The organism is Bradyrhizobium sp. CCBAU 11386, from assembly GCF_028128955.1.
In the GTDB taxonomy this organism is placed as follows: domain Bacteria; phylum Pseudomonadota; class Alphaproteobacteria; order Rhizobiales; family Xanthobacteraceae; genus Bradyrhizobium.
In genome coordinates this window covers 1-57,671 of record NZ_LBKA01000248.1, presented here as the reverse complement: position 1 = coordinate 57,671, position 57,671 = coordinate 1, and the positions used below count along the sequence as shown (strand labels likewise).

Here is a 57,671-nt window from a genome sequence, read left to right as displayed (position 1 = left end):
TTGAGCTCGACACCACGGTCTTGCCGATCGCGGCGTCCTTGCCCCAGTTCGGGCGGTGCGCGAACAGATAGGAGATCGCGGTCGCGAGATAATGGTTCGGATTCATCAGGCCGCCGGTGCGCGTCACGATGCCATGGCGGTCGGCATCGGTGTCGTTGGCAAAGGCGACGTCGAAGCGGTCGCGCATCCCGATCAGGCTCGCCATCGCGTAAGGCGAGGAGCAGTCCATGCGGATCTTGCCGTCCCAGTCGACCGTCATGAAGTGGAAGGTCGGATCGATCGCCTCGTTCACCACCGTGGCCTTGAGGCCGTAGCGCTCGATGATCGGATGCCAGTAGTGCACGGCGGCGCCGCCGAGCGGATCGATGCCGATATTGATGCCGGCGGATTTGACGAGATCGAGGTCGACGACGTTGCCGAGATCGGCGACGTAGGGCGTGATGAAGTCGTAAGCATGCACGTTCGCAGCTTTGCGCGCCCTGGCATAGTCCATGCGCGCGACGCCCTTGAGCCCGTCGGCGAGATAGGCGTTGGCACGCTTCTCGACGACGCCGGTGGCATCGGTGTCGGCCGGGCCGCCATGCGGCGGATTGTATTTGTAGCCGCCGTCTTCCGGCGGATTGTGCGAGGGCGTGACGACGACGCCATCCGCCAGACCCGACGTGCGGCCCTTGTTGTAGGTGAGGATCGCGTGCGAGATCACAGGCGTCGGCGTGTAGCCGCCGTCCTTGTCGATCATGACGTCGACGCCGTTCGCCGCGAACACCTCGACGGCGCTGACGAGAGCAGGTTCGGCCAGCGCGTGGGTGTCGATGCCGATGAAGAGCGGGCCGGTCAGCCCCTTTTCCTTTCTGTAGTCACAAATTGCCTGCGTGGTCGCGAGGATATGGCCCTCGTTGAAGGTGGTCTTGAACGAGGTGCCGCGATGGCCGGAGGTGCCGAACGCCACCCGCTGCGCGGGGTCAGCCACGTCCGGCTTGCCGGCGAAATAGGCCGTCACCAGCCGTGGAATGTTGGTGAGCGCGCTCGGCGCAACCGGCTTACCCGCCGCGGGATCGACATCTGCCACTGCAACTCCTCTATGATCTTCAAATGACGGCCTGGACCACCATACCATCGGCCGGCCCGTCGCCAAGCCGAATGCCGGACCGGCCCGATGCCACGCTCCGGTCAACGATCAACCGACAACGCCCATCCCGCACAAGATGATCCATGGCGATGACGCATGGGCGCCCTCGTACTTTGGTCCCGGATTTCGGTTGATGCAGAACAAAGACGCCGCCGCGCCACGTGGGGCACGCTGCTTTCCGTTTGATGAACGATGGCCGGATTTGCAGGATTGGCCGGCTGATCCCGTGGGGGACTTACGATGACTGGACGTCTGATCTTCGTGCTCATGCTGGCCTTGGCCACGTCGTCTTTGGCCACGTCGTCTGCCTCCGCCGCGGAGGGCGATTCGGCCGCGGGCAAGGCCGTCTTCCAGCGAACCTGCGAGAACTGCCACGCGGCGGTGATCGGGGTGAACAAGGTCGGCCCAAGTCTCTGGAATATCATCGACCGCAAGCCCGCAATCGTCCCGGACTTCGCCTATTCGGATGCCATGAAGGCCAACAAAGCAGCCTGGACGCCAACAACGCTGGACGCCTATCTCGCCGACCCCCGCGGTGACGTCCACGGCGTCAAAATGTTCTTCAAGGGGCTGCCGAACCCCACAGATCGGGCCAATGTCATCGCCTATCTTCAGACGCTGAAATGAACGATCGGGGCGGACGCTAGAGCGATCCGCCCGTTCGCCGGGTCATGCGGTTCTGTTATGATCCGCGCGGCCACGGAGAATCATCCACCCATGGACCTCGCGCGCTGGCATCTGCCCGTGCTCATCCTGCTCGCCATCGCAGGGGCTGCGGCTCGCGCAAACGCCGCCGAGTTCTACACCGAGGATCTGCGCATCCCGATGGCGGAGGCCGGGCCGCAGGGGCTGGAGGCGTTCCTGGTGCGCCCGGCGGGGACCAAGCGCTATCCGCTCGCGCTGCTCAGCCACGGCTCGCCGCGCAGTTTCGACGACCGCGCGACGATGTCGGCCCACAAATATTACGGCATCGCGCTCGAATATGCCCGGCGCGGCTTTGCCGCGCTGATCGTGATGCGGCGCGGCTACGGCACCTCGCCGGGCGGACGCATCGACAGCGTCGGCGGCTGCACCAATGCCGCGTACCTGCCGGCGGCGGCGGTTGCGGTCGCGGACTTGCGCGCGGCCATCGATGCGATGGCGCGTCGGGCTGACGTCACCACATCGGGCATGATCGCGGCCGGCCATTCTGCCGGCGGGCTCGCCACCGTCGCGCTGACGGCGCAGGCGCCGCCCGGTCTCATCGCCGCGATCAGCTTTGCCGGCGGCCGCGGCTCGCGCGACGACGACGACGTCTGCAACGAGGGTGGGCTGGTGCAGGCCTTCGCCACCTTCGGCAAGACGTCCCGCGTGCCGATGCTGTGGGTTTACGCGACCAACGATCTGTTCTTCGGGCCCGATCTCGCCCGCCGGCTCTATGACGGGTTTCGCGGCAATGGCGGCAACGTGAAATTCGTCGCGGCGGCACCTTACGGCGACGATGGCCATTATCTCTATTCAGTGGTCGGCCGTCCGCAATGGACGCCGTATGTGGACGCCTTCCTGCGCGAGCGCGGGCTCGGCCACGACGTCCTGAGCCTGCCCGATCCGCTGCCGCCGCCGAGCCAGCTCAACGAGGCTGCGCGCGCCGAGTTCGCGCGCTATCTCGCCAGCACCGTGCCGCACAAGGCTTTTGCGGTGTCGCCCAAGGGCGGTTACGGCTGGCGTTCGGGGCGCGCGACGGCCGACGACGCCCAGCGCGATTCGCTCGCGGCCTGCATGAAATGGTCGCCCACCTGCACGCTCTATGCGGTCGATGACCGGCTGGCCGGAGCTGCGCAAAGGACAATAACGGACCAGAGCGCCCGCGCACGATAGGCGCGAGGGCGATCAGATCATTCGACGGATGAGGCTAGAGCCGTTCGCTGAGCGCGAGCTTGTAGCCGACGCCGGTGACGGTCGCGATCACGGGCGTGCCGCTGCCGACGAGCTTGCGGCGCAGCCGCGCCACCAGCGCATCGACCGTGCGGATGTCGACCTCGGCCTGGCGGTTGCTGACGACCTCGATCAGATAGTCGCGGCTGAGCGGCCTGCCGTCGGCGCCGACGAGCGCCGCCAGCAGGTCGAACTCGGCGCGCGTCAGCGACACCGGCTTGCCGTCGCTGCCGAGCAGCTCGCGCCGCGTCAGGTCGATGATCCAGTCGCCGAAGGCTATCGAATTGTGGTTGCGCGCCGCCTTGCGGTCGATCGAGCGCCGTCGCAGCACGCTGCGGGCGCGCGCGAGCAGGTCGCGCAGATTGATCGGCTTGGTGACGTAGTGGTCGCCGGCGATCTCGAGGCCGAGGATGCGATCGACGTCGGTATCGCGGCGGGTCACGAAGATGATGCCCGCGTTGCTGGTCGCCTGGATTTCCTTGGCGAGCTCGAAGCCGTCACCGTCGGGCAACTGCACGTCGAGGAAGACCAGGTCGGCGCGCCCGCGCAGCGCCTGGCGGCACTCCGCGCAGGAGCCGGCGCCGACCACGTCGAAATTGTTGTCGCTGAAGTAGCCGACCAGCATCGTCCGCGTCACCGGATCGTCTTCGACGACGATCAGCCGCTCGCGGCCTGCGGGACGCGCTTCCTGACGTGCGGAATCAGCCACGATGGTGGATATCCTGTGTGCTTGCGGCCCGGCCTGAAAATTCAAGTCGTTGCGCAACGCGCTGTCATGTGAACGAACATTCACAACTGGTTCGAGCCCCCGAATTGCCTGCTGGAATACTAGGCGTGTTGTGCTGCCTGAACAATATTGGTCACAGTCTCGACGCATTAAGTATGAATTGGCCCACAATTCTCATCCCGCGCATCATCCTTCCGGCGTGGTCCGGACGATGGCCGCGGCGCCGGCTCGACATCGCCGTCCCGCGCACCCGGGACAGGATTCAGCCGCCGGTTAACGTAAAGAATGCCTTCGGCTTCGGGAAAGCCGGCCGCGCCTCTATGGTCCCGTCTGCAGATGGACAACCGAAGGAGCAGGCGTGATGCAGGGGCAGCCCCGGTCAGTTGCCGGTCGAACCGAGAAAACCGCAACGCCCTTCGGTCGTTCGCATAGCCTCGACTTCCTGCGTGGTCTTGCCATCGTCGGCGTGATAGCGATCCACGTTTCACAATCCTTTCCGTCGAACATTCGTGCCGTCGACTTCGCCTTCATGTGCGGCTGGACCGGCGTCAACGTGTTCTACTTCGTCAGCGCCATGACGATGTGCCTGATGTGGACGCAACGCACCGAAACCAATCCGACGCGGAAATTCTACATCCGCCGCTTCTTGCGCATCGCGCCGCTGTTCTGGCTCGCGATCCCGCTCTATCTGCTAGTCAACGGCACCGGCCCGAGCACCAACGCGCCCAACGGTATCGGGCCGCTCCAGGTGATCCTGACGGCAACGTTCCTGCACGGCTTCTGGCCGGACAGCGTCAACAGCGTCGTACCGGGCGACTGGTCGATCGCCGCGGAGATGACATTCTATCTCCTCTTCCCGCTCCTGATCACCGCGTTCGGCGCGCGCCGCCCTCTCTATCTCGCGCTGGCGATTGCCCTGCATCTCGTCAATGTCTGCCTGTTCAAGCCGTTCGCCTTTGCGCTCTTCTCCGCCTATTACGGGCCGGGCAATGAAGCGTTCGTCTGGAACGCGCTGCATATCAGCTTCCTGAACCAGCTTCCGGTCTTCCTCGTCGGCTGCGCGCTGTTCTTCGCGCTGCGCGACGGCTTCGCCAAATCGGATGCCGGGATCCTCGCCGCCTTCGTCGCGCTATCCTTCATCGCCGATCGCGCCACCGGCTCGCACGAGTTCAACTATCTGATGATCAACCTCGTGCTGGGCGCGCTGGTTGCCGGCTGCATTCGCCTGGCGATCCGCTGGTCGCCGATCGAGGCGCTCGGCCGCAATTCCTATTCGATGTACCTGTCGCACTTCGCGGTGATCTACGGCCTGCGCCAGGTCTGGCCGCTCGCGAACGGGTTGGTCTCGCTGCTCATCGCCTATGCCGTCACCGCCGCGCTCAGTTATCTCGTCGCACGCGCGACCTGGCATCTGGTCGAGCGGCGCGCGCAGGATCTCACGCACCGTCTGACCTCGCCGACGTCAGGCCGATCGGCCATCGGGCCGAACATCGCCGCCGCTGCGACCGGCGTGAGCTGAGCGCTCCTGCTTCCATCCTCGGCGACCTGGTGCGGCTTGCCTCGCGGCCCGCTTCGAACCTACTGTGAAGGATCTTCACGCTGGAGTAGACGCGATGGAAGTCATACTGCTCGGCACCGGCGGCCCGCGCCCGGACCCGCGCCGCATGGCGACGACCACGCTGATCAGGCTCGGCGAAGAGAACATCCTGTTCGACGCAGGCCGCGGCGTCGTGCTGCAGCTCAGCAAGGCCGGCGTGCCGCTTGGCGCGATCAACACGGTCTTTCTCACCCATCACCACTTCGACCACATCGGCGACCTCTACGACGTGATGCTGAATTCATGGATGCACGGGCGCAAGGACGATCTGCGCATCTACGGGCCGCCGGACACCGAGCGGCTGGTCAACACGCTGGTCACGCAGGTCTACGACAAGGACATCACCTGGCGCGACCGGGGCGAGCCGAGCTTCGGCGGCTGGAAACCGGTCGTCGCAACGGACATCGTGCCGGGTCCCGTTCTCGACACCGGGCGCTGGAAGATCAGCGCCGAGCTCGTCTCGCACGGCGATGGCCTCGACATGCCGCCGGCCTTCCTCGCGCGCTGGATGTGTCTCGGCTACCGCTTCGGGGCGGAGGGCAAGGTCGTTGCGATTTCCGGCGACACGGTCCCCTGCCCCGGTCTGGAGCGACTGGCTGAGGGAGCCGACCTGCTGGTGCAGTGCTGCTTTCTCGCGACGCCGGAGATCAACAACGAGCACCTCCGCCGCCTTGCGAAATTCACGATCGCGTGCGGCGACACGGTCGGCAAGGTCGCGGCCAAGGCCGGCGTGAAGAAGCTCGCGCTGACCCATCACCGGCCGCGCACCGACGATTCCATGTTGAACGCGCTGCTCGCGGATGTCCGACAGGACTATTCGGGTCCCGTCGTGCTCGGCGAGGACCTCACGCGGATCGAGGTCTGAAGGCCACCGATCTCAGGACGATGCGACCTCGATCCGGAACGACAAGCGCTCCTCTGCGCCGGCCGCGATATGCATCAGGCCGGGCTTGTCGCTGAAGTCGCCGTCGAAGCCGGCCGGGCTGGCATAGCCGCGCCATGGCTCGATTCAGAGGAATGGCGCGCCTGATGGTTTCGACCAGACGCCAAGCTCGCGAAAGCCGCGCCAGGATTGATCGAGCCAATTTCCCTGGTAACAGCGAATTTTGCAGCGAAGACCGCACAGCAGGACGCGATCATGGCAAACCCGGCGACGCGAATAAATGCGATCGCTACAACGAGATCGCCAGCTCGACGACGATCACCTTCCGCGGCCGCTCGCTCGTGGGTCTTATCAAGCATTTCGTCCCTGCCTCGGAGCAGGGACATAGCCGGTCACGGTAGCGGCAGACAACCGGTTGGTGAAATTAACCTCACCGCTCAACCTTAAAGGCTAACTCCCTTAGAGCTTCCTACGGCTAGTGAACGCCAAGCCTTCTCGCGCAGCGCAAGCTCGTGCTCGACGGCGGTCAAAGGGTCTCTTTCCTCCGGTTCGGTCGCGAGGGCGCAGTACCCCGAAAGATCATCGAACTCACCGAACAGGCCAATTGTGGAGCTGCAGAATTCGTGGAGCATTGCCTGTCATGAGGCAACGGTCCAACCATCTTCGGATTGTCAAAGAGAGTAATCGGGAGCCATCCTCTCTATCGGAGCCATCCCTATTTCGCGGCTGCTTGATCGGAGCGCCGATCGGCCTCATGCTGTGGGCTCTCATTTTGTGGCCTTGGTTGCGCTAAGCGACCACTCGGCAAAAAGCTAGCCATTCTCTCCTCAGGAGCTGCAAGCGGACTCTAACGTCCCGGCGCGAGCCGCTGATAGCGCTCTAAGCCAACCCGAAAAATTCCGCATTTTCACGCCGCCAGGGAGCTATCCGGTCGCTTTGGCCGAGGCAAAGGCGAAGCGCGTCCGCGGATTCGAGCAGTTTGAGCAATGATACCATGATCACGGCGCTGATCCGACGGCGGCCATCGAGTGGCTGCTCGCGATCGACATCGTCGAGCTGTCGTGGGAGATCCAACGCGATCGCCTGTTGCGTCACAAGCTTCTTGAGAGCTGTCGCCAAAAGGCGACTGAGGCGCCGCTACAGCGAATCGACTTGGGTGGAATTGGACCCGAATGTCAAGACGATGCCGAGTACTATACGCGGCAAAACGCCCTGAGCTGGCGGATTGATCCATTGCGACAACCGAAATCGAGACGCGCATTACTGCTTATGACTTCGATCAGCACGCCATCCGCACCGAAGTCTACGTGCTGGCGCGCGAGATGTTCGTGCTGTTCGAAGGTCTGCTCAACACCGCACAAACAAAGCGCGTGCTACTGCTCCGCGAAATTCGGGACTCGCGCCTCACGGCTGGACCAATAAATTTGCGGCGCTGAGCGATCAAACTGGCACTCCTGGCCCAACCACAACTCGGAACGAGAGCGTTTCCGTTGCACCTGGAGCGATGTGCATTAAACCGGGCTTGTCGCTGAAGTCGCCGTCGAAGCCGGATGGGCTGGCATAGCCGCGCCAGGGCTCGATGCAGAGGAACGGCGCGCCCGACGGTTTGGACCAGACGCCGAGCTCGCGAAAACCGCGCCAAGATATTTTCAGCCAAGGTCCGATAGAAGCGCCCTGCCCGGCCGCGTAGCGGACCGAATTGCTGTTGATGCGATCGAAGATGATGGCGTCGTCTGTGAACAGGGATTCTGACAGGGGAAGCTCGGTGCCTTTGACCGGGCTCGGCTCCGTTGCCGCACGCAATAGCCCGCCGTCGAGACGGCGAACCGGAAATAATTCCTCGTTGGCAAAGGTCAGCGCATAGCTCTCCCTCGACACTCCGGCCTGAAGCGGCCAGTTGAAGGCGGGATGGCCACCGAGCGACGCCGGCAATGTCTCCTCACCTGTGTTGACGATCTTCAGCGCCACATCGAGACCCGCTTCATCGACTGTGTAGGTCGCAGCCAGCCGGAACGCGAACGGGTAGAGCGCGCGCGTCGCCTCGCTGTCTTCGAGCACGAGCGCGCAGCGGCTTTCGCCGCGCTCCGCCCAGGCAAAGCAGTTGTCGCGCGCAAAGCCGTGCTGGGTCATCCGGTACGTCTTGCCCCGGTGCCGCAACTCGTCATTGGCGAGACGGCCGACGATCGGAAACAAGAGCGGTGCATGCCGCGGCCAGGCCGGCCCGGCCTGCCAGATGAATTCGACGCCGCTGCCGTCCTTCAGCGAGCACAGCTCGGCGCCTTGCGCCTTGATGGTGGCGGTGAGCCCGCCGCCGTGGATCGTGTGTGTGTCGTCGGTCATGATTACAAATCTCCAGACTTTTCGACCCCTTCAGACCTGCACCTAACCAACAGCTGGATTAAGCAACTCACCCAAAACCCGAGCGCCTCTCAGGCTCGATCAAATTGGGTTCGTTTTGCCAAATTTCCATCATCCTATCGGTTCCGTGCCGCGAAGCCGGTCTGCCGCTCGACGGCGTTGCCTATGGGCTCGACATTCATAACGTTCTAAGGCAGCCAGGCGCCGCACCTGTTCAAGAGACAGAGATTGCAGGTCCAGCGTTGCGATCAAGGCTTTCCGTACAGCTGCAACTCGCAGCAATTGCGCTTGGGCCTGTGCCATTTCCAGCGCTGCTAGCCTCTGTAGCTGGCTGGCGCCTTCCGGCGTCAACAGTTCCGCTAGTCCGTAAGCCTGCGTCCCGGCTAGAGGACCATTGGCTGCGGGAATTGAAAGACCATGGCGCAGGGCATTGCGACTCGACTTTATCCGCCCGGCCAGAGTTTTCGGCCCTGCACTCCGCTTGGCATTCTCGCGGTTAGCTCTGATCTGCTTTTCAGTGGCCATGATGATGCACGTCTACTTCACCGACCATTTTTGCTTTCGCCTCTTGGCAAGACCTAGGCTGGCCCGGATGATGCTGGCCTCCATCCTGCTTCGCTTCCGCTTTCACCCCTTGGCAAGGCCCGCGCCGACCCAGACGGTCCGCATTTACATCCCCAAACGCTTCTGACTTCACCTCTTGGGAAGGCCGGCGCCTTCCGATTTCGTTTTGAAGCTTTCGGCGGCTGCGTTCGCGCGATGAAACTATCCCCTCAAACATCAAGATGGCGTCGCTATTGTTTTGTGCCGATCGCGCAAGCAGTTCTGCTTCCGAAATTCCATACTTCGCCAGCTGCGACCGAATTTCTTCATACTCCTTCTTGTTCTCGCTAAAATACTTGCTTGCCCGGTGATCGGCCGTGTCGTCGGCCTTCTTCAATCGCTCAACACGATGCTCACCTGGGAGAATCTCGCTCATGAACTGCTGCACTGCAAGCCGCTGGCCTCCGCGGATGATGGCATTGGTAGCGCGCCGAAAAACGCGTTCTTCCCATAGTTTCGTGACCAGGTCGTTGAGCGCGATCCAATCCAACAAAGTTTCCGGCCGGTGCTCGTCGATCATCGCGGAGACCATATTCCAAAAAAGGCCCGGGTCTTCGCCCCCGAGCAGGACAGGCTCAACGAAAAGTCCAATGATGTAATCTGGGATCTTGTTGGCCAAAACGTGCACAGCTTTAGTCTGCGCTTCGACTCGTACTCGCATTCTTACTCCGATTGCCGGCCCGGCGAATCAAACCATACAATTTATCCGCCGATATTCCAGAAGTGATATTTTCTCCCTTAATTTCAATTAACGAGTGCGCAAGTCGGTGCTGTCCAGCGCGCAGCGCATCCTTTCACATCCCTTCTCATTCTTCTGCTTCAACAGCTCCATCCTCTCAGGAGTTGGAGCCTCCGGCAAACCCGGGGCGGTTCAAACTGTCTCTTGCGCTAAGGGTCAAAACCATGGAGGGGTCAACGCATTGTCGAAACGCGCGAAGCGCGGCTAGCTACGGCATCAAGTCCTGCATCAAGCGGGTCGAAATCTATTGGAGTCCTTCTTGGTTTTGACCCTTTTGCACGACTCCGGATTTTCTCCGGATCGGAAACGCCTGCTTGCCACTTTCGATCGGCCTTCTGAAGCTCACGGTATCTGAGATCAGCTCTTGAAGTCGGAATTGCAGAGGATCGGGGTCGCCCTTGCGGACTAACGTCGGACAATCGCCAAGCCCGCGACGGTTTCCTACATCATGTCGCGGGCGCACCGGATGCCCATTCATCGGTCGGTCCGAGCAGGGTCCACCCGATGGGACAGACGATAACATCCCTAAACGGAAGATGCAGGCCACCTCGGCTCGTGCTTGATCGCACGTTTTCAAATCAACTGCGGTCCCTCTTTTGACGGATGAGCAACTGATCAGGGGTGGTCTTTAATGCACGACCCAAGCGAGCCAACACCACGATGGTGCAATTGCGAGTGCCCATTTTTGTTGATGTATAATGATTATCGTCTACATTAGCCGCCTTGACGAAATCTCGATCGAAACTGATAAGGCGCACCCCGATCGTCGTACATTCATTGGAGGATCCGACGCTAGGATCATCATGGGCGATGATCAGGACAAGCTCGTCAGGCTCTGGCGCGAGAAGCGTGGCGAGATTGCGCCTCAAGACCTCAGCCAAGAGCTGATTGTTCAGCTCGGCACCATCACCGAGGACCTCAATCGAAGCTGGTACGAGCGCAACAGCGGCCACACCGTCGAGGATGTGCAGCGGAAGGTCCGGCACCCCGTCCACAAATGGATGGGCGCGACGCTCGATGGGCGCGTCGAGCAGACCGAGGCCGTGTTCGAGGCCAAATTCATGCTGCCCTGGAATTTCTCCGAGGAAGCAGCCGCCGACAAACATATGGCCCAGCTCCAACACAATATGTGGGTGATCGCAGCGCGCTCGGCGGTACTCTCCATCATTACCGGGGGTGGCAAGTGGGTCGAGATAACCGTTCATGCCGATCCGCTTTATCAACACCTTCTTCTGACGGCCGAGAAGAAATTCTGGCGCTGCGTCCAGACTGGCGAGCCACCAGCGTTGTTCAATATCGAAACGCCCCGCCCGCGGCTTGAAGCGATCAAGATTGTCGATATGGCCGCATCCAATTCCTGGGCCGAGCTTGCGGCAACCTATCTCCAGACTCGCGAAGCTCACGGATATCACGAACTAGCCAAGACCGAATTGAAGAAGCTGGTCCCTGAGGACGCTAAGGAAGCCGTTGGCCATGGCATCAAGGCCAAGCGTTCCAAGTCAAATGCTATCAGCTTTGAAGCTCTACCGATAGAGGTCGCCCACGCGTCGTCTGGTGAGCACATTGGTGCGATCTCGGCGCCTTAGTGCCCGCTCCTGTAAACGAGCCCACCCATCAAGCATTTTTCATCCACCATATCCGCAAAACCCACCATCGCAAGCGCACCAATGAACGACGAGACCAAACCGCAGAAGAATCGGCGCACGCGCTCACAAGAAGCGCCCAACCCACCGCAGGCGCGCCTGCGACCGACAATAGGATCATCGAACGCAAATGAGAGCCGCTTGAAAAGCGCTCCGCCTCCAAACTCAATTCGAGACTATCGCCGGCGTGCCGGCCTCTCGCTGGCACGCCTTGGAAGGCTCTTGGGTGTTACCGGCGAAACCATCCGCCGTCTTGAGGAGCGCGACACCTGGCTCGATGCAGAGCGGGCGGCAGAGATCGGCAAAGCGCTCGGTGTGCCGAAGGAAGTTCTGGGTTTCAGCGATACGCCCGACGCCTATGCTTGGGCTGCCAAAGCAATTCCTGTGATCGGATCGGTGATCGCAGATGATCAGGTTCGATACTGCACAACCGGGCGCCGCGTGGCGGGCGGCTCCCACTTGCCATCCGATGCGGTGGCTCTCGATATCATACACGGAAAGCTGCGGGGCTGGATGCTCTTCTATAGAGAAGGCTTTCGCGAGCCGATGAGTAAGGAGGTTCTGAAGCGCCAGGGCCTAGCTGAAAAGTTCATCGTGAATCTCCGTAACGGCACGACATGGTGGCGGAACATCAAGCCAGCCTCAGAGCGGCATATATTCCACCTCAACTCGCCTTATCTGCAATCAGTCAATGACGTCGAAATCTCATGGGTCTCCGAGATTCTAGCGTTGCAAGTTCCGCTTTTCAATCTTCCGATAGGCGTTAGTGGGAAGAAATAGATGTCGTGCTCAATCAGATTTCTACGAAGCCAGTCCGAGTTATTAAAATTGCTGCCGGAGGGAGCCAGGGAGGCAAACAGTCACGGGCCTAGGGCTAAGGGCCCGGGATCGCGTGCCATGATCTCCGAGACGCTGATGTTGGAGGCGGCCAATGCATCAATCCAGTGAGCGTATCGGAACCATCGCAGCGGCCCTTGCTCGAGCCCAAGCCGAACTGACCAACCCGGAGAAGACCCTGACCGCGATCATCCGGTCGCCATTCCCCCGAGAGGAAGACCGAACCTTTCGTTATGCTTCCCTAGCAAGTGGCCTCGACATCGTCCGCAAGACGTTAAGCCAGCAGGAGATCGCAACGATCCAGACCACTCGCATCGAGCAGCCTACCGGCCAAATCCATCTCACCACCCTGCTAGCCCATGCTTCTGGAGAATGGATCTCTTCAGACCTGCCCGTCTGCGCCGCCAAGGAGGTCGAAGCTCCGCATCGGATGGGAGCAGCACTAACCTATGCCCGCCGCTATGCCCTGTTTGCCTTGGTCGGGATCGCCGGCGAGGACGATCTAGATGCCCCCGATGTGGTTGCTGGATCACCAGCCGTGACCGAACCACAAGCCGCCCCGGGGCCGAAAGGCAAGCCGCCCAAAGGCCTTGTCAACCGTTCTCCGGTTTTGCCGCCCGAACGTTCTGCCAAGCTCTTGGAACGACTACCTGGCGAGCTCGCCTCCCAGGAAGGCGGCGACACTTTGCTCGATTGGGTCAAAGCCAGCCTGCCGCTCAAGAACACCCTTCTGGAGGCAGACGCCCGGCATTCTTGAGGCGGCTTACCGGGCGAAGTTCGAGGCAACACCTCCTCCCGAATTCGCGGCAACTGAGCAACAATCAGCAGCATCGACCGCCCCAGCTTCCGCGCAGCTGCATCTGCCGGAACGCCAGGTGACTACCGGTCCTGCCGTTGAACAGCAAGAAGGCGGCCTCGCCTTTCCGAAGGAGCCCCCGCGGAAGCGCAGCAAGGTGCACCTTGCCTTCGTCCGCAGCCAAGCTTGCCTCGTCTGTAAGAAATGCCCCGCTGATGCTCACCATCTGAAGTTTGCGCAACCACGAACACTAGGACGCAAGGTCAGCGACGAATTCACCGTTCCGCTTTGCCGACCGCATCACCAAGAATTACACCGATATGGCAATGAGAAAGCGTGGTGGGCCAACATGCAGATTTCGCCTCAACCGATCGCAAAGGAGTTGTGGGACGCAAGCGCGCTTCATGCGATCGGCGAAACGGGCGCAATCAATCACAAGTCTCCATCAACACCCGGATTGAAAGAGCAGCATCCATGAACGGGCTTTTCGACAGCCGTCAATCGCAAACCATTGCCGCCTTACCCGTCGAGTTCGTGGCTCTATGCCCCGAGCCCCAACTGCTGCCTGGAGAGAATCTTGGCGCCTATCACGCACTTCAGGACATCGCTCCGCGGTCAGCGATCGAATGGCTCTTCGCTCCATCGATGTCGCTGAACTCTCGTGGGAGGTACAACGCTATCGCGTGCTGCGACACAAGCTCCTGAACGTCTACCGTCAAAACGCGATCGAGGGCTCACTCCGCCGTATCGATGTTGCGGGAATAGCGCCCGAATTCCAGGGCGCAGCAGAGTTCTATACGGTCCAAAACGCTCTGGATTGGCAATTCGATCCGACCGCTGCTCATGACATCGAAGCCCGTCTTGCTTCTACGGCTTTGACCAACATGTCATCAACACGGAAATCTATGTTCAGGCGCGCGAAGTCTTGTTACTCTTCGAAGCTCTGCTGAACGGCGCACAGTTTCGACGGGTGTTGTCGCTAAGGAGCTCTGTAGCTTCCGACGAACGAATACTCATAGTCCGCAGAAGGACTCGAGACGATCACCGGCGGATCTCGCGCCGCGCGCGCCGTCGAAAAAGGGCGCACCTAATGGATAGCCAGATTGCGGGATACGTCATCGAGGCTCCGCGGCCCCACATTTGAACGATGATTATCTGTATTCGTTAGCTCGTGCCTAAAAACTCTGCCACATCCAACAAACTCCGGGCGAAATGTCGATAAATATCTCGAGCTTTCGAAACCTCACGCCTTTCTAGGATGCTTGTGGACAGCCTTCACCTTCAAGGCTTCGAGCTGCTGCCCGGCTTTGCCAGTGTCTCCCACGGCCGCTTGCCGTCGCCATCTCGATCCCACGATCGCGCGGAAGGATCGCTTTTTGTCTCTTCGGCTTCCCTGGCGCGAGCAGCCTTAATCTGATCGCGGGATGAGAGTTCAGGCATCGCTGGGGCCGGAGTTGCAGGCTGCGCAGCTGAGGCGGGCGCTAAGAGAACGACCGCGATGATCGCAAGATATGTTTTCATTCTCGTCAGTAGCACATCCCAGGCTGGACGTCCGATTTTGTTCGTCCGCTCCTGTCGGAGGCGGTGAGCGCTTCGTCGTCCGCATCCACCAACCGGCGCATTAGCTCAGGACCGGTCCCGCTAAGGCCATGGGTCAACCACCAGCTTGCGGTGGTTTTCACCTCACTCCGCCTATGCAAAACGGCTGTCGCGCGCAAAGCCATGCTGGGTCATCCGGTACGTCTTGCCTCGGTGCCGCAATTCGTCGTTGGCGAGACGGCCGACGATCGGAAACAACGGCGACGCATGGCACGGCCAGGCCGGCCCGGCCTGCCAGACGAATTCGACGCCGGCCGATAATTGCGGCAGATTGGTTGCGGCTACCGTCACGCCTTCTTCAATGCGCGCCATCAGATTGGCCCACGCGGCCGATCAGCCACGGACAGCCTGCAACGAGCGCGTCGCTCGATCGCACGAACACTTGCCGCGGCAAATCGGCCGGGCTTTCGCACGCCGCCAAAGGATTACCCCATCTCGCTTGGCGAGTACTCCATGATCGCCGTGGCGTCCGACGCTGTTTGGAGGATCAATCGAATGGGCTTTCAGAACGTTGCCTCGAGCTTTCTCCGCGACCGAAATGTGGGAGAAGAAGTATGCGCAGGATGCCGATTTTGGCTGCCATTGCAGCCGCGGCGATCGTGATCGCCTCTCCGGCGGCCCACGCAGGATTGCTGGGTGCGCCGATCGGCCTGCTGTCGGCGATCCAGCGCATCAAGTTTGAGGCGCCGGCGCTTGCGCCGATGGCACACACCATATTTTGCCTGCGTTACGAGGACGAGTGCCGCGCGCGTCTGCTGTTTCGCGGCGGCCCGATCCTCCTCACCGAGGCGCGATGGGCCGATCTGAAAGACGTCAACCTGGCCGTGAACCGCGCCATCATTCCAGAACGGAATGAGCTCGGTCTGGCGGGGGAAACCTGGCTCATCGATCCGGAGCGCGGCGACTGCAACGACTACGCGGTCACCAAGCGCCACAGGCTTCTGAAGCGCGGCTGGCCCGCGCGGACGCTGCTGCTCGGCGAAGTCGTGATCCCTTCGGGCGAGCATCATCTGGTTCTACTGGTACGGACCAAGAGCGGGGATTTGGTGCTGGATAATTTGACCCCACAGATCAGGCCCTGGTCGCGCGCACCCTATCGCTGGGTCCGAATTCAGTCGCCGGGCAATCCGCGATATTGGACCACCGTCGCACAGCGCGGGGTGTAGAGCTTCGCCAGGTTCTTACCGTCGCCCGTCGGGCCGGCGGATCATGACGCGGAGGCTACTGTTCCAGCACCATCTGGCGGGCGCGCGCGGCCTTAATGGTGCCGTTTCGTCGAGCACGGCATCGATCGGAAGGGGCGTATCGAAGCTGCGGGGCAAGTATCTATCCGTTCGTCGTGCTCGGGCTTGTCCCGGGCATTCACGTTCTTTCACCTGGGAGTGAACAAGACGTGGATGGCCGGGACAAGCCCGGCCATGACGGAATCGTTGAGGCAGTGGATCGTTAGCCCTGCACCGATGGCCGCCCGACACTCTCATAGACGAAGCCGGCGGCGGCCATCTCTTCGGGGCGGTAGATGTTGCGGAGGTCGACGATGATCGGCTGCGCCATGGTCGCCTTCAGCCGGTCGAGATCGAGCGCGCGGAACTGGACCCATTCGGTGACGATGACGAGCGCATCGGCGCCTTGCGCGCAGGAATAGGCATCCTCGCAATAGGTGATGCTGGGCAGCTCACTCTTGGCCTGCTCCATCCCGACGGGATCGAACGCCTTGACCTTGGCGCCCATGTCGATCAGGCCGGTCACCAGCGGGATCGACGGCGCATCGCGCATGTCGTCGGTGTCGGGCTTGAAGGTAAGGCCGAGCACGGCGATGGTCTTGCCGCGCAGCGAACCGCCGAGCGCCTGGCTCACTTTCCGCGCCATCGCGCGCTTGCGGTTCTCGTTGACCGCCAGCACCGATTCGACGATTCGCAGGCTCACGTCATAATCCTGCGCGATCTTGATCAGCGCCTTGGTGTCCTTCGGGAAGCAGGAGCCGCCGAAGCCGGGCCCCGCATGCAGGAACTTGGTGCCGATGCGGTTGTCGAGGCCAATGCCGCGCGCCACCTCCTGCACATTGGCGCCGACTTTTTCCGAGAGATCGGCGATCTCGTTGATGAAGGTGATCTTGGTCGCGAGGAAGGCGTTGGCGGCGTATTTGATCATCTCGGCGGTGCGGCGTGCCGTGAACATCAGCGGCGCCTGGTTCAGCGACAGCGGGCGATAGATATCGCCCATCACCTTGCGGCCGCGCTCATCGGAGGTGCCGACCACGACACGGTCGGGAAACTTGAAATCGCGGATTGCCGCGCCCTCGCGCAGGAATTCGGGGTTGGAGGCGACGACGACGTCGGCGGATGGATTGGTCTCGCGGATGATGCGCTCGACCTCGTCGCCGGTGCCGACCGGCACGGTCGACTTGGTCACGACGACGGTGAAGCCCGACAGCGACTGCGCGATCTCTTTTGCGGCGGCGTAGACGTAGGACAGATCGGCGTGCCCGTCACCGCGGCGCGACGGCGTGCCGACCGCGATGAAGACGGCATCGGCGTCCGCCACCGGCTTCGACAGGTCGGTGGTGAAGTCGAGCCGCTTGGCCTTGACGTTGGTCGCGACCAGCTCGTCGAGGCCGGGCTCGTAGATCGGGATCTCGCCGCGATGGAGCGCCGCGATCTTCTTCTCGTCCTTGTCGACGCAGGTGACGTCGTGACCGAAATCCGCAAAGCAGGCTCCGGACACCAGTCCCACATACCCCGTGCCGATCATCGCAATTCGCATGAATAACTCTTTCCGTTGACGACGGATGTTCCACTGAACACCCTAGACCATTTCTCTACCCGACCGCACGCCCAACATTAGGGCAAGTTGCTTCGCGCACCGAATAAACCTTAGCCGCTTCGCATGACAGGAATTGCGGACACTTTCCGGAACACGCGACACGCAATTGTTGCATTCTACATATGCGACAGATACGCCGCATATGCGCGCCTCAACCCATCGTGAAGCGACGTCGTCGCGCGCCAGCCGAGTTTTGCGAGACGACTGACGTCGAGCAGCTTGCGCGGCGTGCCGTCGGGGCGCGATGTGTCGAAAGCGATCTCGCCGCGATAGCCGACGACCTCGGCCACGACACGCGCGAATTCGGCGATGGTGATGTCCTCGCCGGTGCCGATGTTGATCAGCTCCGCGCCGGAATAGGTCTTCATCAGGTGCACGCAGGCATCGGCCATGTCGTCGACATAGAGGAACTCTCGCCGCGGCGTGCCGGTGCCCCAGACGACGACGCTCTTGGCACCCGAGACCTTGGCCTCGTGGAAGCGGCGGATCAGGGCGGCGACCACGTGGCTCAATTCTGGATGATAATTGTCACCGGGTCCGTAGAGATTGGTCGGCATCACGCTGATGAAGTCGCTGCCATACTGGCTGCGATAGGCCTCGGCCATCTTGATGCCGGCGATTTTTGCAATCGCATAGGGCTCGTTGGTTGGTTCGAGCGGGCCGGTCAGCACGGAGTCTTCGCGCAAGGGCTGCGGCGCCAATTTGGAATAGATGCAGGAGGAGCCGAGGAACATCAGCTTCTCGGCGCCGTTCTGATGCGCGGCGTGGATCACGTTGGCCGCGATCGCGATGTTGTCGTAGATGAACTCCGCACGCAGCGTGTTGTTGGCGACGATGCCGCCGACTTTTGCCGCGGCGAGGAACACGACTTGCGGCCGCACCTTTGCGAACCAGTCGAACACGGCGGCCACGCCGCGCGTGATCTTGCGCGTGACAAAAGTCTCGCTGCGGATCGGGCTCTCGTGGTTGAACAGGATGCCGTTGGACGCGAACATGCCGTAGGCCTCGCGGTAGTTCACCGTGATCCAGTAGCCGTAGAGCTTGGCGACGCCGTAAGGAGAGCGCGGATAGAACGGCGTCGTCTCCTTCTGCGGGATCTCCTGCACGAGACCGTGGAGCTCGGAGGTCGAGGCCTGGTAGAACCGCGTCTCCTTCTCCATGCCGAGGATGCGGATCGCTTCCAGCAGCCGCAACACGCCGATCGCGTCGGCATTGGCGGTGTATTCCGGGCTCTCGAAGCTCACGGCGACGTGGCTCTGGCGGCGAGATTGTAGATCTCGGTCGGCCGGATCTGCTGCACCAGGCGGATCAGATTGGTCGAGTCGGTCATGTCGCCGTAATGCATCAGGAACGGCACGTTGCCGACATGCGGATCCTGATAGAGGTGATCGACCCGCGCCGTGTTGAACGAAGACGAGCGCCGCTTGATGCCGTGCACGACATAGCCGAGCGACAGCAGATATTCGGCGAGGTAGGCGCCGTCCTGCCCGGTCACGCCGGTGATAAGAGCGATCCGCTCACGCATGGCCTGAAGCCTCACATTCCAACCAAGAGGTCCGGCCAACACACGGCCCGGATCGACCGTCGCGGCAGGGCAAGATCCGGATACAGGCGGCCTTTCTTGGACATAACGGCCGTCCAGGTCAACCCCGGACAGGGTACGGTGGGAGCAGACCAGGCCCCGGTCGGATCAAGCTTCAAACGGGCCCTGATCCAAATTGGCTGCTAGCAGGGATTTTTGTAGGGAAACGCCGAACACCAGTGCCGTGGTCGCCAGAACGCCTTGAAATCCTGAGCATCTCAACGGCGAAGCAAACCGGAACACGGAAATTCCCGGTGGAGAACAGGGAATGTGCCCTCCCGAAACAGGGAGAGGCCGCGGCGTCTCGGACACCCATGACAGTATCGGCCCGGGTATGTTTTGCAGGGACGCCGGCTGAGGTGCAAACCCACGCTTCGAGGGACGACCGAGGCGAAGCGCAAGAACGGCGGAATACCTTTGCTTGAGGCGGCGCGCATAATCGCCGGCCGCTCGCAGCTTGGGCGCCGCAACAGTGCGGATTCGACCGTCCGCGAACTGAAAGGCGAGCGGGTGGCGCTGTTGGGCGGCTTGAGCCATGCGCAGTCTGTCAGAACGACCCCAATCGCAAAGCCCTGAGCGACACCGGGGCAGAACGACAGGAGAAAGTAAGAGGCAGGCCCGCATCCTTCGAAGAACAGTCCAAAAACAGATGACTTCGACTCGGGCTGCCGGATGATGTCGTCGCTCGACGCATGTTGGCCGCGCTCTGCCACAAACGCGCATTGGCCGCGCTTCCGGCTCTCGCCATTGCCGTGGCCGACCTTGCCCGAGTGCGCCGCAAAGCCGCCTTGCGTCACCAAGCGTTGGCAAAGAAGCTGGACAAGGTGCAGTCGTTCGTTGCCAAATACGAGGGCGGCGAGATCGAGTTCATTGCCATCGCCCGCGCGCTAGATGGCGATCCACATCAAGTTGCTCAAGAAATTTTGGCGGGCTGGCCAACCGCTTCGATGCCCGGCGATGGGCTGAGGCAATTGGCTCCGATTTGTCGTTGCGGCACCCGCCCGTTGTCGCTGGCATAATGGCCCGCCAGACGCTCGACATATCAAAGCCTTGCCTCCGAAAAGAGCAACAATCTTGCTGCAGAAAGGACTGGCATTCCGCTGCAAATGGAGCGCCACTGAATAGACCGGGCGCAACCGATGGCACCTTGATCGCGGGGCCTTTGCAAGTGCAGCGGCAAGCCGCGCCAAGATATCGGCGCTCCAGGCCATTCCTAAACTTAAAATTGCGTATCATTATCTTCCCTTTAGTCGGTAAACGCCTACGTCGCTCAAACCATCGCGCACGCTCGCGCCGTGCCACGGCGCGAGCCTCGTAGCGATCAAGCTTAGGGAGCTTGAGCAACGCGCCGTATAGCGTCGGCTGTGCGTGCTGTGTCGCGGAGCAGCCCCCTACCTTGCCCCTCTGATTAGAAATTAGTCAGGAGAGTGGTGCCGATCGGGCATCCCGACGGATTGCACCGCGTGCCCCTTGTGCCGCCAAGATCAGATACGCATAATTCACCTGGCCGCTTCAATCGACGCTTTCCCATAGCGAGGAGCCGATGATCGACTTGACAGGCTACAAGCTTACATTCGATGACGAGTTCAACGCGCGAAGCATCTTGCTGACGGGCGCTGGTACTACCTGGGGTGATACGCGAGCGCAGTGGCGCGGCGACGCATTTTCAGACGTCGGGTTCGGCACCAGTTCGTTTGTCGATCCCGGCTCGGGCTATGACCCCTTCTCTGTCTCGCATGGCGTGCTTTCAATCACCGCGGTTCCCGATCGAACACCTTATGGAGTTCCCGGAGCCTGGGAGTCCGGCCTGATCACCACGCAGGGACATTTCTCTCAGACCTACGGCTACTTCGAGATCCGGGCGGATTTCTCCAACCTGCCCGGCGCATGGGAAGCATTTTGGCTCTTGCCAGACCACCCGATCCCCGATCCAGCTGGAGCCGGACACTGGCAGGAGCTCGATGTCGTCGAGAACTACGGCGTCAACGACGCGGCCATCTATAGCGGTATCCACACCACGGACCCGGCGCCGAACCAGAACTGGCAGGCGCTGCTCCAGGTGGCGAGCCTGATGCAGAACCCGGCCGGCTACCACACCTACGGCATGAACTGGGGGCCCAACCAGATCAGCTTCTACATCGATGGCCAGTTGATCGGGACGCGGGCGACTCCAAGCGACATGCATGGCCCGATGTATCTGATCGCGGACCTCGCTACGCAGTCGCCCGCTTCTGTCGGGGGCGTGCCGATCACTGCTGATATCGACTACATCCGCGTCTATTCTTCAGATCCAAACGCGCTCGCTGTTGTGCACGATACCGTCTCCTCGCCCGATGGACATGATCCCGGCCTCTATGGCGCCCAGGCGGCGTCGCAGACGCTTCCGCCGCCGACGGGCTCCTCGACCGTGATCGGCAGCGGACCGGACCAGTTGGTTTTGAAGATCAGCGAGGACGCTTATCTCGGTGACGCGCTGTATACTGTCTCGGTGGATGGGGTGCAGATCGGCGGCACGCTCACCGCACACGCCTCCCACGCGGCGGGACAGGACGAACTCATCACGGTGCAAGGCAATTGGGCTCCGGGCGACCACACCGTGCTGGTCCACTTCCTCAACGACCGCTGGGACGGTACGCCACAAACGGATCGCAACCTCTATGTCGATGGCGCAACTTACAACGGCGTCAGCGATGCAGCCGGAGCGATCGGAAACGCTATCGGGCAGAGCTTCATTTTTGCGGACACGTCAGGCCCCCCCCCCCCCCCCCCCCCCCCCCCCCCCCCCCCCCCCCCCCCCCCCCCCCCCCCCCCCCCCCCCCCCCCCCCCCCCCCCCCCCCCCCCCCCCCCCCCCCCCCCCCCCCCCCCCCCCCCCCCCCCCCCCCCCCCCCCCCCCCCCCCCCCCCCCCCCCCCCCCCCCCCCCCCCCCCCCCCCCCCCCCCCCCCCCCCCCCCCCCGGATCGACAACGCCGCCGCCGACCACGCCCCCTCCGCCGCCCCCGGGCTCCTCGACCGTGATCGGCAACGGACCGGACCAGCTGGCGTTGAAGATCAGCGAGGACGCTTATCTCGGTGACGCGCTGTATACTGTCTCGGTCGATGGCGTGCAGATCGGCGGCACGCTCACCGCGCACGCCTCCCACGCGACCCCCCCCCCCCCCCCCCCCCCCCCCCCCCCCCCCCCCCCCCCCCCCCCCCCCCCCCCCCCCCCCCCCCCCCCCCCCCCCCCCCCCCCCCCCCCCCCCCCCCCCCCCCCCCCCCCCCCCCCCCCCCCCCCCCCCCCCCCCCCCCCCCCCCCCCCCCCCCCATCACGGTGCAAGGCAATTGGGCTCCGGGCGACCACACCGTGCTGGTCCACTTCCTCAACGACCGCTGGGACGGTACGCCACAGAGCGACCGCAACCTCTATGTCGACGGCGCGACTTACAACGGCGTCAACGATGCAGCCGGAGCGATCGGAAACGCCATCGGGCAGAGCTTCACTTTTGCGGACACGTCAGGCGGAACGACAACGCCGCCGCCGACCACGCCCCCTCCACCGCCCCCGGGCTCCTCGACCGTGATCGGCAACGGACCGGACCAGCTCGCGTTGAAGATCAGCGAGGACGCTTATCTCGGTGACGCGCTGTATACTGTCTCGGTTGATGGGGTGCAGATCGGCGGCACGCTCACCGCGCACGCTTCCCACGCGGCGGGACAGGACGAACTCATCACGGTGCAAGGCAATTGGGCTCCGGGCGACCACACTGTGCTGGTCCACTTCCTCAACGACCGCTGGGACGGCACGCCGCAAACGGATCGCAACCTCTATGTCGATGGGGCGACCTACAACGAAGCGGTCGTTCGGGGAGGAGCGATCGGAAACGCGGTTGGACAGACCTTCACCTTCCACGACTTGCTGTGATGTCGTGGCAACGGCGCGGAACGGAGCCGGCCAGCCTGGCCGTGCTCCGACACTCGGGCCTCAACGTCGCCAGAGCCACCCGACTCTGTCTGCGCGGCAGAACGCGCCGAATGGAATGATGCCTTCTCTTCGAACTCCTCCGTCATATGCGATAGCCCTGCCGTTGAGAGGAGGCCGCGCAGCTATTCTCGCGTTAGCTTCGGAAAGCAACCGGAGATCGCGCGAACATAGGTTTTGGCCGATCGATGTCCGCCTTGAGACCGAATGGCAAGCAATGCTTTAGCTGCCCTGGTCGGCAAAAAAGCCCCGAACACAAAGAACGCGGCCATCGCAAGCTTTCGAGCGGGCGAATAGGGTTCCGCAAGAAGCCCCACGAGTAGCTTCGGAACGCTGGTGGATCTCCGAGCTTTCCCCGTCACGATCTCAAGGCAATATTCGCGCTCACGGTAGTAGAAGGCTTGTTGAGGTTGGATCAGCTCCCGCCCGGGAGCAAGCCGCCTTACAATGTCACGGAGGTGCTCTGTGCGAGCCGCGAATCGCTTCATATCACGCTCTAGCAGGGGTGCCGTCGGAAGCTGCCCGAGCTGGGAATCATTTCGGCCATGCACGCGATAGCGCCCCAGTTCTTCGGAAAGGCTAACGACATCGCCAAACAGAGGAGCAGCAAACAGAATCACCCCATCTACTGCTTTGTCGTAGTTCACTTCCCGCAGCAGCTCGCACAGGTCTCGGCGAAACACATTTCCGGAGGTTGGCGGCGTCTTATACACACCGCGCCCGAGCACCTCGTCCAACACGCGGTCTCGGTCGCGAAACGAATCCAGTGAGCAAAATGGCCCCAAAGCATTGCCGTCAGCATCGATCAAGGTAAGCCCGAATTGAACCTTCGCAACGCGCTCGTCCAACTCGTCGAGGAGCTTCGTCAGTGAACCCGGTTTCAATTCGTCATCGGCATCGAGGAATAGTATAAAGGGTGCTTGCGTACTTTCTAGACCGTATAGGCAAGCCCCCAGCTGACCTCGATTTTCGATCTTGAAAGCTTTGACACCGCAGCGCGAGATCGCCTCCCACGAACAGTCAGTTGAGCCATCGTCTATGACCACAAGTTCGCAGGCATCGCACTTCTGATCCAAAACGCTTCTGATCGCGCGTTCGACGAACGCTTCATAATTGAAGCAGGTAATGATAACGGCCAGCTTGGCAGCAGGACTTGCCCCCGTTCGCGCGGAGGCAGTCCTCTTGAACGGATCGCCCAATGTATTTGTTTCAAGCGCGCCCATGAACGTGCCGGGAAGCCTCTTCATAAATCTGAAGCGTTTCACGGGCCACCCGATCTATTGTAAGAAAATCCAGGTTGATTTGACTGTTTTTCTTCCACTGCAGCACAGCTTGTTTGTCCTCGAGCAAGGAGCGCAGGACTTCGGCAAGCCTTGCCGGATCGCCCGTCGGAACGAGAATACCTGCTCTGCCGCCGTCGAGCATTTCGGGAATTCCGTCCACGTTACTCGCGACAATGGCGCAACCAGCTTCGCGCGCCTCCGATAGCACCAGAGGGGCGGGATCAGCATGCGACGGAAGCACGAAAACATCTGCCCCGAGCAGAAATGGAAAAGGATTGTCTTGAGCACCCATGAAGATGACTGCCTCCGCACACGCCATCGAGCTCACTTGCGCCACATACTCGGCGCGGTGTGGACCATCGCCGACGATGTACAGATGCGCGGTTTGGATAACCCTGTGCACCTCCTCGAACGCGGAAAAAAGATCCGGGAGACCCTTTCGAGGATGAAGTCCACCGACAAAAACCACCGCGGGCGATTGAAGCGAGGCGGGACAACGATTCTGCTTTTCGAGCCGAGCCGCACCGATTGTTCCATTAAGGACAACGCGGATCCGCGATTGGGGGACACCGCGTTTTCGCATTGAATTCCCAACGGCTGCGCTTACGGCGATCACGCGCGTGCCCAACCCCATGAGAATTGCGCTTTTCTCAAATTCGTTGTGCACCGTTGTGACCAGCGGAATCTTGAGCAGTTTGCAAATTGGCCAGGCGAGGACGGCGCTCGTCATCATGTGGGCATGCACGATGTCTGCTCGCCAATCACGCACGAGCCGATACAGCAGTGATACGCCGTCTACGAGCTTCTTTGGTTGGCGCTCAATGCTCACCTGCATTGTTTCGACGTTATTCGATGCGAGCAGACGGTCAAAATCACCTCCGCTGCTCGCGACAGCAACCTGATGGCCCAATTTGGCCTGGGCACACGCTAAGTCTACGGCGGCATGAACATGGCCATTCAGGCGGCGCGTATGGTTGAGCAATTGCAAAATGCGCATCGAAACCTGCTTGAACACACGCACCGATAGAGACGAGCCTAGTGTTCGGCTTCGCAATGGCAAAGCACTGTTTATAGGCTGAGAGTGCTACGTCCATTTGCATGGCCACCCGACGAGCAAATGTGCAATAGCCGCAAGGGGCGGGGAATGGCTCAGCAGTGCCGAACGGTTCAACCGCCGAGCACACGGTATCATAATACCCTCATCGAGCCAAGCTACGCTTACAATGCCGACGCACCACATCCACATGAATCTGTATTTCGCTCTAAGTTTGGGCTGTTTTGTGTGCGGTAGGTGTGATCTTGTCGTACGGGTCAGGTTTCGTTAGACGGTCGAGTACCGCCGGGGCAAATGGCTAGCGGTCGCCGGCGTACAACCCACCTCAGACCTTCTGAAGAGGCTTCGCCCGCCGCGAAGAGACAGCAATGGATTACGCCGCTATCGGGCTGGCAATTTGTGGAGCGCTCTTGGGCCTTCGCTTCCGATTCCGGGTATTGCTGCCCTTCCTTTTGCTTTTGTTGTTTGTCTCGCTCTTTGTAGCGTTCGAACAGCGGCTGAGTAGAGTTGAAAGCGTGCTGCTGATCGCAGCCGGCCAGGCCATTTTGCAAGCCAGCTACTTCATTGGCCTCGCAGCTCGCCCTATTTTTCGCGCGGCGCACCACAAGCTGCCTGCAACAGACAAGCTTCCCGTGACGGAAAAGTAATCAAGTCCGGATCAAGGGCGGCCAGTTGAGCCGTTCCATGGCGCGATAGCCATAACTGCGATGGATGCGGCGGCGCCTCCTCACTTCGCAACGACCAGCAGCGAGTAGCCGCCAAGCAACCGGACCGCAAGATCCGGTTCAGCTGCAAAGAGCAACCGACGCGGCAAGCGCATCAGACGACTGGTCAAGGCTTGATTCGGCAATTCGAGGCGGCTGGCCGTATAGCAATGGTCGACAATCGTGTACCCGCAATCCTCAAGGGTCGCCAGCGCTGACTGTTTGAAGAAATAATGAAGGTGTCCGACATTTCTTCTGAGTTCGGCAATCGGCCATGCTCGCACAATGGATTGCGCGGATAGATCCAAAGGGATGTGAAAGACCTTGAACGTGCCGAAACGTCGCAATCGCTTAATGAACGAAATGTAGTCCTCCACATGCTCTATGACATCAATGACAAGCACAACATCGAATTGTAAGTCGGGTTCGTCCAGCAGGTCCTTCAAGTAAAATTGCGTGTATTGCGTCGCTTTCGGTGCGGCCCGCCGAAACGCGTCAGGTGAGACTTCGTAGCCCGACAAGCGCGCTGTAGGGAACGTTCTTTCTAGGTTCAGCAGAATCTCACCGGTCCCGCACCCGATTTCGCATATATGTTCGTGCGGCAGGTTATTTCTTTTCATTATGCGCTCGATATGACCGGCCTTCCAAGGCGCATCTTCCTCGTGCCACGTAGGGTTGTTTTTGCCATAGCTGTCGCCTTCGTATAGCTCTTTCATTGTGAAGTTCCTTCTTGCTGTCACGCACGAAATTGGGCCGCATCTACAGAAGACAAAAGCTCAATCAACGCGAAACCGGTATCGATCGACCGAGCTGCGCAAACTGTCGGCCAGCTGAGCGTACAGCACCTCGGCGTCATAGTGCGTTCGTACGGTTTCGGTAGCGGCCCGACCGAGGGATTGACGGCTATTCCAGGCGTCAAGTATTGCCGCTGCCAATGCTTTCACGTCGCCGACAGGAAACAGAAGGCCATCGACACCATGCGTCACAAGCTGCTCAAATGCTCTGATCCGGCTGAGGACCACCGCCGCGCCACAAGCCATCGCCTCTAATACTGCCAGAGCTACCGCCTCGTTAGCTGAGGGCATCGCATAAACTCCGCAATTGCGAAGAAACTTGCGCACGTCAGATCGACCGACGAACCCGCGAAATCGAACTCTGTCGGACAATCCGAGACTTACAACAAGCCTATCCAAAACGTGCCTATCCGGCCCTGTGCCGACGATATCCAAGGTCCACTCGTCTGGCAGTTCGGCTAGAGCCCGAATGAGATCGCTGGTTCGCTTTTGCTTATTCGTCAACCGCGCGATCGTCAGGATGGTCTTGCCCCGCGTTGCGGCAGTGTCGGGAAAGAATTGGGCGACATCACACCCATTCGGCTGCAGTCGGGATCGACCACCATATTGCCTAACTGCGTCGCATTCTCGTTCGGTCTGGCTGTAGCAAAGAGCCGCTCTCGAAAACGCCCCACGCTTGAACAGCTTTACAACACGGTCCGGCAATCCACCATGATCTGCACCGGCCACCGGTACATCGACTCGACCTACCAGATGATCGAACCTTCCGCTCCAGTACTCTTGAACGTACAGCAGATCGATCTCGTCTTCTCTCAAGGCTTGGCTAAGAGATTGCATAAAGGCGATCGTGTTCAGCCGTTCCTCGGCATAAAGAGACCAGCGCGTCCGGCGGATAAGCCGCTTCACCCATATGCGCTCGATCAGATTGTACCAATCGTCAAGCGGCAAGAACCGGACGGCTACGCCGAAATCCGTGTCATATCTCCCGGCCTCGCGGAGTGACGGGATGTAGAGCAATGGTGTGATGCCGTTTTGCTTCAAACCGCGCGCGTAGTACCACGCCCAGTCGTTTCGATAGCTTGCGAGATAGCTCGATCGTGTTTGATGCAGGACCCAACCGAAGAACCCTTCGAACGAGCTGCAACTAAGTAGCATAGCAACCTTGACGGGTTCTCCTTCGGCCATGGGTTCAAACGCCAGCATCGCAAATGCACTCCACATGCGTCGCCAGCGCTTGATTCATCCCAACACGATCCTACTCATCGGCTGCTACGAATTGACAGACAGGGCGAGCACGCGATCAAGCGTTGTCGGTCGAAACCGCTCGCGATCCATTTCGGTCGCCCCCAGCCCCCGAGCGTACGTACCAGCCATCCCATTGAGAAAACTCTTTGAAAACCCGTGTGTACCCGTGTCTTGTCAAAATCGCATCAATTGCCGCCTCGGTCTTCCTGTTCTGCTCGACCGAGATAAGATATATCGCATACCGCGAGAAGTCGAAGGCACGTAGAATGTCGTATTCGCTGCCTTCGGTGTCGATAGACATGTAATCGATCTTCGCCGGCGCGTCGTGATCGATAAGAAGCTGATTGAGGGTCACAGTCTCGACTTGGATTTCGCGGCCAGCCGATCGCACCTCCGCAAAATGATCGCCGCCAGCAAACTCCGCGACGCCGCTCAGCTCCGGATCAACAGAGTCCGTTATCAAGAACCGTACCTTCGTACCCGAACTCGAGCTGACGCAGCGTCGATCAATGCTCGAACTGCGATTTTGCATGAGCGCCGAATGCCAGAGTGGATTGGGCTCGGCTACAATTCCTTTCCAGCCGTATTTTTTCTCCAATAGCCAGGTGTTGCTATTCAACATTCCATTGGTTGCCCCAAACTCAACAAAAAACCCTTCGCGTCTCTCGCCAAGCTCGTACCCCACCCAAAGGTCTTGGAGTATCTGCGATCGCGATTGGTGGCGGTTTACAAAGCAATACGCCAAAAATCGGATCTGCTCCATTTGGCTAAAGCGCTCGACCTCAAGACGCTGTAGACGGATCGCGTTAAACATCATCCTACGGAGCGAGGGACTTTCCGCCGCCCGACTAGCAAGTAACGCAAGCGCCGAAAGGCCGCGCTTCGCAAAAACTGTCATCGTCTTGCTCTAACACTTTTCTCAGACAAACTCGCCCTCGAGATCGACCAAGGACATTAGCGTCATAATTCTCATTAGCGCCACTCAAGGTGGCCAGCCGCCAATTGGCACGCAAAATGCTACAAGGGATCTGATCACATCGGCAACAACTAATTTCGCAACCTTGCAGTACAGATCATATCTGCAGGCGTTCGGTACTTTTAAGCGAGGTATTCGTCACCAATTTGGAGTTTTTGATTATGAGACCACATGGACTTGCTGAGTCCGTCAGCTCTTCCGGTGCGATCGATCTGATTTCGACCGATGTTTTCGATACGCTTCTCTTGCGAACGACGAGATCTGCTCGCTCACGCAATAGGCAGGGTGAGCGTTTATTCAGCAGGCGTCTTTCCGGGCGTGGGTGGCAAATAGAGCCGACGTTGCTGATGGCCGCGCGATCCGAAGCAGAGCGGCTTGCATTCAAGGCACTCGAGGTCGGCAGATCGGGCGAGGTCCGATTGACGGACGTGATCGGACGGCAGCTCAAACTGGCGGGCCTTCCAACCTCAGAGGTTGAGACGAGATTGGCGATTGAGCTGGACGTCGAGAAAACGTCGCTTTTCCCTAACCGTTATTTGGCCAATGTCCTGCTCGCGCACCGTCAGGCAGGTCGCCGTATCGTTGCCGTCAGCGACACCATGCTGTCGTCTGAAAATGTGCGTGAACTAATTCGTCACTTTTACGGCCCGGATCTCATCGACCGGATCTATACCAGCGCCGATTGTGCACGTACGAAGCGGCACGGCGATCTGTTTCCTCATGTTGCGGAAACAGAAGGTGTCTCGTTGGATCGCATCCTGCACATCGGCGACGACGTCCGCGCCGACATTAAGAGCGCGTCAGCACACGGCATCACCGCCATTCATACACCTCGCCCGATTTGGCTCGGCCATCTTCGCAAGGCAAACGGAGCCTTGGCCATGATGAAGGTCGCTCTCTCGTCTAAGACGCGATTTGCAAGACGACCGCCGGCGACGCTGGAAAGTGCCTACGCATTTGGACGTTTCGTCCTTGGGCCGATCGTTACGCAGTTTTGCTTGCGGATTTGGCTTTACGCCGCTGAAGTGGAGGCCCACGATAGATCTGCGTTGTTGTTCTGCGCCAGAGGAGGCGTCGGAATAAGGGAAGCTTTCGAGCGGGTGCTCGCAAGACTTTCCCTTCCCCTGGGAATGCGGCGAGACAACATCATGGTTTCGCGACTGGTCGCCGCACGAGCCGCGATTCTAACGCGTAGCCCTTCAGCGGTTGAGGAAATTGCCCGTGAGTTCCGTAGTCGCTCGTTTACAGACGTAGCGAGCGCACTCGGCGGACGGCAGTACAGCCTTCCAGACCTGTGGAATAGGCCGTTTGCCGCGAGTGAATTTTTCGAAATGCTTTTTGACAATTCCGCTAAAGAGGTGTTGTCCGACATACGGCAGCAGAACGCACTGTTCGAGCGCCACTTTTCGACGCTGCGGAACGATTCCTCGCGGATATTACTTTGCGACACGGGCCTCTACGGCAGCACTCAGCGCCTGTTGGCGAGCGCCTTCCCCGCACTTAATATCGAGACAATTCAGTTCGCGCGGGCGAACTACAAAGGACATGGGGAGGAGCATTTCCAAAAGGTCGCTGGCCTAATGGTAGAGCGGAATTGCTATAGCCCTTTCGACGTTCACTCATGCGTGCTGCGGTACTGGCACCTCATCGAGAGCCTGTTTGAGCCAGCGGTTCCTTCAGTTCGCTTGTTCGTAGAGAGCGGAGAGGACCACGTTACGGCCAACTGCGGGGACGTCCGGTACGGATTCGTTGATCCAAGCCACAGAAACGATCTTTTATCGGGAGCACTAAGTTACGTCGATGAGCTTTCGATTGAAGGCGCAGCCAAAGCATCGACGGATGCCGAGTTAGCTTGGGTTCGCCTGAAGAAGGCCATCACGCGACCCACTGCAGGCGTGTTGAGTTGCCTCGATCTTCCTGGCCGATCGGTGGACTTTGGCCGGCAGGATGTCCTGAACGTGTTTGGCCCGCGCCAAGCTCGTCCGTCGTTTCGCAAATTGGCATCGCTCCGAACTGAACTGTGGCGCGAAGGTGCGATAGCACGGGAATTCCCTGTACTAAAGCATGCTCTCCTCCCCATGCTTGACTCCGTGCACTCAGTGCGAGCCGTGATGACGCGCCAATGAGGAAGGCTGCCACAAATTGATGAACGATTGAGCGAGTCTGTGGCATCGATTTGGCCAGAGCACGATTTGGTGACCAAAGACGTCATGGGAAGCAGCCAGGACCATCGAGGTTAGTGCGCAATGAGTGTGGAGCCGATTGGAGTGTTGACCGTCCTGCTCGGTTTGCTTTGCCTACCTCTCGGCCAGCGAGCCACATTCAGCGCGCTGATCTGCACAACTCTATTCGGAGCCGCCGCCGCCATTCTCGTGGGTGGTGCGAACATACAACCAGCCCACCTGTTTCTGGCTTTTGTGCTCGCAACGGTGCTTGCCCGGCGGCATGAGGCCGCGGCGGCAATCAGGGCCGTGAGCTTCGGCCAGCCCGGCTTTTGGCTGTTATGCTTGGTTGTTTACGGAATTGGCTCGGCCGTCCTGCTTCCGCGGCTGCTGGCTGGGGGAACGCAGATCGTTCCATTGGGAGCATCGGAATATGCCAACACCGGGTCGACCGTTCCTCTTGGCCCGGTGTCAAGTAACTTTACGCAATCCATTTACATGCTAGCCAATCTCATCTGTTTTGGGATGACAGTTGCGATCGGTTCGAGGCGCGGCGGCTTTCGGACCATTGTCGTCGCCCTCCTGAGCTACTCTGCGGGCAACGTCCTGCTAGCGATGCTGGACATCGGCACATACGCTACTGGGACGCAGGCTCTTCTCAACTTCATGCGTAATGCGCAGTACACAATGCACTTCGACGATGAGGTGAATGGCGCAAAGCGCATCGTCGGCTCTTACCCGGAAGCATCCGCCTTTGCACGCGCTACGCTGGGCGCCTTCGCGTTCACAGGTACGCTCTGGCTCTTCGGCAGGAATGCCGCCTTGACCGGCCTTCTGGCTGTCGCCTCGTTCGCTCTCGTAATCCTTTCTACGTCCTCTACCGGGCTCGCGGGCGCTCCGTTGGTGCTTTTGATCCTATACATCTCGATGCTGTGGCGCACTGGCTTTGACCCTACTCTCCCGTTCAGTTCGGCAGCTGCACTCTGCGCACCTGTACTCCTTATCGCTTTAATCCTTGCTGTGCTTCTCGATGACAGAGCCTCGGAAATCGTCCAGCGCTACGCGGATACGCTCATCTTCAACAAGTCGTCTTCGACTTCAGCTATCGAGCGGAGCTCCTGGAATAGCTATGCGATGCAGAACTTCTTTGATTCTCTCGGACTGGGTGTCGGATTGGGGACCGTGCGCACATCGAGTTTTCCGGTCGCCCTCCTCTCAAACGTCGGAATCCCCGGGACGGTCTTCTACTTGCTTTTCGTGACGACAGCCCTGTTCGGGCAACGAAACGCGCCCAATACGATTGAGGCGGATGCCTGCATCGCAGCCCGGACCGCCTGCATCGCTCTCATCATAGGAGACGCGCTGGCTGCTCCGACGGTGGAGCAAGGCCTGCTGTTCTACGCGCTTGCCGGGCTTGCATGCTCCTCCCCCCGTGATCAGCTTGCATCCGTCCTGCTCGCCCCGGCCGCATCAGGAGCGAACGCATGAGCTCGGCAGGCTTCGGCATAAATGGCCGGTTCTTGACCCAACCGCTAACGGGTGTTCAGCGATACGCCCATAACGTCAGTGCTGCCATGAACAAAGCACTCGCCACGCGGGGCAAGGAAGCCGCGATCATTGCTCCAGCTGATGCCGCCGATCCGCGATTCCAGTCGATGCCCCTCATAACAGCCGGGCCGCTTGCTGGGCACCTTTGGGAGCAAGTGGTCCTCCCGGCGCGATGGCCGGACCGGCTCCTCAACCTTTGCAACACCGCGCCAGCGATCAAGTCCGATCAGGTGGTGTGTATCCACGACGCGAACGTCTTTGTTGCGCCGCAGAGCTATCGCTCACTGTTTCGCGCGACGTACCGTACCCTGCAGCCGTTGCTCGCCAAACGCGCCGCCAGGATTGCGACTGTCTCGGCTGCGTCGGCCCGCCAAATTGCTTGTCACCTTCCGGTGCGCGCCGCCGACATTGCGGTCCTTCCAAACGGCCACGAGCATGCATTGACCTGGGAGCCAAGGCTCGCCCAGATAGCCCCCTTGTCCGTGCCCGATGGACCTTTTGTATTGGCGCTCGGATCGCGCGCTTCCCACAAGAATCTACAGCTCGTTCTCAAAATTGCGCCGGAACTTGCGGCGATGAATCTCAGCGTGATTGTTGCCGGGGGAGGCGCGGATATTTACACCCCCGAGAGCCTGACCAGCGCGCAAGGGGTAAAGCTGCTGGGCTACGTAACAGATGACGATCTCGCGTACCTGATGGAGCGAGCCGTGTGTTTGCTTTTTCCGTCGTGGACTGAGGGGTTTGGACTTCCCATCATTGAAGCAATGGCCCGCGGATGTCCGGTTGTTTCATCCAATCGCGCCAGCATGGCTGAAGTGTGTGGCGATGCAGCGCTCCTTGCCGCGCCGGACGATCCTGCCGAATGGGTTCGGCAGGTTCGTCAGCTCGCAAGTTCGGCAGATCAAAGAACTGAACTTGTCGGAAGGGGACGTGAGCGGCTCCAAATGTTCTCATGGGAGAGAACCGCGGCCGGCTATCTCGAGCTCATGCACGAGCCCAGGCGTTCCTTGAGAGCACGTGGAACGAAAGCGCAGCCCCTACCGAGCATTGCCGTCGCCATCGCAACACGAGGCCGCCCTGAAATCGTCACGGCCACCCTCACTCACCTTCTCCGGAATCAAGCTCTGCAGCCCAAGTCTATTGTCGTCTCCTGCGTCGCGCCGGAGGACGCCGGCGAAGCGGCGAACCTGCCCGGGGTTCGCGTTGTCCTTGGTCCTCCTGGACTGCCGGCTCAGCGAAATACTGCCCTCGCTGCCCTGGGTCATGCGGCCGAGATCGTGGCCTTCTTTGATGACGATTTTGTCGCCGACCCGGGCTGGTTGGCGGCTGCCGCCGTGATTTTTCGCGACGAGCCGGATGTCATCGGGCTTACGGGCTATCTCCTTGCTGATGGCATTCATGGGCCGGGACTAAGTTTTGACGAAGCGCTGAGCATCCTTGCAGCGAAAAACGGCCCGGAAGACTCGATATGGATCGAACCGTTCAGTCCATATGGCTGCAACATGGCTTTTCGTGCCTCGGCGATCGCCGAAACGCGGTTCGACGAGCGCCTTGTACTCTACGGTTGGCAGGAAGACAGGGACTTTGGCGCGGCGCTCGCAAAGCGGGGGGGACGCCTGATCAAATCAGCGCGTGCACGCGGTGTTCACATGGGTGTCAAGGGCGGGCGGGTTGCGGGAGATAGGCTTGGCTATTCCCAGGTGGTCAATCCAATTTACTTGTTGTGTAAAGGCACAATGACCACTCGTCAGGCTGCGAGCCATATCTTTGGGAATGTTGCCAGCAATCTGGCACGTTCAGCGAATCCCGAACCGTTTATCGACCGGCGGGGTCGGTTGCGAGGAAATATTCGCGGCCTCTGTGACGTACTGCGAGGACGCATTGAGCCGGAACGTGCGGCAACGATCACGGGCACTGGTGACAAGATGAAGTCAGTCACGCAAGTGCCTCTCTCAGCGAAAGGCGAGCGCGATGGGACGGCAGATTTGTAATGCGGCACCGTCCGCAGCCTTCCGGCGTAGGGCGGCTTCGTTTGCGACAAGCGCACAACGTCCGCAATACGCCACCGTCATGAAAGGCTAGGCGGCGCTCGTGCTGGCTCGTAAGACTATCTTGGGCGCTGCGTGGACGGTTTCGTCCAGGTTGTCAGGTCGACTCGTCGACTTCTTTACTCTTCTCGTGCTCGCTCGGCTTCTGACACCTGACGACTTCGGGCTTACGGCTCTCGCCGCTACGTTGATTGTGATCGCGGATATGGTGCTCGAGGTCCCAACGCTCCAAGCCCTGACACGTCTGCCTCATGTGACGAAGTCCCACCTGGATACAGCATTTACCTTGAGCGTGATCAGAGGCGTTGTCCTGGGCTCGGTGCTGGTGCTCGCCGCCTGGCCGTTTGCACACCTTTATAAGGATCCTCGTCTCGTCGCGCTGATTCTGGCGAGCGGGATCGGACCTTTAGCACGCAGCCTCTACAGTCCGGGCATGGTTGAATACGTCCGCAGCATGAGCTTCAGGCAAGTGTTCCTTGCTGAGACCGCCGGCAAGCTTACCGCTGCTGCAACCGCAATCGCCGCCGTGTCACTTGGAGCTGGTTATTGGGCAATTGTGGCCAGTGGCACGGCTGCGGCCATCGGGGCCACATCGATGTCATACCTGTTGGCACCTTACAGGCCGCGCCTATCGCTGTCCGAGTTTCGGGAATTCTCGGCCTTTCTCGGCTGGCTTAGCGGAGCGCAGATCATTATTGCCTTGAGCTGGCAATTTGATCGCATCCTACTCGGCTTCTCATTAAGCAAAGCCGCACTCGGTCAATACTCGATCGCTAGCGATCTCTCGGTCATGCCCACTCAAAGCCTGATTGGCCCAGCCATGCAACCACTCATGGCGGCATTGGCGCAGATCAATCAAAGCCGGGACCGACTCCGCAATGCATATTCGAAGGCATCCCGCTTTACCATGCTCCTCGCAGCGCCAACCTGCATCGGAATGTCTCTGACATCGGATCTAGTCGCCGAGGTTCTGTTAGGCCCGCAGTGGCACGATGCCGGCCTCTATTTGCAGTGGCTTGCTCTCTCGACCGTCCTCAGCGCCTTCTATCAGCCCGTGCATTCTCTAGCTCTTGCGACCAACCAGACCAGTTTCGTGTTCCGTCTGACCTTCATTGAACTGTGTTCGAAGGTCATTCTGATGTCTCTCGGTCTCTATTTTTACTCGTTGATCGGAGTCATCGCCGCGCGAATCCTGGTCTCCTTCATCTTGTTTGGCCTTTCACTTCTCGCCGCCCGACAGCTTGTCGGCACCAGTGCGGCTTCGGAACTGGCCAAGCTCTGGCAAGTGGCCGCTGCATGCGCGGTTATGACCATTTTGGTCATCGTCTTGAGACACAAGCTTATTGGAACAGGCATCCCTTCCCTGTTGGAGCTGGGTGCAGTCTCGCTATTCGGCGGCGCCGTCTATGTCGCATCGCTGTACGGCTTTGGAATTCGGCTTACGAGCAGCTTGAAAGCCGTGTGATTCATGAACGGAATGAACGCATCTGCTGGTGAGATCCACCGTCAAAGGGAGCATGTCACATGAAAGGCCGGATGCTTGCAGGGGGCGGCGCTCTCCTTGTCCTGAGTATTTCGATCCGTTGTGTATTCGCAGCCGAGCCGTCGCAGTCATGTGAACTCCACCCCTTGTTGCTCGAAGAGTTCGACGAGCTCCGTGCTTCGGCCAACCGCATCGGCCCGGCACGGTGGACGGCGCACACACCGTGGGCTGGCGATTTTGGCGAGGCTGCGTTCGCAAACCCTGGTCCGAAGGGACCGTTCAAGGTCGAGAATGGTATTCTTTCCATCACCGCTTCGAAGGATCAAAACGGCCGGTGGACTTCAGGACTTCTGGCCGCCGCCGATGCTTCTGGCGCAGGGACCGGAACGCGCTACGGCTATTTCGAAGCACGGATGAAGATGCCCGCAGGCCGCGGCACCTGGCCTGCATTCTGGCTTGCTGCCTTGAAGCCGGCCGCGATGACCGAGGGCAACGTCGAAATCGACGTCATCGAATACTACGGGCAATTTCCATCTGCTTATCAAGCCGCGACGCACATCTGGTACAGCGATCCGCAGAAGACGCGCGGCGAGGCTCAGAAGATCGATATACCCGCCGATTCCCTCTTAAACGAATTCCACACATTCGGCGTCGATATCTCGCCACAGGCTATTGTGTTCTTCTTGGATAGCAAGCCGGTGTGGGCCCAGCCAACTCCTCCAGAACTCGACGGCCCGCTCTATCCTCTTGTGAACCTTGCGCTCGGCGGAGGTTGGCCGATCGACCAGGCTCCCAATCCCTCCACGCTGCTCATCGACTATGTTCACGTATTCGCACGCGACGCAGGCCCACCCGAGGGTTGCCCTCCGGGCCCAGCGATGCTGCCTCACTGAGATATGAGTTTTTCGCAATGGCAAAGCAGCCAATTGTTTCTCGCTTGCATGAAATGACGCCATGAAAGTTGCAATCATACACTATTGGCTCGTTGGAATGCGCGGCGGCGAGAAAGTCGTTGAAGCCCTGTGCGAGATGTATCCGGGCGCAGACATCTATACACACGTTTATGTTCCGGAGATGGTCTCGGAGACAATCCGCAAGCACCACGTTGTTTCGACCTTTATAAATCGGCTTCCTCGCGCGCGGCAACTCTACAAAGCATACCTGCCTCTGATGCCGATGGCGTTGGAGCAGCTCGATCTGCGGAAATATGACCTGATCATCAGCAGCGAGTCGGGGCCTGCGAAGGGCATCTTGGCGCCGCCCGGCGCGCTACACGTCTGCTATTGTCATACCCCCATGCGCTACGTCTGGAACATGTTCCACGATTATCGGCAGAGCGCGGGCTTTCTGACCCGTTTGGCGATGCCACCGCTCGCGCACTATTTGAGGCTTTGGGACGTCTCCTCGGCCGCCCGCGTCGACAGCTTCGTTGCAAATTCCGCAACCGTTGCCGCGCGTATCCGCCGCTACTATGGCAACGATGCCACCATTATTCACCCGCCCGTCGATACCGAGGCGTTTTCACCAGTGCCGCACTCCGAAGTGGCGGACTACTACCTGATGGCCGGCGAGCTCGTCTCCTATAAGCGGCCCGATCTTGCGGTACGCGCCTTTAATGAATTGAAGCTGAACCTGGTCGTCATAGGCGGCGGCGAAATGCTTCCTGACATCCGCCGCCTCGCCGGTCCGACAGTCTCGGTACTGGGACCGCAGCCGTTTGCAGCCCTCAAGCATCACTATGCGCACTGCCGCGCCTTGATTTTTCCTGGTGAGGAGGATTTCGGAATGGTTCCCGTCGAAGCCATGGCGAGCGGTCGTCCCGTTGTAGCGTTTGGGCGCGGGGGCGCGACGGAGACGGTCGCAAGAGACCTGACCGGCGTTTTCTTCGATGAGCAAACTGTCGATGCGATCGCCGATGCCGTTAGGCGATTTTCCACCATGGAATTCGACTCCGACGCCATCGTTGCTCACGCCGCGCGATTCAACCGCGACCAATTTGTCCATAGGATGCGGGCCCACATCGATGCTCTGCTCGCGCAACGAGACCTGCGGGACCAATCCTCGTTTCACCGCCAATGGGCCGTCACTTGAGCCGCCAATTGGCCCGTCTTTGTAGCCGCAGCGCCCTGGGGAGGTTAGCGTCATAAGTCTGTGTTGGACCCGCCCTAGGCTGATAAACGCGGTCTGCTAGGGGAGGAATAGCGGCGCGGGTTCGTTGCAGTGGTTGCCGCATTGATCAAGCAGCAGGCAGCGCTGCACTTTCTTTGTGCTCCGAAGGCGAGAGTTGATCAGCAATACTGCCTTGTACAGAGCTGCACCAAATGGTCTTGCACTCGGCCCCATTTTTGGAGGCAGGTCTCATTTTGAAGAGTGTGATTGAATTGATTGAATAGAGTGAGGGCAACAGCGCGATGAACATTGCCGGCGACCTTCGGCCCCTTGTTAGCTTAGCAGACAGCGGCTTGGATACTCAGACGAAGTCGCTGCTCCAATTGCGGGACTTCCTTCGTCGCGAGTGGCGTCTTATCGCTTTTGTGACAGTTTTGTCGTCGGCTCTTGGAGCCACATACGTCAGTTTGGCCCCGCGCAAATTCACCGCACAGACCGACATGTTCGTAGACACCAAAGGTATCACCGCGCCCCAGTCCGAAACCTCACAGGAAACCCGTGGTGTAGACGACTCGATCGTCGAGAGCGAGATTGAAACCACAAAATCGGAAAAGGTAAGCAAGTCCGTCATACGCCGTCTGCATCTCACTGAAGATCCGGAATTCGTCGGATCTGGCCACGGACTCTTTGGCCGCGTTGCTGGACTATTTGGACTGGCTGCTAAGTCCGATGAGCGCCCCTCCTCTGCCGAACTGGTGCGTCGAGCGCTTGCAACCCTCAATGATAATTTGCGTGTTACGAGGTTGGGCCGCAGCTATGTCGAGCAGATTGCCTATACGTCCTTAGATCCAGATAAAGCAGCGCGAATTGCGAACGCTTTTGCCGATGCCTATATCGAGTATCGGCTGGAGGCCAAGTATGAGGCCACGCGCCGCGCGAGCATTTGGCTGGAAGAGCGGATCAGCGAGCTTCGCCAACAGGCCAGTAAAGCCTACAAGGCCGTTCAGGATTTCAAGGCAGAGAACGGCATTATCATCGGAGTGGAAGGAAAGCTTGCGAGCGACGTCGAGCTCGACCAGCTCGGCGTGGCGCTTGCAAAAGCCCGCGCCGATACCAGCCAAGCGCGAGCCAAGCTTGATCGGATACAGCTCATACTTGAACAGCGTCCAGAGAAGGAAAACTTCGCCATTCCCGATCCGGTTGTCACAGACGCTCTCAACAGCCAGGTCATCACCAAGCTTCGGCAGAAGTTCCTCGAGAATCAGAACAAGCAATCCGAATGGAGCACCCGGTACGGCCCCGACCACGAGGCAGTGAAAAATCTGCGTTCGGAAATGGCGGCGCTGCAACGTTCGATGTGGGACGAGATTTCGCGTATCGCGGAAAGCTATAAAAGCGAGCTGCAGATCGCGAAATCCCAGGAAGAGGCCATCGATAAGCGAATGGTCGAGATCTTCCAACAGTCTGGATCAACGCGACAGGCGCAGGTCAGACTCCGCGAGCTGGAGACAGGAGCAAACACTTATCGCGGAATTTACGAAGCTTTTTTGTCGCGATTCACGCAATCGGTTCAACAGCAGTCATTCCCGTCGACGGAAGCTCGCGTAGTCACGGAGGCCTCGGCTCCGCCCAAGTCAAGCTCGCCCAAGGTAGCGATCACTTTAGCCTTCGCCGTCATGTGCGGATTGGGACTTGGTGCACTGAGCGCAATAGCTCGCGAGCAATTCATGCATCGGCGAGTCCATACGCGTGATCAGCTCGAAACGCTGTTGGGGACGACTTGCCTCGCCGCCTTTCCTAGGCTGTCCAGACTCAAAGCTAGATTACGCGGTAGGCCTTCCGCAGCGTTTCGCCAGATCAACGACGCGCCTCCTTTCTCGGCTACCGCTGAGGCGCTACGCTATATCAAAGTCGCGATTGACCTTTATCCCGCTGGGGCCAAGGTCATTGGCGTCACTTCAGCGCTCCCCGGCGAAGGCAAGACAACGGTCACAGCTGCTATTGCGGCTTTCCTGGCAAAGACTGGAGCGCGCACGCTCGTCATTGACTCCGACTTGCGTAGTCCCGCTCTTTCGCAAACGCTTGGTTATATCGATGAACTCGGGTTGCAGAGGATGGCCGCAGAGGGCTTGGCAGTGGCCGACGTCGTTATCACTGATCCCAATTTCAAATTCGATGTCATCCCGTCCCCTGCCACAGCGAGGCCTTCCAACAGCTCCGACGTTCTCAGTTCGCCTTCGATCAGGAAAGGACTGGAAAGGGCCCGCCAGGATTACGACTATATCCTTTGCGATCTGCCGCCGATCCTCCCGATCGTTGACGTGAAGGCCGTCGCGGGGCTGTTCGACGCGTTTATCATGGTCGTGGAATGGGGCAACTCGACCGATGAGGTCCTCAAAGCCATTCGTTCATCGCCTCTGCTTTCGGAGCGGCTGGTAGGCGCCGTCCTGAACAAGACTGACGAGACGTTTATGCGTCGCTTTGAGGGCTACTCCGATCGGCGCTATGCCTACTACACGAAATAGCCAAAACGCCGAGACGTTTGTCACAACCTTGAGATTAAAAAAACGCTTCTACTGCCAAAACTTTAACCTTGCCTTAACTGATCAGCAGCCGCAAACTTCGCAGTGCACAATATGAAGAAGAAATCTCCGACTACTTTTTGAAAATTGTCGTAAGTTTTGCTTGATGGAGTACCGCAATGGCCGATTTGGTCGATACTCGCGGCAAGCTACCATTTATCGTCGAGGCACCGTATCCGGCACAAACCGTGAGGTGCCCCGTAGGTTCAGCAACAAAGAGAGTGCTGGACGTTATACTGGCAATTTTTGGTGTTTTGCTGTTATCCCCCCTATTCTTGATCTGCTACACAGCCACAGTACTTTCATCGCCAGGTCCAGCACTTTTCCGCCACCGGCGGGTCGGTCTCAATGGCGAGACGTTCGCATGCTTAAAATTTCGCACGATGGTCCCGGACGCGGCCGAACGACTGCAGCGATTGTTGGACTCTGATGCTGCCGCCGCGGCTGAATGGAACGCCGCTCGCAAACTGCGTTGCGATCCTCGCGTAACGGCAATCGGCACATTGATGCGGAAATCCAGCCTCGACGAGCTACCCCAATTGTTCAACGTTATACGCGGCGAGATGAGCATCGTCGGACCGCGGCCAGTTACCGAAGAAGAGCTGGCCCGCTATGAGCACAACGTCAGTGCCTATCTTGCATGCCGGCCAGGTATTACTGGGCTCTGGCAAGTGAGCGGTCGTAGTACCACCACATATAACAGGCGCGTGGCGTGTGACATCTATTACGCCCGAAACTGGTCCATAGTACTAGACACCAAGATAATGCTCGCAACGATACCGGCCGTGTTCGAGGATGGAGCTTACTGAGCACCCGCGCTTCGAACTACAATTCGATGCGACTGGACCAGGATCGGAGAACCGAGATGAGCGCACATCCTCCAACCTGTACAGACCCGGCGACCTTCGAAGCCGTTTGCGCTCAATGCGAAACTCTGGCCGTTACATTTCAGCGCGCAGAGGGAGCGCTCGACGACGCGCCGGTCTTTTGCAGCAAATGCGGTCGTTTGCGCGGTCTCATGGGAAGCATCAGAAAAATGGCTCATGAATCTGTGGCTCCGCAGTCCCCTGCACTTCTGCACCAGCCCGAGCTGGAGCTCTCAGCCTATCGGCGCTGAAGGGCCGCTTCAGCCTTCAAGGTCGAATCCCGAGCCGTTGGTTGATAGTCAAAGCTGCCTTGGCGTCCGATGGACTCAATTCCGAGTTTGGCGAGGACAGCCATCGCGTGCTTGGCATCTTCATCAGCGTTCTCGGTGTAGATAGGATATGCGTTGGCAAGCAGGTGAGAGCCCTCCAGGCGAAGGTCCCCCAAAAACAGTCGATTGGCCTTTGTATGCTCTCTGAAGTCGCGGTCACCCGCGCGAGCGTCGTGAGCAACATGCTCGGCATTGAGTTCTACCGAGAAGAATTCCCGTCCGCCGCACTTGCCGTAGAAGTCGGAGTGAATCGTGAGGCGTTTCCACGCGCCCTTGCTCGAAAAATTATACAAGATCGATTGCTTGAACCCTCGTTGACCCGAATAGCTGTAAAAGAGGCTCATCAACGTAACCGTTTTAAGCTCTCGTTGCGCTTGGAGACCACACAGAGCTTGAATCTGAGATAGAGGAATGGTCGACACCAGACGCCCCCCGACAATCCGGCGATCCCCCACCGCTATCGAAAACGTTCCATCATGGCTCTCAAGCCGGCCCATCTTCACGCCCAAGAGAAAGCGCGCTCCTTGCGCCTCCAGCCGCTCCTCTGCCTTGCGATAAAGAAATGAAAACCCCTCGCGCGGTCGAGCGAGTTGCTGATTGGGCGGCGACGGGGGGGCGGACGAAACCCATCGTCGAAAGAGGTTGCGGAGGCGTGCGTGCTCCCGGATCCAGAGCATCCTCTTCTCCGCAAACTTGGCGTCTACTTTGTCGGCTGGAAAACCATAAAATCGATCTAAATAGTAGCCAAGTCCCGAGCGCATCAACATCCGCGCGCCAATCCAGAAGGTCGCGAAGTCTTCCGCACTGCGAATGCGACGACGAGACAGACGGGCAGCGATAACGGAGCCTAAAATCAAAATCCATTCGATCGGACCAGCTCGCAACAGATCATCTGCGATGGACAGCGGGTAGTGAGTTACAAATCCCTGTGGTGTCAAACGGCCCCACGATGGACTAATCGGGATATAGAGCGACAGCAGCTCCGGAAAGTGCGCCAACAGAGGCGAGTCGTCCTGGAAGATGTAGCTGCCCACATCGAAGGTATAGTCTCCGACTTTGCAGTCGATGTGATTGCCGCCGAGACAAGAGTACTCATCGATGACGAGTACGCTTCGCGCGCCTTGGCGCTGCAAAATTGAGGCAGCAACCAGGCCGCTAATCCCAGCTCCCAGAACGACCGCATCAAACCGCTCACAGTCAACGCTATCAGCCATCACATGCTCACAAAGATCATCCATTTAATTAACGCAGTGAACCGCATTTCCGGAAAAACGGCCAGCACAATCAATGTGATTTCTAAAGATGCAGCGGCGAACTGACGACCAGCCCGATGACGAGCAAAACTCGTCGCGCCGGCAGCGGAGTTTCGACTGTTCAAGGCAGCCCGGAACTCCCCGTTTATGCAAGTTTGGTCGACCGAGCCGAGCAGCAAACCTGCCAATTCGACCGTTTCGTGGGCAATAACAACAGCAGATTTGACAAGCTGCGAACACATCAATTCCGGCAGGCCTAGGGTGGCTCCGCAAGATGCCGACCGAAATCCCTATTGATGCGCAATCGTTACAGTCCGGCGCAAGAAGGGGGGCTGTTCGTTATGGGTGGCAAGCGTAGTGTCTGGACCACCGCCGGGGTAATGGCTCAATTTTGTGCATTGAGCGCCTACGATATCGCGTGGCCTCTTCGGGAGAGCGGATGCATTCTATTCGAGTTGAAGATGCAGTCTTGACGCCGAGGTTGGGTATCACGCTGCGTCGACTTAATCGCTTGATCGGGGTAATTTGTCACGGGCGCATAGTCGGCTAGAATATTGAGGTATTGATTGGCAGAAGAGAGATTTGAAGTGCTAGACGCACTTCGGGGCTTCGCCGCCATTGGCGTCCTGTTCTTTCACCTTTCAATCGTCGGTGCACCGCAGCTGGCACCTCATGGTTATCTGGCGGTGGATTTCTTCTTCATGCTTAGCGGGTTTGTGCTTTCGCACTCCTATGCGGAGCGTCTTCAGTCTGGCAGGCTAACAGTCGCCAAATTCCTGCAAATTCGTATGAAGAGGTTATTGCCGCTTAGCCTGTTAGGGCTCTTGTTGGGAACTGGGTATTTCTTGCTTCGATTAGCGATTCAGAAATATTCGCAGTACGCACTTTCTGACATTCTCGGCGGGACAGCCTTCAACGCGGCTTTGCTGCCTAAACCCTGGGTAAGTCAGGCTCCTACAGACACGACGTTTCCCACCAACACCCCGATGTGGTCCTTGTCATTTGAAATCGCCGTCAACCTCCTTTGGGCGGCGCTGATATCCCGGCTAGATACGAAGTGCGCCTGGGTGATCACGGCTGTCACTGGCGGACTACTTACCCTTTTGATCCTCAAAAGCGGTACCGCCGATCTCGGGGCTACGTGGACGACTTTTTTCGGAGGTGCGGCTCGTACCCTGTTCGGCTTCTTTACTGGCGTCCTGGTTTGGTATTATCGCCCCAAACCATTCTTATCCGCATTTCTGCTTTGGCCAACGATCCTTCTGCTCGCGATCGTGTTTTGCATTCCGATCCAAAGTTCTGTGTTCGATGCTGTTTCGGTCGTCCTTATCTTTCCACTTCTTATGTGTCTGTCGGTCTCTTGCCATCTCCAGCAAAAGCAGCGTCTTCTTAGTGTGCTAGGCCGCCTTTCGTACCCACTCTACATCGTGCACGTTCCAATTCTCATGTCGACGGTCGGCCTGCTAAAGGCAACTCATCTTGAGCAGACAGCCTCTCGTTACCTCTTTGCGCTAGTACCAATTTGCATTCTGGTGGCGATCAGTCTGGACAAGTATTACGATTCCCCAATCGCATCGGTCCTTGGAAAGCACAAGGTCCGATCTGCGCTGTAGCTTCGGAGCTTCCCTTATTGTAGAGCCGGCGCCGCAGCGTGGACTCCGGACGGAGACGCGCATGCGGGCGCGCGACGAAGATGATGCCGCCGGTGCTGACCGCCCGGATCTCCTCGGCAAGCTCGAAGCCGTCGCCATCGCGCAGCTGCGCGTCGAGGAAGCACCGCGTCCCGCGTTGCGAGCGCATTCACAGGACATTGCAAAACGGTAAAGAGCATGGCGCGATAGTACGCGCCTCGGCCAAACAATACGAGCCCATTCCCTGGTAACAGGGAATTGTGCCGGGAAATTGCCTTGGTAAGCGGTCCGCGGCGGTTGCAAAAAATGCGGGAAATGCCTGCGAATCCTGGCTTTCACACTGGCGGATGCGCGGAAGACATAACAGGGAAAATATTGGATGTGATCAGGGATCGGCGCCGCCCTCGAACAGGGAAACATCTTCGCCACGAAAGCCCATTCGCTGGAATGCCAAGTATTGTTCAGCTTGGACGATCCGATGGGGCCACCGTTTCACCCGTCCCGGTCGCGGCACGCCGTGGAGCTACGGGTGTTGATATCCTGAAAAATACTCTACGTTCAACACAACACTATGCACCGTTACGAATGGCTGCGACACGCGACAAGCGGCGCCGTCGAGCTTGCCGATGGCACGCGGCTTTGCGTTGTCGAGGTCACACCAGCCTTGGCTCGGAGTGCACCAATGCACCGAAACAGAATGCCCCTTGAAGAGCTGGCCGTAGATTTTTTGTTCGAAACATTTGGCGAGCACCGATACAATCGGTCGCCGCAGCAATATGAGTATCTCGCTTCGCTAGTTCCCCCGCTCAAACAAGCATATCACCGGGTGAATGAGCGGCTTAAAGGTCTGCTCAACGCCGCACAAACAAAGCGCGTCCTGCTGCTCCGCGAAATTCGGAACCCGCGCCTCACGGCTGGACCGACGCGTCTGCGGCGCTGAGCCGATGTCGACGGTGCCGTTTGCCGCGGCTGTGCAAACCAGCGTTGGTGTCGCGCAAGCGGCGCGCGACCTATCTCGATTACAAGCCGTATCTGCAATCATTAGATGTCAAGACGGCCCTCGAACTTCCTGCCTCTTAACATTTGGCCCGGATCCTTAAACAGCTCTGTTGGGAGTCCTTCGGCACGAATCTTTCCCGCTTCAATGCGGATGACGTGATCAGCATGGAAAACAGTTTCCAGACGATGGGTGATCAGGAGTATGGTTCGATCCGAAAAGCGTGCCTGAATCGCGCGCCTGACACTTTCCTCAAGATCCCCATCCAGCGCGCTCATTGCCTCATCAAGGATCAAAAACTGAGGGTCTCGGAGCACGGCCCGCGCAAGCGCGATGCGCTGGCGTTGCCCGCCCGAAAAGCGCAATCCTTGTTGACCGACCCACGTGTCATACTCCTCGGGCAAGCTCTCGATAAACTCTGAAATCCCAGCTATGCTGAGCGCCTCGACCACCTTTTCCTGCGATGCACTTTCATTGGCCATTCGGACGTTGTCGATAATTGTACCCTCGATAAGATCTACGTCCTGGCCCGCAATCGCCAACTGGCCAAGCCACTCTACTCGCCTGACATCTTCGAGAGATTGACCATCTATCCTGATGACCCCCTCATCGGCTCCATAGAGACGAAGAAGCAAATTGACGATGGTCGTTTTGCCCGACCCGCTAGCGCCGAAGAGCACGGTTGTTTTGCCCGCGGGAATTTGGAAGGTGACACGATCCAACGCTTTACCCCCCTCTGGACTGTAGCGAAACGTGACTTCCTTAAAGAAGACCCCCTCGTGCAGCGCGCCCAATCGACTATGCCCGAGAGCGGGATATTCTTTGCCCTCGGACGACAGCATAAGACGAAGTGAGCGCAGCTGCGGTTCGATTTGAGCCAGATGCAGCAAGCTACCTTCCAGCTCTCGAATGTGGGGCTGCAATCGGTAAAGCAGAGCGACTGCCGTAAGCGTGGTAGCGAATCCGATCCCCCACAAGTTTGCAAGTAGAATGATAAAGCCCAGTATCAGCAGATAGCCCACCTCCGTCAGCGGAGACACCAGGGCAGATAGCTTGGTAAGGCTCAAAGAAATCCGTCGCGCATCGGCTGATGCTCGCACAAATCTTTTGTGGTGCACATCTTCCTGGCCATAAGCGCGGATAGTGCGCATAGCCTGCAAGGTCATCAGCATGTGCTCAGCCAGCTCCTGGTGCACCCGTTTCACATCAGCGCCAAGGATTCGCACCGGGCCTGTCAACCGGCGCAACCCAAGAGAGACCAACCACGAGGCAATCACCGCAGTGACCGTGATCTTCACGGAAAGAGCCATCAAAAATGACGCGAACAGGACGATCGAACAAGTGCTGACGATGATCCGATTGAAGCTGCTATAGGCTCCAGAGATCAACCATGTCTCCGTTCCAAGCACATCCAGCAGATAGGCTTCCTCGTGCTTTTGAAAGAAGCGATAAGAAGCGGACAAGTACTGGTGATGGACGCTATTTCGCGAGAACTCGTTGATCTGCTCGCCGATTCGCGCGCTGATCAGAGAATGAGCGAACGCCAGAGCGCCGCGGGCCAGGATGAGAACCAAGACAGCGGCGGCCGTAACGACTGAACCATGGAACCAGAGGGCTGCATACCGCAGAGCGTCCCCCAAGACCCCCCCCGTGGAGGTGGCGAGTTCCATCTGCCCCATAGCGAGATAGAAAAACAGCAGGACCAGGGTTATCCCAACGGTCTCCGCCAGCGACGACGCCAATCCAACTGCAACCAGCAATGGCGTAACCCAGCCCGGCAAACCGGCCATCTTCAACAAACGAACAAGCTCCGTCACCGCAGCGTGCCGAACGCCATTTGTTCTTCGAGAGCCATCAGGAGCCTTGCTTGTCGACATTAGCCCGGATTACCGATGCTAAAAAACAACCTCGACTTCCGATGTTCACGCTTCCGAAGAGCGAGAAGTTTGTTTTTGACAACGATGAACGACTCACGCGGTAGATCGCAAACCAGCAGCTTCAAGGTCATCGTCGGATTTCTTTGGGACAGCAAGTACAGTGACTTTGCAAAATATCTCAGTTGACCGGACGTCAGCGCTCGGACGAGTACCCAGCTGCCGTAGTTGCGAAGTCCGCTCTGCAAGCTGGCGACACGATCCGGATGTCGTAGAATCATCTCATCAATAACAAGCATCCAGGATCGCATCATTCTCGGAAGATTGCTTGACATGTTCTCGGGCAGGAAACGGTACCCGATCAAATAATCGGGAACGACCGCGAATTGGTATGTCTCCGCCACTCGACAATAAAAAAGGAAATCTTCGCACCCTTGCGCTCCGGCTGTCCGAAGACCGCTTTCGAAGCCGTTCGCGGCGAGCAGTGCTTGCCGGCGAACCAGTACCGCGCTTCCATTTCCAATGAAGTTTCCCGAAAAAATATAGTCGAGCACATCACCGGCGCAATAAGCTGGCTCCCCGTTCATTATGACCCTGCTCTTTTCGTCGATAAGTGCATACCAACTATAAACAAGCCCGGTCTGCTCTCCGGCCGAGACGAGGGCCTCGAGCTGGAGTTCGATTTTTGTGGGTGCCCAAAGATCGTCGGCGTCAATAAATGCGATAAGGTCCGAGCATGCATGCTGCCAACCACGATTCCGAGCAGCTGCCACGCCTTCATTCTTCTGCCTGATAATTCTTATTCGACTATCCTGAGCGGCGTGCCTTTCTGCCACCACGATCGTGTCGTCAACTGATCCGTCATCCACGACGATGATCTCCAAATGGCAGTGCGATTGAGAGCGGACGCTGCGCAGGGTCTCGTCGATCGTTCTTTCCGCATTGTATGCAGGAATAACCACGCTCACGAGGTGCTCAGCAGATTTCATTGGAACGACTTCATGCAATTCGCAAATGCCTCGATTGTGATGCCCCCCTGTATTTCCAATCGAGGCAAATCGAAAAGATCGTCCGAAATGCTAGCAACCTTGTTGGCGGTATTGAATACGGTCCTGTAGCCACATTCCGCGGCAAGCACTCCGAATCTCTGATCCATACAACCGTATGGTGCCGCAAGCGACATGACGGGCCGCCTCAGCCATTTTTCCAACTGTGCGCGCGAACTCAGCAGCTCTTCTGCGAGTTCCTCGGTTGAAAGCTCGTCGCTTCTTGGATGAGTGGCAAGATGGCTCCCAATCTTGACGCCCTCACGGGCTAGCCTGACGAGGTCCGACACCCCTAGCAATGGCGCGGTATCTCCGACTGGTGCATCCCAGTCGGCGCATTTGCCCACTAGCTTGGTAACGACAAACAATTCTGCTGTGAAATCGTTTTCCTGCAAAATCGGCCAAGCAGAGTCGGCGAAATCTCTATATCCATCGTCGAACGTGATAAGCACCGGGCGTCCTACGAAAGGATGTTTGTGCTCGACAAACCACGCCAATTGCTCGGAGTCTATCCCATGATAGCCATTTCGACGCAGCCATAACATCTGCTCGCGAAAGACTGTCGGAGGGACACGAAACCGCGCCAGTTTAGCAGGACCATCAACGGCGACTCGATGATACATCAGGATCGGAAGTTGTGACCGCCTCTCGGATTTGATTGCCGCCGATCGGCGTGCGACAGCGCCGTTCCATACGATGCATCGCGCAACCTCCGGCGCGATCGGCGCTTTCACCTCCGCGACACTTATTTGTGGAATGCCTTTTCGCTCTGCGCTATCGCCTCGTTTATACCGATCGACACGATAAAGCTCAGTTTGTATCGAAGCGTCCAACGCAATTTCGGGATTGTTTCCCATCACACGCGCAATAGTCTCCGCGCCGAAAGCGTTGTCCCAGTCAAAGCCGGTCCGCTCCATGTTGTCCTTGAGCACGAATGAATGAGCACTAACGAGATAGCCCCCAGGACGAAGAGCGCTTACCAGCCGTTTGACCACCAATTCCAGCTCGGCTTCGTCGGCCAAATAGTAGAGCGCCTCCGAGCAGAGAACCAAGTCCACACCGGAGGGATAGTCATCTTTCGACAAGTCGAGCTGCTCAAAATCGATATTGGAGCACTTCATGCATCGAAGCCGTGCACGCTCCAGCGCTTTTCTTGAAATGTCGCAGGCAAGGAGGCGCCCAACTCTTGGCGCAAGCAGTTCCGTGAAATATCCCTCTGCGCAGGCCAACTCCAACGCATTTGCCACCGGTTCGCCCGGCAATAATTCCAGTTGCCTTCTGTACTTCTCCTGCTCGTATGCCGAGCCGTAATTCCAGGGATCCTCCTGTTCAAAGAACCCGTCCCAGAACAGCTCGCGTCTCTCGTTGCGCGCCGCCTCTACCCCTTGTCTGGGACGAACTACTCCCAGACGGCGGTCGGCGACGATTTCGTTATCAACTTGATTCGCATTCTTTTGACGCAACGCATTTAGCTGCCGAAAATGACTCTCTTCATCACGTTCGGGAAATAGCCGACCCATCTTCTTGTAGAGCTCAAGCTTCAGCCGGTTCAGCCTACTAGCGTCCTTCTGCAACTCGCGGTATCGTAGATGACCGGTCACCAATCTCGCCCAGAACCTAGGACCCACTGACCCCAATACGCCAATATCCAACACCGCAAGAATGTGGGGGCCATCACAAAGATATACATAAAGTCGATCGATGGATGGACCAAGATGCAAGTGCGGTAGCCAACCCAGATCCACCCTTAGCCCGAGCGTAAGGGTCAGTTCGCGCGGCGACTCCAGATTGTCATAGTCGAGAACTTTGCGCTCAAACGTGTACTGAATTTTTTGGGCGGCGCGTCGATCGCGCCAAGCGTCGCCAATGCTTCCGATGAGCCGAGTGACCGCGGATCCGTATTGCTTCCAGGAGGAAGCAAGCCTTGCCGGAGCAAGCCTTGCTCCAATCACGATGGCGTCCAGGAGAGTGCCGGCCATGACGTCGGCCGACGCATCAGACCGCGGTAGAGATGCCCAGATCGCGTTGGACACGCTGCTTTCTCGACCACGCCCACACTCGAACCCGGCACACCACAAGGCGAAAAACGCATAAGCAGCATCAGGGCTAGTGTCTGGAGATCCAACAGATTTGAGAGGCGCGCCAGGTTCTTCGACCGCCTTCGCTCTGGAAGCTCCCCTGGCTATCACGATGCGAGCGTCCGCAAGCATCTGTTCCACATTCTGGCTTAAGGAGTGATCGCCACCCCAATAGTAGCTGAGCTTCTCATTCAAGTGGATCCAGCGTCCGCCGGACCAAGCGATCTTTTGCCAAAGATCCCACTCCTCGCAGGTGCGCAGCGTAGCATCGAACCCGCCGATGGCCAAGACCGCGCTTCTCTTGACCAAAACGGTATGGATTGCTGTCGCACAAGTTCGATTGAATTCTGCAATGGCATTCGATTGGATACGACTATCCCCACGAACCGGTGTCTCGCTTCCATCCGCAAATACCCGGGTGTAATCGCAATAAACCGCGACAGCGGATGGATTCGCGTCTAGCACGGCACTCATTTTTGCAAGAAAATTGGGGGCGATCCAATCGTCGCTGTCCAGAAACAAGAGTCTCTCGCAGTTCGCGTGCGAGATCCCGACGTTGCGCGCCGCCGACGCGCTGCCAGCGTTAGCGTCGAAGGTAATGAATCGCGAATCTCTGGCTATGTATTCGGCGATGATGGAAGACGTCCCGTCAATTGAACTATCATCAATGATCAGCGCCTCCCATTTGGAGTCGGTCTGCGCGATTAAACTCTCAAGGGTTCGGCTAAGCGTTAGTTCAGCATTGCGCGCGGGGATGATGATCGAGACCAGCCGATCGGACGTCATTTCCGATTTCTCCGGCGATGATAAAAGAAAAGCCCAGCTATATATCCCGCGATCTCCTCTTTCAAAAAGCGATTGACAGGATTTCGTCGCCGCACAACCGTGCTGAGCAAGCGGCGCGCGTACCAGCGCGGCGTGAGGTAGTAGGCTTGCGATCGGTTCGATTCGTTTCCGGTTCGCTCATACTGCACCATAAGCGCAGCCGAGTGACCACGCATATAGTGATAGATTTGGCTCGCAAGTCCTTCCATGGTCTTTCGGTGAAAATGAAAAGCGACTGCCGCGGGGACGTACCGACATGCCCAACCGTTTGCCAGCAACCGGTACCAATATTCCGAGTCGCCAGAGCAGCCTGCCTGGCCTACATCCAGTCTCTCGTCGAACAGACCGACACGTTCAAAGATTTCGCGGCGAAATGCCATGCTTGCTCCCGCCCCAATGTCCCACGCCGGAAATGCTCGACGGCGATCCAGCCCTAAGTTCTCGCTGCCGAAATCCTTCTGATCATACCCTTTGACGAAGCTCCAATAGGTCTCGAAATGCCGCTGCGCCTCAGTTGCGATTTGTGCCGGCAGCACTAGGCCAGTGACCGCCGCGACTTTGGGTCCGTCGAAGGCCGCCACCAATCGTTCAAGCCAGCAACGATTGAGAATGACATCGTCATCGGTATAGGCGACGATCTCGCTGGTCGCCCGCCGAGCTCCCGTGTTTCGAGCAACATCAAGCCCCGGCCGGTCCTCTCTAAGGTAGATGACGCCTGCAGCGAGCGCGACCTCGCGCGTTCGCCCATCGATCGATGCATTGTCGACCACAATTATCTCACGCGGAGCGTAACTCTGGTTCGGGAGAGATGACAGGCACGTTTGCAGTTCGTTCGGGCGGTCCCGCGTGCAGATTACAACGCTGGCAGAAAGGGTGGGTCTTTGCCGGCGCTGCAATTCGGCCTCGATCGTGGAAAGGAATGCTAGGTCTATATGGTCGACCTTCGAATTCGTCGTTCTGCTCTTGTGAACCATTATATGGCCGATCGGCCGGTCACCATACCAGAACACCGTCATACCCTCTTCCGGCTTTTCTCTGGAAAGGTCCGCAATTGACTTCACCGCGACGTGTTTCACCCCCGGTCCTAGCGTCAGGCCGTCGAGTGCTTCAACTCTTTCCATGCCGGCACACCTCAGTGTGAAGGGTGGCGATCCCGCCACTTTAGCGCAGTCTCGACGACGAGATCGATCTGAGAGCGTTGCGGCCGCCAACCGAGCTCGCGCTCAGCCTTGGCATACGACGCTACGAGGATTGGCGGATCTCCCACGCGTCGAGCACCCAGCCTGATGACAGGGTCACTGCCGGCCGCGCGTCTCACAGTCTCGATCAATTCGAGCACGCTGGTGCCCACTCCGGTACCGAGGTTGAACACGTGAGTCCCAGCGCGACCAAGGAGCATATCGCCCGCGAGCAAGTGTGCCCGCGCGAGGTCGCTCACATGAATGTAATCCCTGATTGCACTCCCGTCGCGTGTCGGGAAATCTGTTCCGAACACCGTAAAGGGCCGAACCGGATTACGCGCTGCTTCGATGGCAAGCGGAACGGCATGCGTCTCTGGCTCATGTCGTTCGCCGATCTCGCCGTCCGGGTCGCAACCTGCGGCATTGAAATATCGCAGAGAGACGGATGCAAGACCATAGGCTCTGCCGTAGTCCTCCAGGATCCGCTCAATAATCATCTTTGACCAGCCGTAAGGATTTATCGGCCTCTGTGCGTGAGCTTCATTGATTGGCAGGCTATCCGGAACGCCGTAGCTTGCGCAAGTGCTCGAAAAAAGGAGGCGAAGATGTCCCGTCGCGCGCATTGCCTCCAAGAGCGCTAGCGTACCGGCGGTATTGTTAGCGTAATAGAGTGCGGGATCGGCGGTCGATTCTCCCACGTAGGCCAGAGCCGCAAAGTGGGCGACAAGGTCCGGCTTGTACGTTTGCAACGCGCTGCGCACCCGCGGCTCATCTCGGATGTCGCATTCGATCAGCGGTCCCCACCGCACCGCGTCGCGCCAACCTCGTGAAAGATTGTCGAGAGTCACAACACTCCATCCGGCATTCGCAAATGCTTTGCAGCAGTGCGAGCCCACGTAACCCGCCCCCCCGGTGATGAGTACGGTTTTGTTCATGTTACACTGAGCCCTTCTGTGCAAAGCAAGGTGTCGAAATACTCTATCGTCCTGCTAAGACCATCCCGCAACTCAATGGATGGATGCCAGGCAAGCGTATCGCGTGCCCGACTGATGTCGGGCTTTCGCTGCTTTGGGTCGTCGGCCGGAAGCGCCTTGAATTCGATCGAAGACCTCGACGCGGTAAGCTCGATGATCGTCTCCGCCAATTCCATCATCGTAAACTCGAATGGATTTCCAAGGTTGATCGGTCCGGTGATCTCGTCACTGGTGTCCATTAGACGCACGAGGCCATCAACCAGATCGTCGACATAACAGAACGATCGGGTCTGTTTTCCGTCGCCATAAATTGTAATCGGCCGGCCAGTGAGAGCCTGCACAATGAAATTCGAAACGACCCGACCGTCGTTGAGTTGCATGCGCGGACCATAAGTGTTGAAGATGCGCGCGACCTTGATCGAGAGACTGTGCTGCCTCCTGTAATCGAAAAAGAGCGTCTCGGCGCAACGTTTGCCTTCATCGTAGCAGGAACGCGGACCGATTGGATTTACTCTCCCCCAATAAGTCTCGTCTTGGGGGTGCACCTCTGGATCGCCATAAACTTCCGACGTTGAGGCCTGGAGAATTTTCGCCCTAACTCTCTTCGCCAAACCAAGTATGTTGATCGATCCATGAACACTCGTCTTGGTCGTCTGCACTGGATCGTATTGATAGTGAATTGGGCTAGCGGGGCAGGCCATATTGTAGATCTCGTCGACTTCGACATACAGCGGGAAGGTTATGTCGTGCCTCATGAGTTCAAAGCGAGAGCACTTCAAAAGCCCCCTGACGTTGTCTTTCGAGCCAGTGTAGAAGTTGTCGACACAAAGTACGTCGTGCTTCGCGTCGATCAGTTTCGCGCACAAATGCGAGCCCAGAAATCCGGCGCCGCCGGTCACCAATATTCTCTTACGCATGGTCGACAAACGCCCTTGTTAATACCTGGAAATATTTAGGAGTTTACCGTCTCAGATGGTAAGCTTGGCAATTTAGGCAACTTACCGATACATTTCTAGACGATTATTTCGAAGTTCCAGTTGTGTCGAGTTAACCATTAAGAGTGTAGCCATGCGTCCTCCGATTGCTGTGACCAATAGATTTGTCTCCGTAGTTGTCCCGGCATTTAACGCCGCAGACACCCTCTACGATACGGTTCGCAGCGCGCTCGGCCAGACTCATCGCAACCTTGAAGTCATCATTGTCGATGACGGTTCCACGGATCAGACTCGAGTCATCGCTTCCTGCCTTGCCGAAGGCGACCCTAGAGTTCGCTATGTTCACAAGGAGAACGGCGGAGTGGCGTCGGCTCGCAACCGGGGAATCGCCGAAGCTCGCGGCGAATTCGTCGCCACCCTGGACGCCGATGATCTCTGGTATCCGACAAAGCTCGAGCGGCAGCTGGACCGGTTTGAGCAAAGTGGACCCGACACTGCGCTGGTCTACGTGTGGTGCTGCTGGATCGACGAGTCCGGGAATGTATTCGGTTGCGGGCAACCGACTCGACTCGAAGGCAGCATCTTTTCCGAAATGTGTGTTGGCAACGTCATCATCAGTGGAAGCAATGCCCTCGTACGACGCCAAGCCCTGATCGCTGCCGGTGGTTTCGACGAGACGCTCCGCGCGAGGAAGGCGCAGGGCTGCGAAGACTGGAAGGTCTATCTAAATATTGCAGAGCGGCATGAAATCGCGATGGTACCGGAATATCTTGTCGGATATCGCGTTGTACCGGGCTCAATGTCGGACGACTTTCAACAGATGATGCGATCCAGACGTCTGGTGCATACCGATTTCATCGCTGCTCATCCAGAACAAGCAACCCAGTTTTGGCGTGGCGAGACAATACTCGCTCGTTCGCTCGCTTTGCGAGCGATTAAGCGCGGCCAAATTCGTGAGGCGATGGATCTGCTGAGAAATCAGTCGCGTGGAAGACCTTTCGCTAGGTTTGCATCCCTCATCTGGCTGCTCGGAGGAGCGGCTCGACGCGTTCTCCGATGGATAAGAGTGGAGGACCGTCCAACAGTCTATCAATTTCTCCCACCGACCCGGCATGAATCTTAATTGAAGCCGGTGTTTTCGAGAGGCATCGGACGGTGCGGTCGAAGCGAATCGCGTGCGCTCGCGAGATGAGATCAGGCGCTGCCCCTAACTTTTCGTTTCTGATTGTCCAATGATGCGGCATGGGGATCACACTCTTCGATAATCTCCAAGCAGAACGCCTCCTTGGCAGGTATAGCTGCCGGTCTGCACGTCGCTGGATTTAAGGCGCGCGTGAATCGGCCGATCAACAATCAATGACGTTCCCCGTTCGACTGGGCCTGCCCGAGCCGCGCGCACCTGCAAGACTCCGTGCAACGGTTCTCGCCTCGAAGCTGGAAAGACAGCGAAACTGCTTCGCTTAGTGGGTCCTTGGACCGGATTTCCCGCCGATTTCCGCGCCCCTTTGCGCGAGCGCTCCAAGCTTCACTCAGACGTGGCCGCGATGACTATGAGCGAAGCGTCCGGCCCGGACACCGTGATCTGCACGGTAGAGGTGCCCGCATCGCGACGGTTCTTGCCGACGACCACGAGGGTGAATGTGTCCGTGCCGGAGAAGTCCGGCTTGGCGAAGTAGCGAAAGCCCGGCCCAACCAGAACGAGCTCGCCACTCTTTGGCTTCTCCGCAATCGAGACGTTGTAGATCTGCATCGTCGACCAGCGCAGGCCCTGGATGCAGTCCGCGCCCGGCGCGATCGTCATCGACCACTCCATCGTGTCGCCCGCGAGCTTGTAGGGCTTGATGTCGCGCATGCAGTTCGGTGTGGCACTGACGGTCTCTGACGCCAGGATCGTCAGCATCGCGGCAATGGCTGCATCGATTGAAATTCGTGACATGGCTCGCCCCTTGGTCCTACCGCGCCGAGGATGGGGAACGAGACTGAAGGATTGGTAAGGGATTGAGGAGCCTCTCGCTGAGTGGTTAAGGCTGCACTAAGTCGCCGTCCATCGGGGCGCAATCCAGAGGCTTTGGCGATCGGCAATATCGCCTCACTTGCACAGATCAGCATATTGCGACTCTCCTTTTGCACCGCCGGAGAAGGCCTCAGCGTTTGAAGGTGCCAAGCCGAGGAAGTTACAAGCTGTATTTTCGACGTAGACGCACGTATCATCGTAACAAGGGGCGCACGATATGCTGCTTAAGCAGGTCAGGGGTAAAGTGGCCCAGGCAGTACGGATGCCATCCTGGGAATCCGGTGCGGCTCTTAAGCTTTCTTGGGACGCTCTGGTCGAATGCAGATCCTGGGGGTACGCGTGGTCTGTCGTCAGTAGCGGTGCGTGCGCTCCGTCAGGCAGCCAAGATCAAGCCGACCGCCCACCGTATGCTGATTCCGCTCGATGTCGCCCACCATTCCGGAATGATCTCGCCCACCGTTCCGATTTGATGTCGCCCACCATTCCGAGAT

The 57,671-nt window shown here is 58.7% G+C and carries 44 protein-coding genes and 6 pseudogenes (1 of these 50 running past the window's edge); 25 read left to right on the top strand and 25 right to left on the bottom strand.

The genetic code is table 11. The features are described 5' to 3' along the window. Positions 1-1,069, bottom strand: partial view of a phosphoglucomutase (alpha-D-glucose-1,6-bisphosphate-dependent) gene (gene pgm / locus XI09_RS31050; RefSeq protein WP_271570238.1) — the 5' portion only. It extends 578 nt beyond the left edge of the window; only the first 1,069 of its 1,647 coding nucleotides appear in the window; it begins with the start codon at positions 1,067-1,069; its stop codon lies beyond the left edge, outside the window. Between the two features lie 327 nt (positions 1,070-1,396). Here pgm and XI09_RS31045 point away from each other — a divergent pair, with 327 nt between their 5' ends. Both XI09_RS31045 and XI09_RS31040 read left to right on the top strand, forming a co-directional pair. Next, on the top strand, positions 1,397-1,756 hold the full coding sequence (locus XI09_RS31045) for a c-type cytochrome (RefSeq protein ID WP_271570318.1): 360 nt from the start codon (positions 1,397-1,399) through the stop codon (positions 1,754-1,756). Between the two features lie 90 nt (positions 1,757-1,846). Next, a complete protein-coding gene (locus XI09_RS31040; protein ID WP_271570237.1) occupies positions 1,847-2,986 on the top strand; it encodes an alpha/beta hydrolase family protein in 1,140 nt (379 codons plus the stop codon). A gap of 34 nt (positions 2,987-3,020) precedes the next feature. On the opposite strand, the gene XI09_RS31035 is transcribed toward XI09_RS31040, so the two are convergent. Continuing rightward, positions 3,021-3,836 carry a response regulator transcription factor gene (locus XI09_RS31035; protein WP_271570236.1) on the bottom strand — a complete coding sequence of 272 codons (816 nt, stop codon included), beginning with the start codon at positions 3,834-3,836 and terminating at the stop codon, positions 3,021-3,023. A gap of 295 nt (positions 3,837-4,131) precedes the next feature. On the opposite strand from XI09_RS31035, the gene XI09_RS31030 reads away from it, so the two are divergent. After that, a complete protein-coding gene (locus XI09_RS31030) occupies positions 4,132-5,289 on the top strand; it encodes an acyltransferase family protein (RefSeq protein ID WP_271570235.1) in 1,158 nt (385 codons plus the stop codon). Between the two features lie 94 nt (positions 5,290-5,383). Beyond that, the gene (locus XI09_RS31025) at positions 5,384-6,232 is read left to right on the top strand and encodes an MBL fold metallo-hydrolase (protein ID WP_271570234.1); all 849 of its coding nucleotides are present in this window, start codon (positions 5,384-5,386) and stop codon (positions 6,230-6,232) included. Between the two features lie 12 nt (positions 6,233-6,244). Here the strand turns inward: XI09_RS31025 and XI09_RS31020 are convergent. After that, positions 6,245-6,457: pseudogene (locus XI09_RS31020) on the bottom strand (aldose 1-epimerase family protein); the annotation flags it as partial. On the opposite strand from XI09_RS31020, the gene XI09_RS31015 reads away from it, so the two are divergent. After that, positions 6,385-6,651: a hypothetical protein gene (locus tag XI09_RS31015; protein ID WP_271570233.1), complete on the top strand. Its 267-nt coding sequence runs from the start codon at positions 6,385-6,387 to the stop codon at positions 6,649-6,651. The pseudogene XI09_RS31020 and the gene XI09_RS31015 sit on opposite strands and share 73 nt — an antisense overlap. A gap of 1,039 nt (positions 6,652-7,690) precedes the next feature. On the opposite strand, the gene XI09_RS31010 is transcribed toward XI09_RS31015, so the two are convergent. Then, positions 7,691-8,590: an aldose 1-epimerase family protein gene (locus XI09_RS31010; RefSeq protein WP_271570232.1), complete on the bottom strand. Its 900-nt coding sequence runs from the start codon at positions 8,588-8,590 to the stop codon at positions 7,691-7,693. Between the two features lie 532 nt (positions 8,591-9,122). After that, entirely contained in the window at positions 9,123-9,872 is a 750-nt protein-coding gene (locus tag XI09_RS31005) for a hypothetical protein (RefSeq protein ID WP_271570231.1), read from the bottom strand. 776 nt (positions 9,873-10,648) lie between these two features. Here XI09_RS31005 and XI09_RS31000 point away from each other — a divergent pair. The 3 genes and pseudogenes from XI09_RS31000 to XI09_RS30990 all read left to right on the top strand — a co-directional run bounded on the left by XI09_RS31000 (position 10,649) and on the right by XI09_RS30990 (position 13,704). Beyond that, positions 10,649-11,536, top strand: coding sequence for a YqaJ viral recombinase family nuclease (locus tag XI09_RS31000; protein WP_271570230.1), 888 nt, complete (start codon positions 10,649-10,651; stop codon positions 11,534-11,536). Positions 11,537-11,617: 81 nt separating this feature from the next. Next, the gene (locus tag XI09_RS30995) at positions 11,618-12,373 is read left to right on the top strand and encodes a helix-turn-helix transcriptional regulator (protein ID WP_271570229.1); all 756 of its coding nucleotides are present in this window, start codon (positions 11,618-11,620) and stop codon (positions 12,371-12,373) included. 151 nt (positions 12,374-12,524) lie between these two features. After that, a pseudogene (locus XI09_RS30990) lies at positions 12,525-13,704 on the top strand (ERF family protein). Positions 13,705-14,921: 1,217 nt separating this feature from the next. Here XI09_RS30990 and XI09_RS30985 read toward each other — a convergent pair. Beyond that, positions 14,922-15,137, bottom strand: a pseudogene (locus tag XI09_RS30985) (aldose 1-epimerase family protein); the annotation flags it as partial. A gap of 242 nt (positions 15,138-15,379) precedes the next feature. Between XI09_RS30985 and XI09_RS30980 the strand changes: the two are divergent. Then, complete coding sequence (locus XI09_RS30980; protein ID WP_271570228.1) at positions 15,380-15,991, top strand: transglutaminase-like cysteine peptidase; 612 nt, start codon at positions 15,380-15,382, stop codon at positions 15,989-15,991. 280 nt (positions 15,992-16,271) lie between these two features. Here the strand turns inward: XI09_RS30980 and XI09_RS30975 are convergent, their stop codons facing one another. The 3 genes and pseudogenes from XI09_RS30975 to XI09_RS30965 all read right to left on the bottom strand — a co-directional run. Further along, positions 16,272-17,588: a UDP-glucose dehydrogenase family protein gene (locus tag XI09_RS30975; RefSeq protein ID WP_271570227.1), complete on the bottom strand. Its 1,317-nt coding sequence runs from the start codon at positions 17,586-17,588 to the stop codon at positions 16,272-16,274. Between the two features lie 176 nt (positions 17,589-17,764). Next, positions 17,765-18,556, bottom strand: a pseudogene (locus tag XI09_RS30970) (GDP-L-fucose synthase family protein); the annotation flags it as partial. Next, a pseudogene (locus XI09_RS30965) lies at positions 18,548-19,173 on the bottom strand (GDP-mannose 4,6-dehydratase); the annotation flags it as partial. The pseudogenes XI09_RS30970 and XI09_RS30965, both read right to left, overlap by 9 nt. Before the next feature lie 749 nt (positions 19,174-19,922). On the opposite strand from XI09_RS30965, the gene XI09_RS30960 reads away from it, so the two are divergent. Together XI09_RS30960 and XI09_RS30955 are read left to right on the top strand one after the other, a co-directional pair. Beyond that, complete coding sequence (locus XI09_RS30960) at positions 19,923-20,249, top strand: hypothetical protein (protein WP_271570226.1); 327 nt, start codon at positions 19,923-19,925, stop codon at positions 20,247-20,249. A gap of 524 nt (positions 20,250-20,773) precedes the next feature. Continuing rightward, positions 20,774-21,922: pseudogene (locus XI09_RS30955) on the top strand (family 16 glycosylhydrolase); the annotation flags it as partial. Positions 21,923-21,959: 37 nt separating this feature from the next. Here XI09_RS30955 and XI09_RS30950 read toward each other — a convergent pair. Then, positions 21,960-22,211, bottom strand: coding sequence for a hypothetical protein (locus XI09_RS30950; RefSeq protein ID WP_271570225.1), 252 nt, complete (start codon positions 22,209-22,211; stop codon positions 21,960-21,962). A gap of 81 nt (positions 22,212-22,292) precedes the next feature. Then, complete coding sequence (locus tag XI09_RS30945; protein ID WP_271570224.1) at positions 22,293-22,547, bottom strand: hypothetical protein; 255 nt, start codon at positions 22,545-22,547, stop codon at positions 22,293-22,295. 27 nt (positions 22,548-22,574) lie between these two features. Between XI09_RS30945 and XI09_RS30940 the strand changes: the two genes are divergently transcribed. Next, complete coding sequence (locus tag XI09_RS30940; RefSeq protein ID WP_271570223.1) at positions 22,575-23,132, top strand: carbohydrate-binding domain-containing protein; 558 nt, start codon at positions 22,575-22,577, stop codon at positions 23,130-23,132. A 182-nt stretch (positions 23,133-23,314) separates the two neighbouring features. Here XI09_RS30940 and XI09_RS30935 read toward each other — a convergent pair whose 3' ends face one another. Both XI09_RS30935 and XI09_RS30930 read right to left on the bottom strand, forming a co-directional pair. Next, on the bottom strand, positions 23,315-24,454 hold the full coding sequence (locus tag XI09_RS30935; protein ID WP_271570222.1) for a glycosyltransferase family 2 protein: 1,140 nt from the start codon (positions 24,452-24,454) through the stop codon (positions 23,315-23,317). Then, the gene (locus tag XI09_RS30930) at positions 24,399-25,469 is read right to left on the bottom strand and encodes a glycosyltransferase family 4 protein (protein ID WP_271570221.1); all 1,071 of its coding nucleotides are present in this window, start codon (positions 25,467-25,469) and stop codon (positions 24,399-24,401) included. The genes XI09_RS30935 and XI09_RS30930 overlap by 56 nt, the downstream gene beginning before the upstream one ends. Positions 25,470-25,894: 425 nt before the next feature. Between XI09_RS30930 and XI09_RS30925 the strand changes: the two genes are divergently transcribed. Further along, positions 25,895-26,173: a hypothetical protein gene (locus tag XI09_RS30925; protein WP_271570220.1), complete on the top strand. Its 279-nt coding sequence runs from the start codon at positions 25,895-25,897 to the stop codon at positions 26,171-26,173. Between the two features lie 80 nt (positions 26,174-26,253). Here XI09_RS30925 and XI09_RS30920 read toward each other — a convergent pair whose 3' ends face one another. The 3 genes from XI09_RS30920 to XI09_RS30910 form a co-directional block, all read right to left on the bottom strand. After that, complete coding sequence (locus tag XI09_RS30920) at positions 26,254-26,946, bottom strand: class I SAM-dependent methyltransferase (RefSeq protein WP_271570219.1); 693 nt, start codon at positions 26,944-26,946, stop codon at positions 26,254-26,256. Between the two features lie 60 nt (positions 26,947-27,006). After that, entirely contained in the window at positions 27,007-28,227 is a 1,221-nt protein-coding gene (locus tag XI09_RS30915; RefSeq protein WP_271570218.1) for a glycosyltransferase family 4 protein, read from the bottom strand. Between the two features lie 97 nt (positions 28,228-28,324). Further along, on the bottom strand, positions 28,325-29,167 hold the full coding sequence (locus XI09_RS30910) for an FkbM family methyltransferase (protein ID WP_271570217.1): 843 nt from the start codon (positions 29,165-29,167) through the stop codon (positions 28,325-28,327). 239 nt (positions 29,168-29,406) lie between these two features. On the opposite strand from XI09_RS30910, the gene XI09_RS30905 reads away from it, so the two are divergent. The 8 genes from XI09_RS30905 to XI09_RS30870 all read left to right on the top strand — a co-directional run bounded on the left by XI09_RS30905 (position 29,407) and on the right by XI09_RS30870 (position 41,986). Next, on the top strand, positions 29,407-31,371 hold the full coding sequence (locus tag XI09_RS30905; RefSeq protein ID WP_333939144.1) for an HAD family hydrolase: 1,965 nt from the start codon (positions 29,407-29,409) through the stop codon (positions 31,369-31,371). 141 nt (positions 31,372-31,512) lie between these two features. Further along, positions 31,513-32,895, top strand: a complete 1,383-nt coding sequence (locus XI09_RS30900; RefSeq protein WP_271570216.1) for a hypothetical protein — start codon at positions 31,513-31,515, stop codon at positions 32,893-32,895. Next, the gene (locus XI09_RS30895) at positions 32,892-34,946 is read left to right on the top strand and encodes a glycosyltransferase (protein WP_271570215.1); all 2,055 of its coding nucleotides are present in this window, start codon (positions 32,892-32,894) and stop codon (positions 34,944-34,946) included. The genes XI09_RS30900 and XI09_RS30895 overlap by 4 nt, the downstream gene beginning before the upstream one ends. Positions 34,947-35,046: 100 nt before the next feature. Further along, positions 35,047-36,468: a lipopolysaccharide biosynthesis protein gene (locus XI09_RS30890; RefSeq protein WP_271570214.1), complete on the top strand. Its 1,422-nt coding sequence runs from the start codon at positions 35,047-35,049 to the stop codon at positions 36,466-36,468. Positions 36,469-36,527: 59 nt separating this feature from the next. Then, a complete protein-coding gene (locus XI09_RS30885) occupies positions 36,528-37,379 on the top strand; it encodes a glycoside hydrolase family 16 protein (RefSeq protein ID WP_271570213.1) in 852 nt (283 codons plus the stop codon). Positions 37,380-37,440: 61 nt separating this feature from the next. Further along, complete coding sequence (locus XI09_RS30880) at positions 37,441-38,577, top strand: glycosyltransferase (RefSeq protein WP_271570212.1); 1,137 nt, start codon at positions 37,441-37,443, stop codon at positions 38,575-38,577. Positions 38,578-38,897: 320 nt separating this feature from the next. Continuing rightward, positions 38,898-41,120 (top strand): AAA family ATPase, encoded by a 2,223-nt coding sequence (locus XI09_RS30875; RefSeq protein WP_271570211.1) that lies wholly within the window; start codon positions 38,898-38,900, stop codon positions 41,118-41,120. A gap of 176 nt (positions 41,121-41,296) precedes the next feature. Beyond that, complete coding sequence (locus tag XI09_RS30870; RefSeq protein WP_271570210.1) at positions 41,297-41,986, top strand: sugar transferase; 690 nt, start codon at positions 41,297-41,299, stop codon at positions 41,984-41,986. A gap of 295 nt (positions 41,987-42,281) precedes the next feature. Here the strand turns inward: XI09_RS30870 and XI09_RS30865 are convergent, their stop codons facing one another. Then, positions 42,282-43,586 (bottom strand): NAD(P)-binding protein, encoded by a 1,305-nt coding sequence (locus tag XI09_RS30865; RefSeq protein ID WP_271570209.1) that lies wholly within the window; start codon positions 43,584-43,586, stop codon positions 42,282-42,284. Beyond that, a complete protein-coding gene (locus tag XI09_RS30860) occupies positions 43,586-43,867 on the bottom strand; it encodes a hypothetical protein (protein WP_271570208.1) in 282 nt (93 codons plus the stop codon). The genes XI09_RS30865 and XI09_RS30860 overlap by 1 nt, the downstream gene beginning before the upstream one ends. Before the next feature lie 324 nt (positions 43,868-44,191). On the opposite strand from XI09_RS30860, the gene XI09_RS30855 reads away from it, so the two are divergent. The 3 genes from XI09_RS30855 to XI09_RS30845 all read left to right on the top strand — a co-directional run bounded on the left by XI09_RS30855 (position 44,192) and on the right by XI09_RS30845 (position 46,196). Then, positions 44,192-45,238, top strand: coding sequence for an acyltransferase family protein (locus XI09_RS30855; RefSeq protein ID WP_271570207.1), 1,047 nt, complete (start codon positions 44,192-44,194; stop codon positions 45,236-45,238). Positions 45,239-45,299: 61 nt separating this feature from the next. Further along, positions 45,300-45,449 carry a hypothetical protein gene (locus XI09_RS46245; RefSeq protein WP_442869629.1) on the top strand — a complete coding sequence of 50 codons (150 nt, stop codon included), beginning with the start codon at positions 45,300-45,302 and terminating at the stop codon, positions 45,447-45,449. Positions 45,450-45,938: 489 nt separating this feature from the next. Continuing rightward, positions 45,939-46,196, top strand: a complete 258-nt coding sequence (locus tag XI09_RS30845) for a hypothetical protein (RefSeq protein WP_271570206.1) — start codon at positions 45,939-45,941, stop codon at positions 46,194-46,196. Positions 46,197-46,297: 101 nt separating this feature from the next. On the opposite strand, the gene XI09_RS30840 is transcribed toward XI09_RS30845, so the two are convergent. From XI09_RS30840 to XI09_RS30815, 6 genes are all read right to left on the bottom strand, one after another. After that, a complete protein-coding gene (locus XI09_RS30840; protein ID WP_271570316.1) occupies positions 46,298-48,043 on the bottom strand; it encodes an ABC transporter ATP-binding protein in 1,746 nt (581 codons plus the stop codon). Between the two features lie 86 nt (positions 48,044-48,129). Then, positions 48,130-49,116, bottom strand: coding sequence for a glycosyltransferase family 2 protein (locus XI09_RS30835; protein WP_271570205.1), 987 nt, complete (start codon positions 49,114-49,116; stop codon positions 48,130-48,132). Next, a complete protein-coding gene (locus XI09_RS30830) occupies positions 49,113-52,037 on the bottom strand; it encodes a trifunctional glycosyltransferase/class I SAM-dependent methyltransferase/polysaccharide deacetylase (protein ID WP_271570204.1) in 2,925 nt (974 codons plus the stop codon). The genes XI09_RS30835 and XI09_RS30830 overlap by 4 nt, the downstream gene beginning before the upstream one ends. Continuing rightward, positions 52,034-53,197 carry a glycosyltransferase family 2 protein gene (locus XI09_RS30825; RefSeq protein WP_271570203.1) on the bottom strand — a complete coding sequence of 388 codons (1,164 nt, stop codon included), beginning with the start codon at positions 53,195-53,197 and terminating at the stop codon, positions 52,034-52,036. The genes XI09_RS30830 and XI09_RS30825 overlap by 4 nt, the downstream gene beginning before the upstream one ends. Positions 53,198-53,208: 11 nt before the next feature. Next, on the bottom strand, positions 53,209-54,192 hold the full coding sequence (galE, locus tag XI09_RS30820) for a UDP-glucose 4-epimerase GalE (RefSeq protein ID WP_271570202.1): 984 nt from the start codon (positions 54,190-54,192) through the stop codon (positions 53,209-53,211). Continuing rightward, a complete protein-coding gene (locus XI09_RS30815; RefSeq protein ID WP_271570201.1) occupies positions 54,189-55,148 on the bottom strand; it encodes a UDP-glucuronic acid decarboxylase family protein in 960 nt (319 codons plus the stop codon). The genes galE and XI09_RS30815 overlap by 4 nt, the downstream gene beginning before the upstream one ends. Before the next feature lie 151 nt (positions 55,149-55,299). Between XI09_RS30815 and XI09_RS30810 the strand changes: the two genes are divergently transcribed. Beyond that, on the top strand, positions 55,300-56,289 hold the full coding sequence (locus XI09_RS30810) for a glycosyltransferase family 2 protein (RefSeq protein WP_271570200.1): 990 nt from the start codon (positions 55,300-55,302) through the stop codon (positions 56,287-56,289). Positions 56,290-56,691: 402 nt separating this feature from the next. Here XI09_RS30810 and XI09_RS30805 read toward each other — a convergent pair whose 3' ends face one another. Continuing rightward, complete coding sequence (locus tag XI09_RS30805) at positions 56,692-57,102, bottom strand: hypothetical protein (RefSeq protein WP_271570199.1); 411 nt, start codon at positions 57,100-57,102, stop codon at positions 56,692-56,694. Positions 57,103-57,671: the final 569 nt, after the last annotated feature.

Coding starts and splice junctions, on each gene's coding strand:
- XI09_RS31025 (WP_271570234.1), top strand. CDS start 5,384: ATGGAAGTCATACTGCTCGGCACCGGCGGCCCGCGCCCGGACCCGCGC.
- XI09_RS30860 (WP_271570208.1), bottom strand. CDS start 43,867: ATGTGTTCGCAGCTTGTCAAATCTGCTGTTGTTATTGCCCACGAAACG.
- XI09_RS31040 (WP_271570237.1), top strand. CDS start 1,847: ATGGACCTCGCGCGCTGGCATCTGCCCGTGCTCATCCTGCTCGCCATC.
- XI09_RS30915 (WP_271570218.1), bottom strand. CDS start 28,227: ATGCTGGCGTTTGAACCCATGGCCGAAGGAGAACCCGTCAAGGTTGCT.
- XI09_RS31010 (WP_271570232.1), bottom strand. CDS start 8,590: ATGACCGACGACACACACACGATCCACGGCGGCGGGCTCACCGCCACC.
- XI09_RS30845 (WP_271570206.1), top strand. CDS start 45,939: ATGCACCGAAACAGAATGCCCCTTGAAGAGCTGGCCGTAGATTTTTTG.
- XI09_RS31015 (WP_271570233.1), top strand. CDS start 6,385: ATGGCGCGCCTGATGGTTTCGACCAGACGCCAAGCTCGCGAAAGCCGC.
- XI09_RS30840 (WP_271570316.1), bottom strand. CDS start 48,043: ATGGCCGGTTTGCCGGGCTGGGTTACGCCATTGCTGGTTGCAGTTGGA.
- XI09_RS30875 (WP_271570211.1), top strand. CDS start 38,898: ATGAACATTGCCGGCGACCTTCGGCCCCTTGTTAGCTTAGCAGACAGC.
- XI09_RS31000 (WP_271570230.1), top strand. CDS start 10,649: ATGATTATCGTCTACATTAGCCGCCTTGACGAAATCTCGATCGAAACT.
- XI09_RS31045 (WP_271570318.1), top strand. CDS start 1,397: ATGCTGGCCTTGGCCACGTCGTCTTTGGCCACGTCGTCTGCCTCCGCC.
- XI09_RS30995 (WP_271570229.1), top strand. CDS start 11,618: ATGAACGACGAGACCAAACCGCAGAAGAATCGGCGCACGCGCTCACAA.
- XI09_RS30815 (WP_271570201.1), bottom strand. CDS start 55,148: ATGCGTAAGAGAATATTGGTGACCGGCGGCGCCGGATTTCTGGGCTCG.
- XI09_RS30960 (WP_271570226.1), top strand. CDS start 19,923: ATGTTGGCCGCGCTCTGCCACAAACGCGCATTGGCCGCGCTTCCGGCT.
- XI09_RS30975 (WP_271570227.1), bottom strand. CDS start 17,588: ATGCGAATTGCGATGATCGGCACGGGGTATGTGGGACTGGTGTCCGGA.
- XI09_RS30825 (WP_271570203.1), bottom strand. CDS start 53,197: ATGGAAAGAGTTGAAGCACTCGACGGCCTGACGCTAGGACCGGGGGTG.
- XI09_RS30805 (WP_271570199.1), bottom strand. CDS start 57,102: ATGTCACGAATTTCAATCGATGCAGCCATTGCCGCGATGCTGACGATC.
- XI09_RS46245 (WP_442869629.1), top strand. CDS start 45,300: ATGCGGGCGCGCGACGAAGATGATGCCGCCGGTGCTGACCGCCCGGAT.
- XI09_RS30830 (WP_271570204.1), bottom strand. CDS start 52,037: ATGACGTCCGATCGGCTGGTCTCGATCATCATCCCCGCGCGCAATGCT.
- galE (WP_271570202.1), bottom strand. CDS start 54,192: ATGAACAAAACCGTACTCATCACCGGGGGGGCGGGTTACGTGGGCTCG.
- XI09_RS30925 (WP_271570220.1), top strand. CDS start 25,895: ATGGATTACGCCGCTATCGGGCTGGCAATTTGTGGAGCGCTCTTGGGC.
- XI09_RS30810 (WP_271570200.1), top strand. CDS start 55,300: ATGCGTCCTCCGATTGCTGTGACCAATAGATTTGTCTCCGTAGTTGTC.
- XI09_RS30905 (WP_333939144.1), top strand. CDS start 29,407: ATGAGACCACATGGACTTGCTGAGTCCGTCAGCTCTTCCGGTGCGATC.
- XI09_RS30980 (WP_271570228.1), top strand. CDS start 15,380: ATGCGCAGGATGCCGATTTTGGCTGCCATTGCAGCCGCGGCGATCGTG.
- XI09_RS30865 (WP_271570209.1), bottom strand. CDS start 43,586: ATGGCTGATAGCGTTGACTGTGAGCGGTTTGATGCGGTCGTTCTGGGA.
- XI09_RS30870 (WP_271570210.1), top strand. CDS start 41,297: ATGGCCGATTTGGTCGATACTCGCGGCAAGCTACCATTTATCGTCGAG.
- XI09_RS30835 (WP_271570205.1), bottom strand. CDS start 49,116: ATGAAATCTGCTGAGCACCTCGTGAGCGTGGTTATTCCTGCATACAAT.
- XI09_RS30895 (WP_271570215.1), top strand. CDS start 32,892: ATGAGCTCGGCAGGCTTCGGCATAAATGGCCGGTTCTTGACCCAACCG.
- XI09_RS30880 (WP_271570212.1), top strand. CDS start 37,441: ATGAAAGTTGCAATCATACACTATTGGCTCGTTGGAATGCGCGGCGGC.
- XI09_RS31005 (WP_271570231.1), bottom strand. CDS start 9,872: ATGCGAGTACGAGTCGAAGCGCAGACTAAAGCTGTGCACGTTTTGGCC.
- XI09_RS30885 (WP_271570213.1), top strand. CDS start 36,528: ATGAAAGGCCGGATGCTTGCAGGGGGCGGCGCTCTCCTTGTCCTGAGT.
- XI09_RS30920 (WP_271570219.1), bottom strand. CDS start 26,946: ATGAAAGAGCTATACGAAGGCGACAGCTATGGCAAAAACAACCCTACG.
- XI09_RS30910 (WP_271570217.1), bottom strand. CDS start 29,167: ATGACAGTTTTTGCGAAGCGCGGCCTTTCGGCGCTTGCGTTACTTGCT.
- XI09_RS30930 (WP_271570221.1), bottom strand. CDS start 25,469: ATGCGCATTTTGCAATTGCTCAACCATACGCGCCGCCTGAATGGCCAT.
- XI09_RS31030 (WP_271570235.1), top strand. CDS start 4,132: ATGCAGGGGCAGCCCCGGTCAGTTGCCGGTCGAACCGAGAAAACCGCA.